The 57,671-nt window shown below is 53.6% G+C and carries 45 protein-coding genes and 1 pseudogene (2 of these 46 cut by a window edge); 16 read left to right on the top strand and 30 right to left on the bottom strand.

The window, feature by feature from the left end; genetic code table 11:
- Both BM114_RS06855 and BM114_RS06850 read right to left on the bottom strand, forming a co-directional pair.
- Positions 1–445, bottom strand: partial view of a bifunctional 4-hydroxy-2-oxoglutarate aldolase/2-dehydro-3-deoxy-phosphogluconate aldolase gene (locus tag BM114_RS06855; protein ID WP_092111759.1) — the 5' portion only. Its footprint begins 224 nt before the window's first position; 445 of the gene's 669 nt are visible here — the first part of the coding sequence; the start codon lies at positions 443–445; the stop codon falls past the left edge of the window.
- Between the two features lie 38 nt (positions 446–483).
- The gene (locus BM114_RS06850) at positions 484–1,506 is read right to left on the bottom strand and encodes a sugar kinase (RefSeq protein WP_092111757.1); all 1,023 of its coding nucleotides are present in this window, start codon (positions 1,504–1,506) and stop codon (positions 484–486) included.
- Between the two features lie 212 nt (positions 1,507–1,718).
- Between BM114_RS06850 and uxuA the strand changes: the two genes are divergently transcribed.
- The 5 genes from uxuA to BM114_RS06825 all read left to right on the top strand — a co-directional run bounded on the left by uxuA (position 1,719) and on the right by BM114_RS06825 (position 6,796).
- Positions 1,719–2,966, top strand: coding sequence for a mannonate dehydratase (gene uxuA, locus BM114_RS06845; protein WP_092111755.1), 1,248 nt, complete (start codon positions 1,719–1,721; stop codon positions 2,964–2,966).
- An 11-nt stretch (positions 2,967–2,977) separates the two neighbouring features.
- Positions 2,978–3,790, top strand: coding sequence for an SDR family oxidoreductase (locus BM114_RS06840; protein ID WP_092111753.1), 813 nt, complete (start codon positions 2,978–2,980; stop codon positions 3,788–3,790).
- A gap of 166 nt (positions 3,791–3,956) precedes the next feature.
- Positions 3,957–4,364, top strand: coding sequence for a DUF4332 domain-containing protein (locus BM114_RS06835; RefSeq protein ID WP_092111751.1), 408 nt, complete (start codon positions 3,957–3,959; stop codon positions 4,362–4,364).
- A 341-nt stretch (positions 4,365–4,705) separates the two neighbouring features.
- Complete coding sequence (locus BM114_RS06830) at positions 4,706–4,984, top strand: HU family DNA-binding protein (protein ID WP_092111749.1); 279 nt, start codon at positions 4,706–4,708, stop codon at positions 4,982–4,984.
- A gap of 237 nt (positions 4,985–5,221) precedes the next feature.
- Positions 5,222–6,796, top strand: coding sequence for an Rne/Rng family ribonuclease (locus tag BM114_RS06825; RefSeq protein WP_092111747.1), 1,575 nt, complete (start codon positions 5,222–5,224; stop codon positions 6,794–6,796).
- Positions 6,797–6,963: 167 nt separating this feature from the next.
- Here BM114_RS06825 and BM114_RS06820 read toward each other — a convergent pair whose 3' ends face one another.
- From BM114_RS06820 to rpsF, 7 genes and pseudogenes are all read right to left on the bottom strand, one after another.
- Positions 6,964–10,212, bottom strand: a complete 3,249-nt coding sequence (locus tag BM114_RS06820; protein WP_092111745.1) for a glycosyl hydrolase — start codon at positions 10,210–10,212, stop codon at positions 6,964–6,966.
- 35 nt (positions 10,213–10,247) lie between these two features.
- Positions 10,248–12,379: pseudogene (locus BM114_RS06810) on the bottom strand (alpha-amylase family glycosyl hydrolase).
- A 40-nt stretch (positions 12,380–12,419) separates the two neighbouring features.
- Positions 12,420–13,307 carry an ACP S-malonyltransferase gene (fabD, locus tag BM114_RS06805; RefSeq protein WP_092111739.1) on the bottom strand — a complete coding sequence of 296 codons (888 nt, stop codon included), beginning with the start codon at positions 13,305–13,307 and terminating at the stop codon, positions 12,420–12,422.
- An 81-nt stretch (positions 13,308–13,388) separates the two neighbouring features.
- Positions 13,389–14,582: a hypothetical protein gene (locus BM114_RS06800; RefSeq protein ID WP_143089273.1), complete on the bottom strand. Its 1,194-nt coding sequence runs from the start codon at positions 14,580–14,582 to the stop codon at positions 13,389–13,391.
- Positions 14,583–14,712: 130 nt separating this feature from the next.
- Positions 14,713–15,261 carry a 50S ribosomal protein L9 gene (rplI, locus tag BM114_RS06795; RefSeq protein WP_092111735.1) on the bottom strand — a complete coding sequence of 183 codons (549 nt, stop codon included), beginning with the start codon at positions 15,259–15,261 and terminating at the stop codon, positions 14,713–14,715.
- Between the two features lie 18 nt (positions 15,262–15,279).
- Positions 15,280–15,552, bottom strand: a complete 273-nt coding sequence (gene rpsR, locus BM114_RS06790) for a 30S ribosomal protein S18 (RefSeq protein ID WP_092111733.1) — start codon at positions 15,550–15,552, stop codon at positions 15,280–15,282.
- Positions 15,553–15,555: 3 nt separating this feature from the next.
- Entirely contained in the window at positions 15,556–15,900 is a 345-nt protein-coding gene (gene rpsF, locus BM114_RS06785) for a 30S ribosomal protein S6 (protein ID WP_092111731.1), read from the bottom strand.
- A 104-nt stretch (positions 15,901–16,004) separates the two neighbouring features.
- Between rpsF and BM114_RS06780 the strand changes: the two genes are divergently transcribed.
- The 3 genes from BM114_RS06780 (at position 16,005) to BM114_RS14345 (ending at position 18,704) form a co-directional block, all read left to right on the top strand.
- Positions 16,005–16,220, top strand: a complete 216-nt coding sequence (locus tag BM114_RS06780; protein WP_143089272.1) for a hypothetical protein — start codon at positions 16,005–16,007, stop codon at positions 16,218–16,220.
- A 414-nt stretch (positions 16,221–16,634) separates the two neighbouring features.
- On the top strand, positions 16,635–18,533 hold the full coding sequence (locus tag BM114_RS06775) for a hypothetical protein (RefSeq protein WP_143089271.1): 1,899 nt from the start codon (positions 16,635–16,637) through the stop codon (positions 18,531–18,533).
- A gap of 15 nt (positions 18,534–18,548) precedes the next feature.
- Entirely contained in the window at positions 18,549–18,704 is a 156-nt protein-coding gene (locus tag BM114_RS14345; protein ID WP_177207066.1) for a hypothetical protein, read from the top strand.
- Between the two features lie 113 nt (positions 18,705–18,817).
- On the opposite strand, the gene BM114_RS06770 is transcribed toward BM114_RS14345, so the two are convergent.
- Entirely contained in the window at positions 18,818–19,516 is a 699-nt protein-coding gene (locus BM114_RS06770) for a response regulator transcription factor RprY (protein WP_092111725.1), read from the bottom strand.
- Between the two features lie 35 nt (positions 19,517–19,551).
- Positions 19,552–21,114 (bottom strand): sensor histidine kinase, encoded by a 1,563-nt coding sequence (locus BM114_RS06765; protein WP_092111723.1) that lies wholly within the window; start codon positions 21,112–21,114, stop codon positions 19,552–19,554.
- 227 nt (positions 21,115–21,341) lie between these two features.
- On the opposite strand from BM114_RS06765, the gene BM114_RS06760 reads away from it, so the two are divergent.
- Entirely contained in the window at positions 21,342–23,075 is a 1,734-nt protein-coding gene (locus BM114_RS06760; RefSeq protein ID WP_092111721.1) for a glycoside hydrolase family 20 protein, read from the top strand.
- Positions 23,076–23,241: 166 nt separating this feature from the next.
- Here BM114_RS06760 and BM114_RS06755 read toward each other — a convergent pair whose 3' ends face one another.
- The gene (locus tag BM114_RS06755) at positions 23,242–25,404 is read right to left on the bottom strand and encodes an elongation factor G (protein WP_092111719.1); all 2,163 of its coding nucleotides are present in this window, start codon (positions 25,402–25,404) and stop codon (positions 23,242–23,244) included.
- Between the two features lie 265 nt (positions 25,405–25,669).
- Between BM114_RS06755 and hemW the strand changes: the two genes are divergently transcribed.
- Entirely contained in the window at positions 25,670–26,785 is a 1,116-nt protein-coding gene (gene hemW / locus BM114_RS06750; protein ID WP_092111717.1) for a radical SAM family heme chaperone HemW, read from the top strand.
- Positions 26,786–26,975: 190 nt separating this feature from the next.
- On the opposite strand, the gene BM114_RS06745 is transcribed toward hemW, so the two are convergent.
- A complete protein-coding gene (locus BM114_RS06745; RefSeq protein ID WP_092111715.1) occupies positions 26,976–27,341 on the bottom strand; it encodes a hypothetical protein in 366 nt (121 codons plus the stop codon).
- A gap of 22 nt (positions 27,342–27,363) precedes the next feature.
- Positions 27,364–28,608: a uracil-xanthine permease family protein gene (locus BM114_RS06740; RefSeq protein ID WP_092111712.1), complete on the bottom strand. Its 1,245-nt coding sequence runs from the start codon at positions 28,606–28,608 to the stop codon at positions 27,364–27,366.
- Positions 28,609–28,703: 95 nt separating this feature from the next.
- Between BM114_RS06740 and BM114_RS06735 the strand changes: the two genes are divergently transcribed.
- The 3 genes from BM114_RS06735 to BM114_RS06725 all read left to right on the top strand — a co-directional run bounded on the left by BM114_RS06735 (position 28,704) and on the right by BM114_RS06725 (position 31,676).
- Positions 28,704–29,054 carry an MGMT family protein gene (locus BM114_RS06735; protein WP_092111711.1) on the top strand — a complete coding sequence of 117 codons (351 nt, stop codon included), beginning with the start codon at positions 28,704–28,706 and terminating at the stop codon, positions 29,052–29,054.
- A gap of 57 nt (positions 29,055–29,111) precedes the next feature.
- Entirely contained in the window at positions 29,112–30,731 is a 1,620-nt protein-coding gene (locus tag BM114_RS06730; protein ID WP_092111709.1) for an L-lactate permease, read from the top strand.
- Positions 30,732–30,890: 159 nt separating this feature from the next.
- The gene (locus BM114_RS06725) at positions 30,891–31,676 is read left to right on the top strand and encodes a tRNA threonylcarbamoyladenosine dehydratase (protein WP_092111706.1); all 786 of its coding nucleotides are present in this window, start codon (positions 30,891–30,893) and stop codon (positions 31,674–31,676) included.
- Here the strand turns inward: BM114_RS06725 and rmuC are convergent.
- From rmuC to BM114_RS06685, 8 genes are all read right to left on the bottom strand, one after another.
- Positions 31,673–33,016: a DNA recombination protein RmuC gene (rmuC, locus tag BM114_RS06720; RefSeq protein ID WP_092111704.1), complete on the bottom strand. Its 1,344-nt coding sequence runs from the start codon at positions 33,014–33,016 to the stop codon at positions 31,673–31,675. The two genes, BM114_RS06725 and rmuC, sit on opposite strands and share 4 nt — an antisense overlap.
- 41 nt (positions 33,017–33,057) lie before the next feature.
- Positions 33,058–34,356, bottom strand: coding sequence for an MATE family efflux transporter (locus BM114_RS06715; RefSeq protein ID WP_092111702.1), 1,299 nt, complete (start codon positions 34,354–34,356; stop codon positions 33,058–33,060).
- Positions 34,346–35,152, bottom strand: coding sequence for a zinc ribbon domain-containing protein (locus BM114_RS06710; protein ID WP_092111700.1), 807 nt, complete (start codon positions 35,150–35,152; stop codon positions 34,346–34,348). Before BM114_RS06710 ends, BM114_RS06715 begins: the two co-directional genes overlap by 11 nt.
- 4 nt (positions 35,153–35,156) lie before the next feature.
- Entirely contained in the window at positions 35,157–35,714 is a 558-nt protein-coding gene (locus BM114_RS14340) for a hypothetical protein (RefSeq protein WP_177207065.1), read from the bottom strand.
- A 5-nt stretch (positions 35,715–35,719) separates the two neighbouring features.
- Positions 35,720–39,196 (bottom strand): hypothetical protein, encoded by a 3,477-nt coding sequence (locus tag BM114_RS06700; RefSeq protein WP_092111699.1) that lies wholly within the window; start codon positions 39,194–39,196, stop codon positions 35,720–35,722.
- 12 nt (positions 39,197–39,208) lie between these two features.
- Entirely contained in the window at positions 39,209–40,693 is a 1,485-nt protein-coding gene (locus BM114_RS06695; RefSeq protein ID WP_177207070.1) for a hypothetical protein, read from the bottom strand.
- A gap of 72 nt (positions 40,694–40,765) precedes the next feature.
- The gene (locus BM114_RS06690; RefSeq protein ID WP_369808407.1) at positions 40,766–41,197 is read right to left on the bottom strand and encodes a hypothetical protein; all 432 of its coding nucleotides are present in this window, start codon (positions 41,195–41,197) and stop codon (positions 40,766–40,768) included.
- Positions 41,198–41,210: 13 nt separating this feature from the next.
- A complete protein-coding gene (locus BM114_RS06685; RefSeq protein ID WP_092111693.1) occupies positions 41,211–42,602 on the bottom strand; it encodes a hypothetical protein in 1,392 nt (463 codons plus the stop codon).
- Positions 42,603–42,934: 332 nt separating this feature from the next.
- On the opposite strand from BM114_RS06685, the gene BM114_RS06680 reads away from it, so the two are divergent.
- Positions 42,935–44,176, top strand: coding sequence for a D-alanyl-D-alanine carboxypeptidase/D-alanyl-D-alanine-endopeptidase (locus tag BM114_RS06680; RefSeq protein ID WP_092111838.1), 1,242 nt, complete (start codon positions 42,935–42,937; stop codon positions 44,174–44,176).
- Positions 44,177–44,254: 78 nt separating this feature from the next.
- On the opposite strand, the gene BM114_RS06675 is transcribed toward BM114_RS06680, so the two are convergent.
- The 6 genes from BM114_RS06675 to BM114_RS06650 all read right to left on the bottom strand — a co-directional run bounded on the left by BM114_RS06675 (position 44,255) and on the right by BM114_RS06650 (position 54,468).
- Positions 44,255–46,735 (bottom strand): TonB-dependent receptor domain-containing protein, encoded by a 2,481-nt coding sequence (locus BM114_RS06675; protein WP_255406451.1) that lies wholly within the window; start codon positions 46,733–46,735, stop codon positions 44,255–44,257.
- A 76-nt stretch (positions 46,736–46,811) separates the two neighbouring features.
- Positions 46,812–47,822, bottom strand: coding sequence for a zinc ribbon domain-containing protein (locus BM114_RS06670; protein ID WP_092111691.1), 1,011 nt, complete (start codon positions 47,820–47,822; stop codon positions 46,812–46,814).
- Complete coding sequence (locus tag BM114_RS06665; RefSeq protein WP_092111689.1) at positions 47,809–49,650, bottom strand: peptidase U32 family protein; 1,842 nt, start codon at positions 49,648–49,650, stop codon at positions 47,809–47,811. The genes BM114_RS06670 and BM114_RS06665 overlap by 14 nt, the downstream gene beginning before the upstream one ends.
- Positions 49,643–50,446 carry a homoserine O-succinyltransferase gene (locus BM114_RS06660; RefSeq protein ID WP_255406450.1) on the bottom strand — a complete coding sequence of 268 codons (804 nt, stop codon included), beginning with the start codon at positions 50,444–50,446 and terminating at the stop codon, positions 49,643–49,645. Before BM114_RS06660 ends, BM114_RS06665 begins: the two co-directional genes overlap by 8 nt.
- A gap of 5 nt (positions 50,447–50,451) precedes the next feature.
- On the bottom strand, positions 50,452–52,485 hold the full coding sequence (locus BM114_RS06655) for a M13 family metallopeptidase (protein WP_092111685.1): 2,034 nt from the start codon (positions 52,483–52,485) through the stop codon (positions 50,452–50,454).
- Positions 52,486–52,524: 39 nt separating this feature from the next.
- A complete protein-coding gene (locus BM114_RS06650) occupies positions 52,525–54,468 on the bottom strand; it encodes an ABC-F family ATP-binding cassette domain-containing protein (RefSeq protein WP_092111683.1) in 1,944 nt (647 codons plus the stop codon).
- A gap of 101 nt (positions 54,469–54,569) precedes the next feature.
- Here BM114_RS06650 and BM114_RS06645 point away from each other — a divergent pair, with 101 nt between their 5' ends.
- Both BM114_RS06645 and BM114_RS06640 read left to right on the top strand, forming a co-directional pair.
- The gene (locus tag BM114_RS06645) at positions 54,570–56,723 is read left to right on the top strand and encodes a Tex family protein (RefSeq protein ID WP_092111681.1); all 2,154 of its coding nucleotides are present in this window, start codon (positions 54,570–54,572) and stop codon (positions 56,721–56,723) included.
- Positions 56,724–56,767: 44 nt separating this feature from the next.
- The gene (locus tag BM114_RS06640; protein ID WP_092111679.1) at positions 56,768–57,118 is read left to right on the top strand and encodes a VOC family protein; all 351 of its coding nucleotides are present in this window, start codon (positions 56,768–56,770) and stop codon (positions 57,116–57,118) included.
- A 109-nt stretch (positions 57,119–57,227) separates the two neighbouring features.
- Here BM114_RS06640 and rplT read toward each other — a convergent pair whose 3' ends face one another.
- Positions 57,228–57,572, bottom strand: coding sequence for a 50S ribosomal protein L20 (gene rplT, locus BM114_RS06635; RefSeq protein ID WP_092111677.1), 345 nt, complete (start codon positions 57,570–57,572; stop codon positions 57,228–57,230).
- Between the two features lie 38 nt (positions 57,573–57,610).
- Positions 57,611–57,671, bottom strand: partial view of a 50S ribosomal protein L35 gene (rpmI, locus tag BM114_RS06630; protein WP_092111675.1) — the end only. The gene runs 137 nt beyond the window's last position; the window shows 61 of its 198 coding nt (coding positions 138–198); its start codon lies off the right edge, out of view; it ends in the stop codon at positions 57,611–57,613.

Here is a 57,671-nt window from a genome sequence, read left to right as displayed (position 1 = left end):
TTCTGGGGCCATAGACATCACCTGGGAACAACTTGGTAAGATCCGACCCCAGCTCCTGCGCCTTGCCTATCTCGCTCACGCTCCCGCAGCCCGGACAGTAAGGTATCAGCCGCCGGTTGCACACGGGCGAGATGTCGGGATTGAAGAGCGGCCCCACCACGAAATTAGCTCCCAACTGTATATAGAGCGCCGCGGTGGCCGGGTCGACGACCGAGCCGATGCCCAGAGCCAGCTCCGGGCATTCCGTGTCGGCCCACTTCACCAGCTCGCCGAACACCTCGTGGGCAAAGTCGCCGCGATTGGTAAACTCAAATGCCCTCACTCCACCTTCGTAGCAGGCTTTCAGAACATGCTTGGCTACCTCCACATCCTTATTGTAAAAGACCGGAAGCATGCCCGTCTCTCCCATCTTCCTCAATACTGCTATCTTGTCAAATCGTGCCATCTTCTTATCTTGTGCTTAATCAGTTAGTCTCCTTATTATTATCTCTGTACACGCCCGTTGGCATTTCCGGCAGCCAAAGCCTCCACCTCGTCGGCTCCGACAAGGTTGAAATCGCCGTTTATCGTATGCTTCAAGGCCGAGGCAGCCACGGCAAATTCCAAGGCTTCTCCCTGCGTCGGCTTCGTGAGCAGCCCATGAATAAGGCCGCCGGAGAAAGAGTCGCCACCGCCGACCCGGTCTATAATCGGGTTGATGTCATACCGCCGGCTCTCATAGAACTCGCTGCCGTCATAGATGAGAGCCTTCCACCCGTTGCGGGTGGCCGAGTAAGACTCCCGCAAGGTGGATGCCACATACTTGAAACCGAACTCCGCCACCATCTGTCCGAATATCTTGTGATAGCCGGCAGCGTCGGTCTTGCCGCCCTCCACATCGGCATCAGGCCTGAATCCCAGACAGAGCTGGGCATCCTCCTCGTTGCCGATGCACACATCCACATACTCCATCAACGGTCGCATAACGGATATGGCCTTTTCCGAAGTCCAGAGTTTCTTGCGGAAGTTAAGGTCTACCGACACCGTTACGCCATGGCGTTTCGCAGCCTCACAGGCCCGTTTTGTCAGCTCGGCAGCCTTGTCGGAGACGGCCGGCGTAATCCCGCTCCAGTGAAACCAGCGTGCTCCGCTCATAATTTCATCGAAATCGAAGTCAGACGGATCTGCCTCGGCTATGGCGGAATGGGCGCGGTCGTAGATCACTTTACTTGGGCGCATGGCGGCTCCCGTCTCCGCATAATACAGCCCGATGCGACTGCCGCCGCGGACTATATAATCGGTATTGACCCCATATCGCCGCAGGGCATTGACGGCTATCTGGCCGATTTCATGCGCGGGAAGCTTCGTAACGAAACAGGCTTCATGCCCATAGTTCGCAAGACTCACGGCGACATTGGCCTCTCCTCCGCCTGGAATAATACGGAAAGTGTCTGATTGGATGAAACGATCGTTGCCAACCGGCGACAGGCGAAGCATGATCTCGCCAAAAGTTATTATCTTTGCCATTTCTAAATCCTTTAAAATGTATTTTCTTGGGTTAGACATTGCAAAAATAAGATAATTCTGCGACATTCTCAAGGAATTTATGTATTTTTGTACGAAGATTCTTCAGAAAGAAGTCAAAAGCATTTAACCACGGTCTCAGGCCAAGCGCATTCAGCCTTTGGAAATGCATATCTATTATCTGATAAACAAAAAACAGAGTATATTATAGTATTATGGAAAGAACATGGAGATGGTTCGGCAAAAACGACAAGATAACGCTTGCCATGTTAAGACAAATCGGAGTGGAAGGCATTGTTACGGCACTTCATGACATCCCGTTGGGTGAAGTCTGGACACGAGAGGCCATTCACGACCTGAAAAGCTACATTGAGAGCTATGGGATGCGATGGAGCGTCGTAGAGTCCCTCCCCGTTACGGAGACCATCAAATACGGAGGCCCCGACCGCGACCGGCAAATCGAAGTCTACAAGGAGAGCCTGCGCAACCTCGCCAACGAGGGCATCCACACCGTATGCTATAATTTCATGCCCGTGCTCGACTGGGCACGCACCGACCTCGACCATCCGAACCCTAACGGGACGACCAATCTCTACTTCAGTTGGGCCGAGTTTGCCTACTTCGACATCCACATCCTGAAGCGCGACGGGGCAGAGTCCGACTGGGAGCAAAGGGGCAGACTGCTGAACCGCGACATCCTGAAAGAAGTGGCGGAGCTGAAAACGAGGATGGCACCGCCCGATGAACACAAGCTCGTGGAGAACATCATCGTGAAGACACAGGGCTTCGTAAGCGGCAACATCAAGGAGGGCGACGAGCATCCCGTGGAGCTTTTCCGACAGCTCCTCAATCTATATGAGGGAGTGGACAGAGACCAGCTGCGCGAGAACATGCGGTATTTCCTCGAGGCCATCATGCCCGTGTGCAGGGAGTGCGACATCTATATGTGCGTCCATCCGGACGATCCCCCCTTCCCTATCCTCGGCCTTCCCCGCATCGTAACCTGCGACGAGGACATCCGGTGGTTCCTCGATGCCGTGCCCGACAGGCACAACGGGCTCACCTTCTGCGCCGGCAGCCTGTCGGCGGGAGGGCATAACAACCTGACGGAGCTTGCCGACAAATATGCCGACCGCACCTGGTTCGTACACCTGCGGTCGTGCCACATCTTCCCGAACGGGGACTTTACGGAGGCAAGTCATCTCGGCGGGCGCGCCGACATCATAGAGTTAGCCCGCATTTTTGAAAAAGAAGAGCAAAGGCGAAGCAATAATCCCAACATAGCCCGGCTGCCCATGCGCGTCGACCACGGCATGACCATGCTCGGCGATGCCGACCGCGGATATAACGCAGGCTACTCCTTCCTCGGCAGGATGTTCGCCATGGGACAGGTGCAGGGCGTCATCGCCACGGTCGACAGGGAGTTGGGCATCGAATATAAACAACCCGGATTTTACGAATAAACTCATTACACATGAAAAACTTATTTGATATCAAAGGCCATGTAGTGGTCATTACCGGCGGTACGGGCGTATTAGGACGCTGCATCGGAAAGTACCTTGCCGGGCAAGGAGCCAAGATTGCGGTCTTGGGGCGCAAGCAGGAAATTGGAGACCAAATCGTAGAAAATATCAAGGCCGACGGCGGAATGGCCGGATTCTATCAAACTGATGTCATGGACAAGGCGATCGTAGAACAGAATTGCCGCGACATCCTTGCCGACTTCGGCAGGATCGACGCCCTCCTCAACGCGGCCGGGGGCAACATGCCAGGAGCTACCATCGGGCCAGACCAGAGCATCTTCGACCTCGACCCGGAGCAATTTCAGAAAGTGCTGAACCTCAATCTCGTCGGCACGGTCATCCCTACGCAGGTATTCCTCAAGCCTATGGTCCAACAGAAAAAGGGGGCCGTCGTCAACTTCTCCAGCATGGCGGCACTCCGCCCGCTAACCCGAGTCTGCGGATACGGGGCAGCCAAGGCCGGCATCAGCAACTTCACCGCCTACATGGCGCACGAGACTGCCCGAAAATTCGGTGAGGGCATCCGCGTGAACGCCATCGCCCCGGGCTTCTTCATAACAGAGCAAAACCGGGCGCTCCTGACAAATCCCGACGGGAGCTATACCGAACGGGGAAAGGATGTGATACGCCAGACACCATTCGGACGCATGGGAGAACCCGAAGAACTTTGCGGCACGATTCACTATCTGATAAGCGATGCCTCCCGGTTTGTTACAGGAACCGTAGCCATTGTCGATGGTGGATTCAACACATTTGCCATGTAAATCCCCCTCGGAAGGGACCAGCTACCCAAAAACCGACAGACAGAAGAAACAATTCCATTCTCAAATTAAAAAGAAAATTAAAAAATCCCCATATTCTTTGTACAATAAAATCATCTTACTATATTTGCTAAATAGATAATGTTTAACTATTTAATAACCGTTTAATATGAACTACAAGATTATCGAAGTCGAGGGCATCGGCGAAGTTTACTCAAAGAAATTAGTGGAAGCTGGCATCAACACCATCGAGGATTTGCTGGAAGCCGGAAAGACTCCGGCAGGGCGCAAGGCCTTGGAAGAGAAGACCGAGATCAGCGGCAAGCTGATTCTTACCTGGACAAACCATGCCGACCTCATGCGCATCGACGGCGTAGGCCCTCAGTTCTCCGAACTGCTCGAAGCAGCAGGGGTTGACACCGTCAAGGAGCTGAAACACCGCGTTGCAGAAAACCTGCAGGCCAAGCTGGAGGAAGTTAACGCCGAAAAGAACCTCGTCAACCGCGTTCCATCCGTCAAGGAGGTGCAGAAGATGATCGACCAGGCCAAGGAACTTCCATCCGTAATGGAATACTAAGCCTCCTCACGCTACAAGATCGCACTTCTTATAATCACAGGAATTAGGAGCAACTGAAGTTAGACAATAACTACCCATAATCGGGATATCGCCTTTCAAGACAAGAAAGCGATATCCTTTTATTGTTCTTTTTTCTTTACATAGCAAAGAAGCCCCAAACCATCACTTGTTCCCTATTATAAACAAAAAGATTTGATAATTAGACACTTAGCATGTAAAATGACACTTTTTTCAGCAAAAAAAGAGCTATAAATTTTCGTTTAAGCAGAAAAACTCGTATATTTGCAAGACCAATCAAGGTTAAAAGTAAAAATTAATAACAAAATAAAGATAATAAGAAAATGACAAAAGCAGAGATCGTCAGCCAGATTTCAGAACAGACTGGCCTTGCAAAAAAGGATGTAGCCCTCACGATAGAGGCATTCATGAAAGTCGTTAAGGACTCCGTAGCCAAGCGGAAGGAAGATGTATCATTAAGAGGGTTCGGCACTTTCATCGTCAAGCACCGTGCTGCAAAGACCGGCCGCGACATGCAGAAGAACATCACCATCCGCGTGGAGGCACACGATATCCCCGGCTTCAAGCCGTCCAAGGAGTTCACTGCCTTGATGAACGACTAATCGATCTGCAAATCCAAAATAACATTATATCAAACATTTAATTTTAAAAAGCTATGCCAAACGGTAAGAAAAAGAAAGGCCACAAGATGGCTACGCATAAGCGTAAGAAGAGATTGCGTAAGAACAGACACAAGAGCAAGTAATCCAAAGCTTAGCTCTGAAGCCTATTCATACAGACTATGGGGCGTGTCTCTTTAATGGGCATGCCCCTAATTTTTGAAAATAAAGATAACAGAAATGACAAGCGAAGTAGTAATTGATGTACAACAAAAGGAAATCTCGATAGCCCTCCTGGAGGATAAGAACCTGGTGGAATATCAGAGTGAGCCGCGCTCGGCCTCCTTTTCGGTTGGCAATGTCTACATAGCCAAAGTAAAAAAGCTCATGCCGGGCTTGAACGCATGCTTTGTAGATGTGGGTTACGAGCGCGACGCCTTTCTCCATTATCTTGATCTGGGAAGTCAATTCCCCTCTTACGAAAAGTATCTCAAACAGGTACAAAGCGACAGAAAGAAACTTTATCCATTCGCAAAGGCATCACGCCTGCCCGACCTGCCTAAGGACGGAAGCGTACAAACGACGCTCAAGGCGGGACAGGAGGTGCTGGTGCAAATCGTTAAAGAACCCATTTCGACCAAGGGACCGCGCCTTACGGGAGAGATTTCGTTTGCCGGAAGATTCCTGGTCCTCATTCCATTTGGCGATAAAGTTTCCGTTTCTTCTAAAATCAAAAGCGGCGAGGAAAGAGCCCGACTCAAGCAACTCATCCAGAGCATCAAGCCCAAGAACTGCGGTGTAATCGTGCGCACCGTGGCAGAAGGGAAGCGCGTGGCTGAGCTGGATGCGGAACTCAAGGTGCTCAACCAGCGATGGGAAGACGCTATCACTAAAGTCCAGAAGACCCAGAAGCGACCCCAGCTCGCATATGAAGAGACCAGCAGGGCCGTTGCCCTGCTGCGCGACCTCTTCAATCCGAGCTATGAAAACATCTACATCAACGAAGAAAGTGTTTTCAATGAGGTCAAAAGCTATGTCTCACTCATTGCCCCGGAAAAGGCAAACATAGTGAAGCTCTATACGGGCAAGGTGCCCATCTTCGACAACTTCAATGTAACGAAGCAGATCAAGTCCAGCTTCGGCAAGACCGTCAACTATCGCCACGGAGCCTATCTGATTATCGAACACACCGAAGCCATGCATGTGGTGGATGTAAACAGCGGCACCCGCACAAAGGCCGGCAACGGCCAGGAGCAGAACGCCCTGGAGACCAACCTCGGTGCGGCTGATGAACTGGCCCGCCAACTGCGACTGCGAGACATGGGAGGAATCATCGTGGTCGACTTCATCGACATGAACCTGGCGGAAGACCGGCAGATGCTCTATGAGCGCATGTGCAAGAACATGCAGAAAGACCGCGCCCGCCACAACATCTTGCCGCTGAGTAAATTCGGGCTGATGCAGATTACGCGTCAGCGCGTCCGCCCCGCCATGGATGTCAGAGTAGAAGAAACATGCCCGTCGTGCAACGGTACTGGCAAGATAAAGTCCAGCATCCTGTTCACTGATTTGTTAGAGGGAAAGATCGACCGACTGGTCAATAAGATTGGCGTCAAGAAATTCTATCTCCATGTACACCCGTATGTAGCCGCCTTCATCAACCAAGGCGTGGTAAGCCTCAAGAACAAGTGGCAGATCAAATACGGGTTCGGAGTACACATCGTCCCGTCTCAGAAACTGGCTTTCCTTCAATATGAGTTCTACGATTCCAAGCGGGAATTCATAGACATGAAGGAAGAAATAGAGACCAATTGACACAAGAGAGGGCGCGGCAAGCGTCCCCCGCAATGACCGACAACGGCTGCCGGCAATGTTACAAGCCGCTTGTAATCGTGTTACACGCCGCTTGTAATCGAATTACAAGCAGCGTGTAATATTACGGGAGACACCTGGCCGTCGCCCTCTCTTTTATAAATCCTATCCTAATATTCAGCTTCTATCTTCACAGGACCCAGCAAACCGGCCTCCAGCAGGGGCTCGTCAGGCTTGTAGAACTCCATCTGAGTCCAGGCCACCGGCCGTGCGCCGGGCTGCACATCGCCCACCAGACGATTGTGCCATACATTGACCACCTTTAGCGTCAACGAGTTATGGCCGGGCTTCACGGCATCCGTAATATCTATCCGGAACGGCGCACGCCACACCACACCTAACCTGCGGTCGTTTACATAGACTTCTGCCAGATCTTTCACATCCTCCAGATTGAGGACGATGCGCTTCGGACCGGTCTTCCGCCTGAAGAGTTTCTTGCCCAGGGCGAAGGTATTGGTATAGGTCGCCGTACCTGAGAAATACTTGATTCCTGCGTCAGAGGATGCCGTGTAAGAGGCCAGGGTGTCTAAAACCATCCCTTCGGGTGCCCCCCGTTGACGCTGGAACTTCACTTTCCAAGGCGTTCCCACCTCGGAAACGACAGTCTTGGAGACCGCAGGAAGGCGGACAGCCGGCACATCCGTATCGTCTACAAAGACGATGAACTGAGCGTCATAGGGGCTAAATTGCAGGTCTACCATCGTGCGGCCATCCTTCATCTCATAGCCGGCAGGTTCCTTTGCGCCGGTGTCGGCATGCCATATCTGGGGCTTCTTGCCCGATATGCGGAAGGAGACCTTCAACTGCTGTGCGTCAGGGGTCTGGTTGGCTATCCAATAAACTTCCCCTTCCGGCAAATGCCGATGCACATAGCGCAGGTTTGCCTTGCTGCCAAGGAAGTCGACATCGGGCGCTATCCCCCTTTTGGCGAGAACCTGCGCAAGGGGCGTTCCCGTAAAGACATTTCCACGACCGGTATTCCATATCTTGTCGACCAGCGACCGGAACTCCGCCGGAGAACCCTCCCTGCCGGCCAACTGACCGGGCTTGTCGCCACAGATGGCAACACCGGCCTTCGCCAGCTCCACTATCTTGCGAAGCACGGGGAGCGACATCCGGGCCACATTCGTCAGGTGAAGCACCCGATATTCCATCCCTGAGGGCGAAAGCAGCCGGCTGCCACTCGGATGCAGCACCTCCTTCAATGCCGAAGGACTCACAAAATCGAAAGCATAACCCAGAGGGCAAGCGGGAAAGCGCGTCATATACTGCCCCGTAATATTGGTGTCTTCACCGTAATAGGTAGCTACATCCGCCACGAATCGCCCTTGCTGCAAGAGGTAGCAACTGCGGGAGAGATAATCAGTCCACGCCCCTGCCTGTTCGGCCCATGTCTCATGCCGGTCGAACCACTGCCCATAGACGCCCAGGCCGATGCCCGGAAACTTGTCGTCCACGGGCTGATGGGGCGATGTATGGATGACGAAACGGTTCAGGCCGCAGGCCATTGCCGCATCGGCCGTAGGCTTCAGCACCGAGGGCGAATAGACAAGGGCACCGTCGCGATAGCCGTTGGTCGTAAACGACTCCGCTGCCGCAATGTTCTGCCCGTAGAGGTGAGCCACCGAGGCCGACTCACGGATGTCCGACTCAAACTGCGGTTCTGACAATTTCTTCTGGTTATAGCGCATCCAGATTGCAGACATCGGTATGTGTGCCGTGCGTTTGCAGTCCATGCCGTCGGTCATGTTGGCACGCCAGGCCTCATGAGACTCCGAATAGCGTTTAAGCCCGTAGTCCTTCAGGATATCGTTCAACATATCATAATGATATTCCGTCATCATCTCGCCGATGGTCATCCGCCAGTCGAAGAGGAAGCGGTCGGTTTCCTCAGCGCTGTTGATGACCAGCCCCAGCAGGGCCGGCATCCACGGTGTCAGATCATAGCCCCGGCGGCGCAGGAACTCCTCCTTCATCCGGCCCGTCCATGTCTGCGGGCCAGCCTCGTAGCTGTCGGTGAGGATATACTGGATGCCCTTCTCCCCGACCATGCCTTGCGAGGCGTCGAGATAGGTGTTCAGGTAATTCTTGTAATAGGCTCGTATGGCCGCCGGATCCAGCTTGTCCACTTCCAATCCGGTGGCCTCGAGGCTTGCGGGATGATTGGTCTTTCCCGTCAGGCCATAGCCTATGCGATAGATGCGCCAGCGGCCCTTGGGAGCCTGCCATGTCAGCACTCCATGCTTCACATAGCGCGTTACATCAACCACATTGCCGACGGAAACGGCATCTTCCGTAGCCGGGGTATAGGCCGAACTGGCATACCGATAGAAGGCAAAGGCTGCCTTGTCGGCAGAAAGCTCCACCCTGTTTACAGGGAAAAGCTGCAACATGGAAATCAGGGAGGAATCGGTGGCAGAATTCTTGATGTTCAGGCGGAAATACCTGGCCGTTGTCGTGGGAATGTTCGCCGTTCTCTCTACGCATCCCTGATAGCCCAAGTCTTTTATCTTCTTGAATTTCAACCCGTCATCACTTGCCGAAAGGGAATAGGATAATGCCTGAATGTTGCCGTTAGAGGCCACACCCGACCACCGCAGCGACTTCACGGTCTGCGGTTCCTTGAACTCCACCTGCACCCACGAGTTTCCGTTCTTGTCAGCAAGGATGACAGCCCCGTCAGATATACTGTCGTTGCAGAGTTGCCCGAGAGTTACCCGGCCCCGGCTGGCAGCTACCGCCGGCCTCAGTTCCTGCATCGGTACATCGTTCTCGGCGACCCTCACGGCCAGCACCGCAATGTCCCGATAGAACTTCCGCGACATGAAAACCTGCGAGATATAGTCGGAAATCATGTGGTAATCCTGAAACTGCCCGGTAACATCAAAGCCCTCGGGAAGCCTCAATCGCAGCTTCCTGCCACCTTGGATGTCGGTTTCCCGCCAGACAATTTTCTTCATTCCGTCCTCGTCTTTTACCCAAGGACCGCCCGTCTCGCTCCATCCCGGACTGCTGGCAACGGTTACTTCCATGTCCAGCGAGTCGGCCACGGTGAGCATATAGTGGAAAGCGTCTTTCCATTCCGGAGTCATATAGGCCAGTCGCTGCTTCACTATCTGCGGCGTTTCGAGGCCCGCGTCGAAGTTGTGAAAGCCCACTATGCCGGAACGCTTCATCCAATGGAGGTCTTTCCAGATGCCGTCCTTGGTGATATTGCCGTTCATCCAGTGCCACCAGACACGCGGACGCGCAGCCTTGTCAGGATTCAAGAAACGCTGATACAAGCCTTCACTCGTCTGTGCGAATAGCGGAAAAGCTCCCGATAGGATGAGGAGCATGCTTATTAAGGTCGTTTTCATTGGTAGATTAATTAAGTTGAGTTTATTGGTTTTATTTACTGTATCACTTTAAATCTTATCCGGAAGCTGTGCTCCTGCTCATCCCAGTTTGTGCCGAGCATTTCAAACCGGCCAATCTGCGAGGTGCTGCGCACATGCTTTCCGATGCAGGGACATACATCATAGTCGCCTATCCTCACCAGGCGCAGCGTCTCTGAGGCGGCGTCGGGAAGCCTGTCCAGTTTCACCTCTGCGGGAAGATGGTCGCGGTCTACGAACTCGAAGCTTACCGGCATGTCTTCCTCTATCAGCTCGTTCATCCTCCGCTCTATCTCGTGCTCTTCCTGCCGGGAGGGCTTATGGTCGAGAATATAGCTGATTTTACTCTTCTTTCGTTCGATATGAGCATTCCTGCTGCGCTCACATCCGAACATTCTTGTCATCAGTTGGTTAAGCAGATGCTCCGCCGTATGCGCCGGAGGAAACTCATCCTTGTGATGCTCGTTCAAGATAAAGTCGTCGTTCATGACAGCTGTATTTTATAGATAATACCTCCATAGGCTGGAATTCTGATATTCAGTGGCTTATCCGCCTTGAGTTCAAGTTCTGCTTCCTCCTTTGTGAGGAGGTTTACCACAGCGGTATTCGTTTCCTTTATCTTCAGGAAATCAAAGGCATGGCGGGGTATTCTGACCTCCGCGCTGACCTCCGAGGCCGAGAAATTCACCACGACGAGCGCCAGTTTGTTGCCCGCTTTGCGGAGAAAGGCATACTGGCGGTCGGCAAGTTGCGGGTTTACATACATCAGGTCGAACATCTCGCCGTCAGTAAACACGCTCTCCGAAACGGCCATCCGCATCACCTTCTGATAGATTTTGCGCAATTCCAACTCATCGCCAGTAAGTTTGCCGGCATTGAAATAGCCCCTTTGAATGGTGTCCAGGGCCCAATAATCAAAGATGCTGGTTCGCCCGTCTATGCCGGAGAAGCCCTCGGCATCCATGCCCCGCTCGCCAAACTCCTGTCCGGCGTAGAGCATATAGGGGTTTCTGCCGAGCAGGCACGCCACGATATGGGCGGGGACGGCTGCCCTCGCATTGCCGCAGAAGAAATCGGAAGCGATGCGTTGCTCATCGTGGTTCTCCAGGAAATAGAGCATATGGCTGCCGATTTCGTCGGTCTGCTGCCATTGCCGGGTGATGGCCGAGGCTGGCCGACGCCCGCAGACCACATCGCGCAGGCAGTCATACATTCCCACTTTGTCATAGAGATAGTCGAATCCGGCCGAGAGATAGGTTGTGTAAAGGCCGGGATTGTAAACCTCGCCAATAAACTTCATGTCAGGATAGAGTTCCTTCACCCTCGCCGTGGCATAGCGCCAGAACTGCGGTGGAACCATCTCTGCCATGTCGCAGCGAAATCCGTCTACTCCCTTCGAAGCCCAGAAAAGCAGGATTTCCGTCATTTTCAACCAGGTGTCCGGTATCGGATCAAAGTGCTCCGAGCGACCTCCCGCATCACAATAGTCAACTCCGTAGTTGAGTTTTACGGTCTCATACCAGTCGTTTTGACCCGGACGGGCATCAAAGCGGTCGTTACCCGTAGCCTTGGCGGGCTGTTCCCGATAGGAAACAGGCTGCCCGGAGACTACTTCCGAGAGATCAAGAGGCTGCCCCCAGCAATAATAAAAGTTATTCGCGGGCGAGAAATGCTTGCTCACATCATCGTCTTCGCCGAGATCGCGCACGCCTTCCGGCCGGCAAACGGAACGATATTCGCGCGCCACATGATTGGGAACGAAGTCCATAATAACAGCAAGCCCGGCGTGGTGAGTGCGCTCTATCAGGGCTTCCCACTCCTCCATGCGGCGGGAAACATCCTCGGCCAGGTCGGGATCAACATCATAATAGTCGGTAACGGCATAGGGTGAGCCCGCCTTTCCCTTCACGATCTCCGCATGCTGGGCGGGTATTCCGAAGGCGGAATAATCCGTTTGGGAGGCATGGCGGATAATGCCGGTATACCACACGGCGGTAGCTCCGAGCCGCTTTATCTGCCCGAGCACGGGCTCGTCGATGTCGGCAAACTTGCCGCTACCGTTCTCTACAATCGTCCCCCACGGTTTGCGCGTGAGGTTACGGTTGCCGAAAAGGCGCGTAAAAACCTGATAGATGATGATTTTTTTCATGGAGGAGCAACAAAGGAGAGGGCCGAAGCCCTCTTTCCGTTTAGTCTATACCATGGGCGGCAACATTCTTGTCGATGCGCCCTATCATGCCCTGCAGTGCCTTGCCGGGGCCGCACTCAGTGAAGTCGTCGGCTCCGTCGGCAATCATATGCTGCACGCTGGCCGTCCAACGCACGCTGCTTGTCAACTGGGCAATGAGGTTTTGCTTGATTTCTGCCGGATTGGTGTGGGGCTTGGCATCCACATTCTGGTATACCGGGCACTTCGGAGTGTTGAAGCTGGTCTTCTCAATGGCTTCCTGAAGTTCTTCCTGAGCCGGCTGCATCAACGGGGAATGGAAAGCTCCGCCCACCTTCAGGGGCAGCGCACGCTTCGCGCCAGCCTCCTTCAGCTTCTCGCAAGCGGCGTTGACAGCCTCTACATCGCCCGAAATAACAAGCTGACCAGGACAGTTATAATTAGCGGGGATGACAACTTTGCCCCCTACACTCACCTCTTTGCATATCTCCTCGACCTTCTCGTCAGACAGGCCGATGATGGCGGCCATCGTCCCGGGGTTAGCCTCGCAGGCCTTCTGCATGGCGTTGGCACGGGCGGCGACGAGCCGCAAACCGTCTTCAAAGCTCAGCGCGCCGCTGGCAACGAGGGCGGAAAACTCGCCCAGCGAATGACCTGCAACCATAGAAGGCTTGAAAGCCTCGCCCATGCAGAGCGCGGAGATAACGCTGTGGAGGAACACCGCCGGCTGCGTAACCTTAGTCTCCTTGAGCTGATCGTCGGTGCCGGCAAACATGATTTCCGTAATCTTGAAGCCGAGAATATCGTCGGCCTTGTCAAATAATTCCTTTGCCAAAGGACTTGTCTCGTAGAGGTCTTTGCCCATGCCTACGAACTGCGAACCCTGTCCAGGGAATACAAATGCTTTCATTTTCTTATCTTTCTTGGTTTTATTATGCAAAGATAAGCAATTTATTTAAAAAAGAAGCATGATTATGGAATTAATCAGCCACTAAAATATAAACGAACAATACATGCCCAAGCCGTTATAGGTCATCTGGGCACGGGAATATTTTTTTAGCGTATAGCGGACGGAAAGTTCCATGAAATGCTTGCCTATTGGCATTTCCAAACCCGCTCCGGCATAGTATCCGAGATCAAAGTCCATGCCTGTTGAGGCTCCTACGCTATAATAATCCAGATTTTCCGGCTTGGAAGAGAAACGCTCATTGACGCTCAAGCCGCACCTGACAACTGGAGAAAGCTTCGCTTCACGCGAGGGATGATAGGCTATGCCAACCTGTTCTTCCAAGTTGGAAAACCTCAAAGATGCATTAGGCACCCGTTCTGTTCCATACTCGTTAACGGCATCATACGCAAAAGACTTAGAGAAACTTGAGAAGTTAAGGAAAGCCTCACCACAAAGTTTATGGCTTGTTCTTGAGAACCAGAACTCCAAGCCTGCGCCCACCACAGGAATCACACTATGCATACGAAAGTCTTCCACATAGTCTGAGCCCAGCGTAAGGCTGGAGAAATCAATCCCTGCCTGCACCTTGAACCTCACTTTTTCGCTGGCTGCTTCTTGCCGGTCATATTCAAATACCACGCATTCTCCTCCATCAACGCAGTATTTCAAATTATAGTCTTTTATTATCTTACTTATCTCCGAACTCTTAAAACGAGAATGATTCAGTTTAGAAACAATCTCAGGAGTCTTGTTGAACACGCCAATTATAGAGGCCATATTCTGCTTAATGACGGCTTTCTTATCATCTTGATTTAAATAATATCTCTCTAATCCTCTAATTTCAGCCACTCTCCCGTTGGCATCCACGATATAATAATAGTCCTTCAATCCTTCTTTATGATGATAGAGACTCACGGTTCCCTTTATCAGATATTCCGCAAAGAATGTCTTTTCTTTTCCCTCCACGGGAAAGGAGCGTGATACATAATACACTCCATTATCACTCAGACGGAATTCCTGTATCTCCCCGGGAAGATAATCTTTGTATTGTTCACTGCCAGAAGCCTTAAAAGAGCATATCCCAGCATTTCGGATATCCGATCGATAATCCACGATTCCCCTTATGGTGTCGCCTTCATTGGTAATGATATAGCCATCCTTAGGATTCACTTGGGCGATGACATGCATGCTCATGAGTACTGACAGACACAGCAGGATACCTCTAAAACTCATCATATTGTTCAACATTGATTAGATTTTAATCCATTGCAAAGATACGAAAAAAAATCCCGATTACCACCTCGGCAACCGGGATTTAATATAGATTTGCTTTACAGCGCGAAAATATATTCTCACTTAATGCTGATTACTCAGCTGCAGGAGCCTCATCTTCGGCTACGGGCTCTTCTGCCACGGAAGCCTCCACAGGAGCTTCTGCGGGAGCAGCCTCTACTGCCGGGGCAGCCACGGGAGCATCCTCCGCAACCACCTTTACAGGTATCTTGACCTCTACATCCTTGTAGAAGTGAACGACAGCCTCGTAGTCTCCTATGCGCTTAGCGTCGTGCATGGTGATGATCTTGCGGTCTACCTCGATGCCCTTCTTGGCAAGTTCCTCGGCTACGGTCGCAGTATTCACCGAGCCGTAGAGCTGACCGGTAGCGCCAACCTTGGCTGCAATCTCGAGAGCCACATCCTTCAATGCCTCGGCCTTCTTCTCTGCCTCGGCCTTGGCAGCCGCAATCTTGGCAGCCTGCTGCTTCAGGTTCTCCGCGAGCACCTTCCTTGCAGACGGCGAAGCGATGACAGCCTTGCCCGTCGGGATGAGGTAGTTACGGCCATAGCCGCTCTTCACACTCACGATTTCGTTCTTATATCCAAGTCCGATAATATCTTCCTTCAGTATAATTTCCATTCTGTCTCCTCCTCTTTATTACTTCAACATGTCAGCTACATAAGGAAGCAGTGCTATCTGACGGGCACGCTTTACAGCCTGTGCCACGCGGCGCTGGTACTTCAAAGATGTCCCGGTGATGCGGCGCGGAAGGATTTTGCCCTGCTCGTTCAGGAATTTCTTCAGGAACTCAGGATCCTTATAGTCGATATACTTGATGCCGCTCTTCTTGAACCGGCAATACTTTTTCTTCTTCGTATCAATCGAAGGAGCTGTCAAATAACGGATTTCTGATTTGTTCTGCTCTGCCATAATTTATGCCTCCAGTTTTTTAGCCCACTTGGCACGACGCTTCTCAGCATAAGCTGCAGCATACTTGTCAAGTTTAACAGTCATGTAACGGATTACCTTCTCGTCGCGGCGGAAGCCTGTCTCAAGAGTTTCTACGATAGTAGGCTCGCCCTTGTACTCGAACAGGCAATAGAAGCCCGATGTCTTCTTTTCGATGGCATAAGCCAGCTTCTTCAGTCCCCAGGCCTCTTCGTTCAGGATTTCTGCACCGTTGTCGGTGAGCAGTTTCTTGAATTTAGCGACCGTTTCCTTCATCTGTTCATCAGACAAAACGGGAGTCAAAATGAAAACGGTTTCGTATTGATTCATTCTAATTAATAATTAATTGTTTAAAACTACTTTTTGCAAAATGCGGTGCAAAAGTACTGTTTTTTTTTGGAATGACCAAACTTTTTCGTACTTTTGTTGCCGATATGAAAGCTTTATTACAAAAAACCGGCGCATTCCTGACCCGGAACAGCAAGATAATCGGCCAGGCAGCCCTTGTTCTGGGCGTGATTTCGTTCATTGGTTCCCTCTTCATATCTACTCCAAACGCCAAGGACAACCTGCTCCTCATCGGGCTGGCCAGCATCCTTGCAGGCGTAATATTTATTTACAAGGCCATGAAGGGGCAAGGCGGATATTAGCCTCCGGCGCCCTCCCCCGCCCCGGTTCACGACTCCGACCCACAAGGCTGACAGCCATCAGCGAGGCTGACAGCCGCAAGATTTTATGCCGACGGCCGCCAGCCCAAATGTTACAGGCAGCGTGTAATCGTGTTACAAGCCGTGTGTAATCATATTACAAGCCGTGTGTAATCATGTTACAAGCGGCTTGTAATCCGGCGAAAGGCTACAGGCGGTTCCACGAAACACGGCCTCCCCCTTCTCCCAAAACGGCTACTATCGCCGTTCGGGGACATAGCTTTTTATGAAATAAAAAGTTAAAAACAGGGCTATCCCCTGTTTTTTATCCAGATTTCCATGGTTTATTCGTTTTTTTATCGTAACTTTGCTGTGGATGGAAATTATGAATTTATAAACAACTAAAATATATCCATTATGCTAAAACATTTACGCTTTTTAACCATGATGCTGTGCCTCGCAGCGTTTCATGGCGTGTGGGCGGCGGACAAAACCGTTACCATCGACCTTACGGCTCAAGGATGGGCGAATGCTCAGGATGTAACATCCGTACAGGATGCATCAGGTGCCGTTACCGTAACTTTTGACAAGGGAAGCGGTGTAAATGCTCCCAAGTACTATACAACGGGAACAGCCGTGCGCATCTACGGCGGCAGCAGCATCGTCATTTCATTAGCCGAAGGCTCTACGGAGAAAATCTCGCAGATTGTCTATACCTTCTCCGGAGCAAGCAATGCACCTACAAATACAGCTACCGTGAACATTGGAAACATTACTCCCGGTGCTATTACAACTTGGAGCGGGTCGGCTTCCTCCGTATCCATTTCAAGACCTTCGGGCAGTGGACATTGGAGACTCCAGAAGGTGGAGGTTACCTTCGGAACTGAAGATGCAACCCATGTAGACGCACCCAGCATTTCGGGCAACGAAGACTTTGTGGGCAGCCAGCAAATCACCATTACGGGCCCGGCGAACTCCACCATCTATTACGGCATTGATCTGGCAGCAGACGACCTGAGCGAGACTCCCGGCGAGTATACCGGCAAGGGCGAAGATGGCACAGGCGTTGCACAACTGACGCTCGACGCCACACATACCGTTGTTGCCTTCGCCAAAGTTGGCGAGAACAAGAGTGCTGTGGTATCAAAGACATTCACGCTCCAGCAACCAACAGACAAAACCATTGCCGACTTGCACGGCATGACAGAAGACCAGGCATTCATTAATTTGAAGCTGACCAACGCCAAAGTGGTATATGTAGACGGAAAGAATGTCTATGTAAGAGAGGGCGACAAGGCCGTTCTGTTCTATAACACCAACCTCGAGTTGCCGCTCAACAGCACCCTGAACGGTAGCGTGATTTGCGACTACGACAATTATTATGGAGTCATAGAAGTGAAAGACAACGACGCTACCAATCTGGATTTGCTCACCGTAACTCCAGCTACCTCAACCACGCTTGATCCCAACCTCGCAACATTTGCCGAACTGATGGCTTTAAACAAGGTGGCAGACTTGGTGCGCCTCAACGATGTTAGCATCACGGTAGAGGGTGAAGGAACAAGCGCTAAGTATTATGCCAATTCTGGTGCCGACAAGATTCAGCTCTATGGCAACAACGATGCCATCAAGAATCTGGCCGGCGATGGCCACACCTATAATCTGATTGCGGGCTTCAACAATATTTACAAGGGCACACCGGAGCTCAAGCCGTTCTGCGTGGCCATACCCGTAACGGTGGGCGCAACGGGCTATTCCACTTTGTATTACGGCAATCTGGCCCTTACGGTGCCTGAAGGAGCTACCGCTTCTACCTATAAAGTTGTGAGCGGGAAGCTCGAGAACAGCAGGTCTTTCGAAGCAGGCAAGAACCTCTCCGCAGGCATGGCAGTCGTCATCAACGCCAATCCGGGCAACTACGACTTCCTGAGCACTACCAACAAGGGATACTCTGACACTGACAACATGCTGCTGGGCACTGACACAGAGACACAACTGGAGGCTGACGCCGGCAGCTATTTCTACTGGCTTGCCACCAACAAGGCGGGCGATATAGCGTCTGTAGGCTTCTACTGGGGCAATGCAGACGGCTCCGCCTTCACCAATGGGGCACATAAGGCATACCTGAAGGCGCCTAAGGAGGCTACCTCTGGAGCCAAGACCTTCCTCTTCTCGGGTGAGACAACGGGCATCAACACAATCGGCGCAACGGAGAAAACTGCCAACGAGGCCGTCTATAACCTCGCAGGTCAGCGCGTAGACGACAACTATAAAGGCGTGGTAATCGTGAACGGCAAGAAAGTTATCAAGAAATAAACATAATCAACATTTATGATGAAAGAATATATCAAACCAACGATTAAAACCTTGGACTCCGAAACGGAGACATTAATGCTGGATATCTCCAACAGTCAAGGCGGCGGCCAGTTAGGCAAGGAGAACTTCACCGACGAGCCGGAAGAAGAAAACAACGCCTGGAAAGACTGATATCCCGGCTACACACTAAAACCTCGGCAGAATCTCTTGCCGGGGCATGAAATGAAAATCGGCTGCCCCGATAACGGGACAGCCGATTACTTTTTGCGGCCGTAGCCGGCCTCTCAGGCCTCTTCCGGCACGATGAGCTTATATCCCTTGCCGTGGATATTGATGATTTCTATCTGCTCGTCGTCCTTCAAATGCTTGCGCAGCTTGGTGATATACACATCCATGGAGCGGGCGTTGAAATAGTTGTCGTCCACCCAGATGGTGCGCAGGGCGAAGTTGCGCTCCAGAATCTCGTTGGCATGAGAGCAGAGCAAGGCCAGCAGCTCGTTCTCCTTGGTCGTCAACTTAGTCTGCTTCTCGCCGATGGTCAGCAACTGCTTCTGCGTGTCGAAGACGAAGCGACCTATGTGGTAGACCGTAGACTCCTTGTTCTTTTTGCCGTGAACACGACGCAGGATAGCCTCGATACGCAATACAAGCTCCTCCATGGAGAAAGGCTTCGTGATGTAGTCGTCGGCTCCTATCTTGAACCCTTCCAGTATATCATCCTTCAGAGTCTTGGCGGTGAGGAAGATGACAGGCATGTCTGCATTGGCCTGGCGAATCTCCTGGGCGAGAGTAAAGCCGTCCTTCTTGGGCATCATGACATCAAGCACGCAGATGTCGAACTTGTTTTTCAGGAACTCCTTGTATCCGGCTTCGCCGTCAGGGCAGAGTGTTGCCTGATAGCCTTTAGCCTGCAAGTACTCACGAAGCAGCATTCCGAGGTTCTCATCATCCTCGCAAAGCAAGATTTTCAAAGTTTCATCCATAATTTCTATTTTTAATTGGTTTGTAGTTTCTTAATCTATGATTCTCTTATCACCGGCAACTTGATGGTGAACTTGGTGCCTTTGCCGTATTCGCTCTCCACTTTTATCTCGCCGCCATGCACGCTCACAATCCTCCTCACATAGGCCAATCCCAGTCCGAAACCTTTCACATCGTGCACATTGCCGGTATGAACGCGATAGAATTTCTCGAACACCTTCTTCAGGTTCTCTTTCTTAATGCCGATGCCCGTGTCGCGAATCGACAGGTAGAGATGCTCTGTGTCATTCCATGTCTTCAGATAGATGTTGAGCGGCTTGTCGGGCTTGCCATACTTCACGGCATTGTCAAGCAGATTGAAGATGGCATTCTGGAAGTGCATCTCATCCACATAGATTGCGGAGTCGACGGCTTCTATGTCGGTATATATCTTCCCGCCGGTATGCTCCACGCGGAGGGTGAAGGAGTTTGCGATGTTCTCCACCATCTCGTTCAGGTCGAGTTCTTTCTTCTTGAAGACGGCTTTCTTGCGGTCGAACATCGACATCTGGAGCACCTTCTCCACAAGGAATCTCAGGCGTTTGGTCTCGTCGTTGATGACTCCCGATAGATGAGACATCATCTGCTCGCTCTTCGTTACGCTCTTGTCGTTCATCATCTGGGCTGCCAGCGATATGCTGGCTATCGGGGTCTTGAGCTCATGGGTCATGTTGTTCACGAAGTCGTTCTTCATTTCCGTGTATCGTTTCGACCGGAAGATGATGACGATGGTGAAGATAAAGGTGATGAGCAGGATGAGCGTGAACACGACACTTGGTATCATGAAGCGCACCGAAGAGTAGATATAGCGGCTCATTTCGGGGAAGTGGACACGCACCACGCCCATCTTGGAAGCCGGGTCGTTGCGGAAGAGAAGCTGGCTATAGGTGTACTCCTCGCCCTCGCCCGTGTAGTCGGGACAGCGGTACACCTCTCTCCCGTCCTGCGTGCTCACCGTGAAATGATAGGGAATGTTGATGCCGTTGTTCATCAATTCCGCCTTCAAATCCTGATCGAGCATCTTGAAGTTGATGCGCTCCCGCAGTTCTTTGTCCGATGCGGAATAGAGAATATTCAGCACCACCTCGTCGAGAAGGGCCTTCTGATAGACATAACGGTTCTTCACGATCTCGCCCAACGACTTCGAAGCCTCCGAAATAGAGCCCTTGTCGTCTTTCAGGATCATCGCCTTCGGCTTTGAGGAAGGGCTCGCGGAGATGGTCTTCAACTCGAAGGAAGAGTACACGGTGCCGTCCTTTCCCATCGTGGAATATTGGTGCGAGGTTTGCAGGGAGCCTCCGGGAATACCGCCCCCCACGCCCGTGGAGTCCGTGCTATGCGCCCTGCGCTCGGTCTCGCTCACATCTTTCTCAAGATACTGGAGGGTCTCGTTGAGCTCCAGGTTCCGCGAGGCCTGATAAAGCGAACGGTTGACACTCTCGTCAAACTGCTCCTTTTTCATGTCCACCATCTCCTGGATATACTTGAGCTGAAGGAAAAGCAACATCATAAAGGATACCCCCATGATGGCAGCTATTGTCCATATCGTTCTCTTCTTCATATTCGCAAAGTTAAAGAAAATCTTAAATGTCAAAGCCAATAATGTTAAATATTTGCCTTGAATTCAACTTCTTTAACTATTTCTGGTATTATAGTTGCAAATAAGACATTATCTCTTCGGAATGCAATGCTTCCAATCCATACCCCTGTCCATCCTCTACGATACAAAATCGGGCAGCCAGTTTCTCCTTTAGATTTAAATTCTTATCTTTGCAAAAAAAGGAAACTATGAGAATATTCATCATCTTATGTCTGATGTTCTGCCTCTCCACATCGCCGGCGGAGGCGCGTGTTCCACGAAAGAAAGCCATCCCCGCCTATCAGTGGCGCGGACTGATGATTGATGTCTCGCGACATTTCTTCCCTGTGGAGTTCCTGAAAAAGCAGGTAGACCTCTGTTCGCGCTATCACATCAACAGGCTTCACCTGCACCTTACGGACAACGGCGGGTGGCGTCTGGAAATCCATCAATACCCCGAACTGACGCAGACTGGGGCATGGAGAAGCGAGGAAGACTGGGGCAAATGGTGGCTCGACGGCCCACGAGACTATACCCGCAGGGATGCCCCCGGGGCCTACGGGGGCTACTATACGCAAGAGGAAATGCGCCAGTTGGTGAAGTATGCCGCCCATAAAGGCATTGAAATCATCCCGGAGATAGAGATGCCCGGACACTCCGACGAGGTGCTCGCCGCCTATCCCAAGCTGGGATGCGTCGACGAAAGCACGGGGAAAGTCAACCTCTCAAGCGATCTCTGCCCTTCCAATCCGGCAACCTTCACCTTCCTGACGAATGTCCTGAAAGAGGTGATGAGCATCTTCCCCTCTCAGTATATACACATCGGGGGCGACGAGGCAGAGATGAACGCATGGAAGAATTGCCGGAGTTGTCAGGCCTACATGCGCGCGCATCATATAAAAGAGGTATCTGGCCTTCAGACGATGCTTATCGACCGCATCGACTCCTTCCTCTCTGCCAACGGCCGATCACTCATTGGCTGGGACGAGCTCTGCACGCTCTCCCCCGCCCCGAAGGTCATCAAAGGCAACCCGAAAACCACCATGGTGTGGCGCGACAGCAAGTATGCCCGCCTCGCCATCCGGCAAGGCTTTGATGTCATCATGGCTCCTACCCGCTATTGCTACATCAACGACTCGCAGGAAGTGCCCGAGCTGCGCGTGTCGGAACATACCAACTACCTGCCGCTGAAGCAGGTGTACAGCTTCCGACCCACACAGGGACTCACGGCGAAAGAGGCCTCCCATGTCCTCGGACTTGAGGCGGCCATGTGGACGGAGCACATCAAGACGCCCCGGGACGCGGAGTATGCCATCTATCCTCGCCTCCTGGCCATTGCCAGGATAGGGATGGACAGCAAGCCGAAGCCCTATAAAGAGTTTCGCGAATACGCCCTGAAGGAAGTGGACAGACTGAGGGCTGAAGGAGTAAACGCCTTCGATCTCTCCAGGGAGAAGGGCGACCGCCCCGAAAGCCTGCTGCCCGTCAGCCACCTTGCCAAGGCAGCCAAGGTAACCTACAACCGTCCTTACAGTCCCGACTACGAGGCACAAGGCACCGCCACACTGACCGACGGACTGCGGGGAGGATGGTCCCATACCGACCGCAGATGGCAAGGCTTCATCGGCGGCGACGGCTATTGCATGGACATCACCCTCGACCTGGGAGAAGAGCGGTCGTTTGAGAGCGTAAGGATGGACTTCATCCAGAATGCCGCCCCCTGGATATTCCTCCCGGAAGAGCTGGTAATCTCCGTGTCCGACGATGGCAGCCACTTCAGTCAGATTCACCGTTCGCATCAGGAAAAGATAACGAAGCGCTATCTCGACTTCGTCAGCCTCGGCTATCAAGGCCGCCCGCAGAAGGCACGCTACATACGCATACAAGCCAAGAGCCAAGGCGAAGGAGCCTGGGTGTTTACCGACGAGGCCATCGTGAGATAGCCATCCCCTCATCCTCCGGGCGCATTCGGCAGGGCGCGCGTCTGCATATCGGCGGATGCGCGCTCTGTTTTTCTACCCCCTCAGGTCGCAGAAAGAAAAATCTCCGAAAAGCAATCACTGCTTCCCGGAGAGATAAAAGTACTTTGGTTATTTGAAAATAATAGTATTATTCGTCCTCGTTAGCCTGTTCAGCCTCATGGTCTGCAATCAGCTTAGACTGGATTTCGTTGGGCACAAGTTCGTAAGAAGAGAACTTCGTGGTAAAGCTTGCACGGCCTCCGGTAAGTGAACTCAGCGAGATTGAGTAGTTGGCGAGTTCCTTCAAGGGGATTTTGGCCTGCAGCTTCTGGTATCCAGCCTCGCTGTCCATGCCCATGATGAGTGCACGGCGTCCCTGCAGGTCGCTCATCACATCGCCCATGTAGTCAGACGGAACAAAGACTTCCAGGTCGTAGATGGGCTCCAGAATCTTAGGGCCGGCGTTCTTGAACGCATCGGAGAACGCATGGCGGGCAGCCAGCGTGAACGAAAGCTCGTTGGAATCCACAGGGTGCATCTTGCCATCGTAGACCACCACGCGCACATCCCGGGCATAGGAGCCCGTCAGCGGACCGCGCTCCATGCAGTCCATGACACCTTTCAGGATGGCCGGCATAAAGCGGAGGTCAATGGCCCCGCCGACAACAGAGTTGAGGAAGACGAGCTTTCCGCCCCATGCGAGGTCCACTTCCTCCTTGCTCTTGATGTTCATCTTGAACTCCTGACCATTGAATGTGTAGCTCACCGGGTCCGGCATGCCCTCGGCGTAAGGCTCCACGATGAGGTGAACCTCACCGAACTGGCCTGCTCCGCCCGACTGCTTCTTGTGGCGGTATTCAGCTTTAGCCTTCTTCGTAATGGTCTCACGATAGGGAATCTTCGGCTCATCGAACTGCACGGCAATCTTCTCGTTGTTCTCCATGCGCCATTTCAGGGTGCGCAGATGGAACTCTCCCTGTCCATGGACGATGGTCTGTCGGAGCTCCTTAGACTGCTCGATCACCCATGTGGGATCTTCCTGGCGCATCTTCAGGAGGGCTGCCATCATCTTTTCCGTATCGGCTGCGTTGACCGCCTTGACGGCGCGGGAATACTTGCTGTTGGGGTATTTGATAAAGTCGAAGCGCTGCTCCACCTCCTTGGCATTGAGCGTATTGCCGGTCTTCACATCCTTCAGCTTCACCGTGCAGCCTATGTCGCCGGCATTGAGCTGGTCTACCGGAATGCGGTTGGCTCCCGCGCTGGCATAGATCTGCCCCATGCGCTCCTTGCTGCCACGGTCGGCATTGGCCAGGTCATCCCCCGGCTTCACCGTCCCGCTCATCACTTTGAAGTAAGAGACCTCACCGATGTGGGGTTCCATACCTGTCTTGAAGAAATACAGACTCTCGGGTCCGTTGCTGTCGGGGGCAACCTCCTCGCCGCGTGTGTTGTGCACTTTCGGCATCTCGCTGACGAAGGGCACCACATTGCCGAGGAACTCCATAAGGCGCTGGACACCCATATCCTTCTGCCCGCAGACGCAGAATACGGGGAAGATGCTGCGCGTAATCAGACCCTTGCGGATGCCCTCGCGCATCTCATCCTCGGTCAGCGTCTCGCTCTCGAAGAACTTCTCCATCAGCGCCTCGTCGTTCTCGGCAGCGGCCTCCACGAGCGCCTTATGGAGCTCCATGGCCCTGTCCATCTCCTCGGCGGGAATGTCCTCCCGCTTCGGGGCACCGCCCTCGGCAGTCCAGGAGAGCTTCTTCATAATGAGCACATCGATGATTTCATGGAAATCAGGACCCGTCTGCACGGGATACTGTATCTGCACACACTTCGGCCCGTAGATTTCCCGCATGGTATTCATGAGGTTGTCGAAGTCGCACTTGTCCGAATCCAACTGGTTGACAAGGAAGATGACGGGCTTCTTCAGCTTTTCCGTATAGCGGAAACAGTTCTGCGTGCCCACCTCGGGGCCGTACTGGCCGTTGATGACGATGACTGCCTGGTCGGTAACATTCATGGAAGTGATGGCACCGCCGACGAAATCGTCAGCTCCCGGACAATCTATAATATTGAGCTTCTTGCTGTTCCACTCCACATGGAATACGGTCGGGAAGACCGAATAGCCATACTCAAGTTCCACTGGGAAGTAGTCGCTCACTGTGTTCTTTGCTGCTACGCTACCGCGGCGTTTGATGATGCCGGCTTCATACAACATACTTTCGGCAAGAGTGGTCTTGCCGCTACCCGCACTGCCAAGCAAGGCAATGTTCTTGATCTCGTTTGTCTGATATACTCTCATATCAAAAGATTTAAGTTATTAGTATTATATCTATAATCACGACAAAGGGACTCTCCGGCCTTGGCTTGCAAGTCCCCGTAAAAAGCAGGAAGATGGTTTTAAGGTTTTGAGGCGCACGACTTCCATCCTGCGGCTCCATGGCTTCGCTGAACTTCCCTGTCTTTTTTTCTGCCGTTAAAGATAGGCATTTTTGAAGAAAGCACCAAAGAAAATTACGGAAAATCGCCTATCTTTTAATAGTAATTAGTATTTTTGCAGGAAAAAGATGGCCGGCCTCTATATCCATATTCCATTTTGCGAGTCGCGATGCGTCTATTGCGGGTTCTACAGCACCACCCTCTCTTCGCTGCAAGAGAGGTATGTGGAGGCGATATGCAAGGAAATGGAGTTGCGCAAGGATGAGTGTCCGGAGCCGATAGAGACCGTTTACTTGGGTGGAGGCACGCCGAGCATACTCTTCAAGGCGGAACTCGACAGGGTGTTCCTATATATTAATAAGGTGTTCCTCAAAGGCCGAGACACCAGGAACATGGAAATCACCATGGAGTGCAACCCCGACGATATCTGCAAAGACGACTTCCGCCTGCCAGAACTGGTAAATCGGGTGAGCATGGGGGCGCAGACCTTCTCCGACGAGAGGCTCCGATTCCTGCGCAGGAGGCACACCTCGCGCCAGGTGAGGACGGCCGTGCAGAGGCTGCGCGACATGGGCATCGGCAACATCAGCGTTGACCTGATGTTCGGCTTCCCGCAGGAGACGCTCGCCGACCTCAACCACGACCTCGACGAGATTCTCCGATTAGGCGTAGACCACATCTCGGCCTACTCGCTGATGTACGAGGAGGGCACGCCGCTCTACCGCCTTCGCGAGCAGGGGAAGATAGAGGAAATAGACGAGGAACTGTCGCTGCAAATGTACGACACCCTCATCCGGAGGCTCGGAGAGGCAGGATTCGAGCAATATGAAATCAGCAACTTCGCCCGCCCCGGCTTCCGTTCGCGCCACAACAGCTCGTATTGGCGTCAGGTGCCGTATGTCGGCATTGGGGCTGCAGCCCACTCTTTCAACGGCAGCGACACGAGGAGCTGGAATGTGGCCGACATCCGCCGATACATCGCCTCGATAGAACGGGGAGAACGCCCGTCAGACTCCGAGACGATGGATGAGGACACGCAGTATGACGATTTGATAACCACTTCAATGCGAATGCGTGAAGGCTTGGACATCAACACATTAAAACCTAAATATAAAGAATATCTTTTAGAGCGGTCGAAGCGGTTTGTCGACGGAGGTCTGCTCGGTCTGGACGGCTCACGCCTGCACCTCACGAGGGCCGGGCTCTACATCAGCGACAGCATCATGAGCGAGCTGATGTGGTAAGTCCTGCCGCCAACCGGATGGCAGGAAGCCGCTTGCAGGTCGACAAAATCGGCGACATTGTCCGACAAAATCGGCGAGTTTGTCGCATAAAATCGGCGATTTTGTTAATGGGCTGACCGCAAACAGTTTTATAAGGAATCAAAGAAAAGCAAAAAGGCCGCCCTTCTCGGGGCAGCCTTTCCCGTCTCGTTCACGAGGCCCCGCCGGCCTCCCACTCCCGGCGGAAATACTCCTTGATGTCGCGGTCGATGTCGGTTACCGAGCGTTTGCCCGTTACATAAGGCTTCGCCATCTCGCCGAGCACATAGAGCACCACGCCTATCGCAATGGCCACGACGAGGTTGAGCAGCTCGTTGGCTATCCACCCCGTCTGCATGAACAATATCATTACCACGAGGGGAAGCGGTGCCAGGAGCCAGTCGCCTGCCGTATTGAACTTGCCGCTGTTGATGCGCTCCGTCTTCAGGTGCTGCGGCGCGTCGAGCATGAGCCGGCTCTTGTTGGCCCGCCAATACTCCTCGAAGTCTGAAAACTTATCCCTGTCCTTGAATTCCATCGTTCAATGCTCGTCTACAGGGTTATGATTCCACATTCTTTCCCTCGATCATGTCAGGGTGAGACTCCTCTTCCCTGTCGTGCGGCAACAGCAGGTTGAGCAGCACGCTGACCACGGCGCTCAGTCCGATGCCGCCCAGCGAGAAGTTGCCGAAGTTCAAGACGGCTCCGCCGATGCCGAGCGTCAGGGTAACGGAGATGATGATAGTGTTGCGGGTTACATTCAGGTTCACCTTGTTCTGCACGAGGTCCTGTATGCCCACATTGGCTATCGTTCCGAAGAGCAGGAGCATGATGCCTCCGAGCACGGCGCTCGGAATCGACTGCAGGAAAGCCGACAGCTTGCCTATGACCGAGAAGACGATGGCCGTAAGGGCAGCGATGCGAATGACCTGAGGATGGGTTACCTTCGTAATCGACATCGCCCCCGTTACCTCGCTGTAGGTGGTTACCGGAGGGCCACCGAGGAATGATGCCGCCAGGCACGCCAGCCCGTCGCCCAGCATCGTGCGGTGAAGTCCGGGATCCTTCACGAAATTCTTCTGCGCAACCGCTCCCACGACATACACATCGCCGATGTGCTCGATGACGGGGGCTATCGCCACGGGAATCATATACAGGAAAGGCTCCCACGCAAACTGGGGTATCTGGAAGTGGACTATCGACGGCGGCAGGGCAAACCACGGTGCAGCGGCCACACCGCTCAGGTCTACCACGCCCATGCAGAGGGCCACGATGTAGCCCACCACCAGTCCACACACCACGGGCACGAGCTTCAGAAGCCCCCGGGCAAAGGTGAGCACGAGGATGGCCGTCAGCAGCGAGACGAAGGCGAGAATCCAGTTCTCCTTGGCCATATTTACTGCCGAGCCCGAGAGCGTCAGTCCGATGAGGATGATGACGGGACCGATGACTACCGGGGGAAACAGCCTGTCGAGCAGCTTCTGCCCCTGCCAGCGGATGAGGGCGCTCATGACGAAGTAAACCAGAGCCACCCCGGCTATGCCTGCAAGCGTGCCCGGCATGCCCCATTGCTGGGAGGCAGCAATGATGGGGGCGATGAACGCGAAACTGGAACCCAAAAAAATAGGCACCTTCCCTTTCGTTACGAGATGAAAGATGAAAGTACCTAAACCGGCCGTAAACAAGGCAGTGGCGGGACTGAGTCCCACGAGCAGCGGCACGAGGACGGTTGCTCCGAAAGCGACGAAGAGGAATTGCACTCCCACGATTCCCTTCCTCATTGGCGTTAAGGTGATATTCTTCATAATTGGAGACAAAATTAAGAAAAATAAGAGAAAGCAGGAAACAATTCCCGTAAAAATTATCTTTTTAAAATAAAAAAGCTATATTTGCCGTCAGAATGAATACGCCAACCGAAGAATTACGACAGGAAGTCTACCATGTAGTAGCCGCCATCCCGCGGGGAAAGGTGATTACCTACGGCCAGATAGCGTTCCTGACAGGCCGCCCACAGAACTCCCGCCTCGTGGGCCATCTGCTGCACGGCGTGCCGCGAGAGCTCCGTCTGCCCTGCCACAGGGTTGTGAATGCCAGCGGACGCCTCGTACCAGGATGGAGCGGGCAGCGAGCACTCCTCGAACAAGAAGGCGTGGCATTCCGCCCCAACGGACATGTAGACCTCAAGGCATCGCAGTGGAAGTTCATGGAGACAGAAGCTCTGGATATTTCCGGTCCACCCACGAGGTCTTAGAGTCAATCCGTCATTTCTGAAGAAAGATTCGGCAAACCCTCTAAAAACAAGAATATTATGCCTGCATTAGTATCCATCATCCCCATCCTGCTGCTGTTCGCACTCATGCTCGGCTTTAAAATGCCCGGATATAAGAGTGCCCTGATCACGCTCATCGTTACCATCCTGCTGGCTCTCTTCGCTGCCCCTGCCCTCGGCATGCTCCCCGCGCCCCTACAGGGGGTAAGCATCGCGGGGATTACATGGTGGGCTGTGGTGGAGGGCGTGCTGAAGGCTGTCTTCCCAATTCTCATAGTTATCCTCATGGCTATCTACAGTTATAACATCCTGGTGGAAGACCAGCAGATTGAAACCATCAAGAAACAGTTTACCTCCATCAGCGAGGACAGAGGCATTATCGTGCTCATTCTCGTATGGGGATTCGGCGGACTGCTCGAAGGAATGGCAGGTTTCGGCACGGCGGTAGCCATTCCCGCGGCCATCCTCATCGGCCTCGGGTTCAAGCCGATGTTCTCTGCACTGGTGGCCCTGCTCGCCAACAGCGTGCCGGTGGCGTTCGGCGCCGTGGGCATTCCCGTTACCACCCTATGCAACGAGATATCTCCCGGCGGCGCGGCACCCGCCGACATGATCTGCGAGATAGCCGGCCTTACCGTCGTGCAGCTCTCTCCCCTGTTCTTCCTGATACCTTTCGTCATCCTGATGCTTACCGAAAGGAAGGCCCTCGTGAAGAATATCACGCTCACCCTGTGGACGGGCTGCGTCTCGCTCGTGGTGCAGTATGCCTGCGCCCACTTCCTCGGGGCTGAGACACCGGCCATCCTCGGCTCCATCGCAGCCATCGCAGCCATCGTGGTCTATGCGAAAGTTTTCATCCGAAAGAAAGCTGCCGCCGCCACGCCGGACGGCCAGACCATCGAAGTAGAAGTCTCAGGAAGCACCCGGTTCACATTCGCCGAGACCTTCAAAGCATGGAGCGTCTACATCTTCATCCTTGCTTTCATTCTGATTTCCGGGGCTCTCTGTCCGTCCGTCAACGGTTTCCTCAAGAGCCATCTGGTAACGGCCGTCGACCTGCCTGTCATCGGCTCTACCTTCAAGTTCGGCTGGATCAGCAACGCCGGTCTGATGCTCTTTCTCGGCGCAACGGTCGGAGGCCTCATCCAAGGCGTCTCGTTCCGCAAGCTGATGCTGATTCTCGCCCGCACACTGGTCAACCTCCGGTATACCGTCATCACGATTGTGTGTCTCATCGCCATGTCTTCGGTGATGAACTACTCGGGCATGATATCGGCTATCGCCGTCAGCCTCGTGGCCCTCACGGGAAGTCTCTATCCACTCTTTGCGCCTCTCATCGGCGGCATCGGCACCTTCGTTACGGGCTCGGACACCTCTTCCAACATTCTCTTTGCCAAGCTGCAGGCCAATGTGGCCGGCCAGCTGGGACTGACCCACCCGTCCTCTTTCTTCGGCTTCAGCGGCAATGAGACCAACTGGCTGGCAGCCGGAAACACCACGGGAGCCACCGGCGGCAAGATTATCAGTCCGCAGAGCATTGCCATCGCAACGGCTTCCTGCAACATGCAGGGCCAGGACGGGGAGATCATCAAGAAAGCTCTGCCCTACGCCATTGCCTATATCATCATCAGCGGGCTGATGGTTTACTTCGGACTATAGCAACCCAAGATATTCCTAAAAGCAGTCTCACCTTGGGGTCGACCTATTAACGGGCAGACCCCAAGAGTGTTCTGTTCTCTGAAAACAAAAATCCCGGATGGAAGAAGAGCGTTCCTCTAATTTTTCGTACCTTTGCAAACAGAAAAATAAAAGGTAAAGATGCAGAATCAGTTTTCCAGAACTCAGCTTCTGTTAGGCAAGCCCGCCATGGAGACGCTGGCAGCCTCGCGCGTGGCCGTCTTCGGCATCGGCGGCGTAGGCGGACATGCCCTCGAGGTATTGGCACGAAGCGGCGTGGGCAGCATAGATGTCTTCGACAACGACCGGGTGTGCCTGACGAATGTCAACCGGCAGATTCTCGCCCTCCTCTCTACCGTCGGCCAGTATAAGGTGGAGGTAGCGGAAGCCCGCATACACGATATAAACCCTGACTGCCGGGTGGGCAAGCACCCCATGTTCTATCTGCCGGAGAATGCCGGGGAGGTAGACCTAAGCCAATTCGACTATGTCGTGGACTGCATCGATACGATAACGGCAAAGATAGAACTTGCCAGGCGTTGCTACGGCCTCGGCGTTCCCCTGATCTCGAGCATGGGCGCTGCCAACAAGCTCGACCCTACTGCCTTCCGTGTAGCTGATATCTACGAGACCAATAGAGACCCGCTTGCCAAGGTCATGCGGAAGAAGCTCCGCAAGCTCGGAGTTCCTCATCTCAAGGTGGTTTATAGTGAAGAGGAACCCTTGAAGCCACTCATAGAAGACGGAGCGACGGAGGAAATTCAGGACAATGGCAGCATGCGCCGGAGTATTCCGGCAAGCAACGCCTTCGTTCCCGCTGCGGCAGGACTCATCATCGGCGGCGAAGTGGTGAAAGACCTGATAAGGAAAGCGGGCACCCTGCGGACAGAAAGCACCGGGGGCGAGAACCTTCCTGTCAACCGTTAGGATTCTTCGAGGAGCTCCATGCCGTCTGCCGTGTCAGCAGGAATCGGATAGCTCACATTCTCCTTGACGCCCAGCTTCTTCATCTGGTTGGCCTTCTGCACGATGCCCTGCCGCCCCTCGACGGTGGTATCGAGCCCATCGAACGACTTGGTAAAGGCGTCAAGATTCCGTTTCATCTTCTGATATTCACTAATAAACTTACCCACACGCTTCAGAAGTTCGTCTGCCAAGAGGAAAACCTGCTTCTGGTTTTCCGCCTGCTGATACTGCCTCCACGCAATGTCGATGACCTTGAGGACAGCCATCAGGTTCTCCTGACTGGTAATGAAGACCTTGTTGTTGAAGGCTTCGCTCCATAGATTCGGGTCTTCCTTGAAGCTCAACTGGAGCGCACCCTCATAAGGAACATACATAATAACGAAGTCTACCGCCGTCCGCCCTTCCTTCACGAAGCGGCTGTAGTCCTTTCCCATCAGGTTCTTGTACTGTCCCTTGACACTCTCCACCACCTTCCGGGCATAGATCTTGCGGCTGGCGTCGTCCTCGGCCTCCACAAAATGCTTATACGCATCGATAGACATCTTGGAGTCGATGAACACATCCTCTCCGTTCGGATAATGCAGCACGGCATCGGGACGATAGTTGTCGGTGCCTTCTGCCGCAACGGTTACCTGGAGGTCGAAGTCGGTTCCCTCGCGCATTCCCTGAGCCAAAAGCAGGTTGCGAAGCGTGTGCTCGCCCCAGTTGCCCTGTATTTTGTTACCGCCCTGCATGACATTCGAGAGGCGGGTGGCCGTCTTGTCCATGCGCTGCGTCTGCAACATCATCTGTCGAATCTGCTCCGTGATGGAAGAGGTGGTCTCCACCGTCTTCTCATTCGTGTGCTTGATGGCATCCTGAAGTTCGGCTACCTTGTCTTTCAGGGGCTTGGTAACCGCGTCGATGGAGCTCACATTCTGCGTCTTCAACTTGTCGGAAGTCTTGTCGAGAACCTCCTGCGCCAAGTTGGAAAACTGCTCGTGGATGGTCTTCAGCTGCTGTTCGAACTGCTCGCGGCGGAGTTTCATCTCCTCGCCGTTGCTCTTCCGCTCCGCCTCCAACTGCGACTGCACGCTGCCCAGCTCCACTTTGGCCTGGGTGAGCTGGTCGTGAAGGTCGCTAAGTGCGGCATCGGCCGCGTCAAACTTGCCCCGCAACTCCTCCTTCAAGCGGATTTCGTGCTCCTTGTCCTGCTCGGAAAGCTTCAAGGCGGTCTCCACCTCCCGCTTCTTTCCATTCATCCACAAGAAAGCAATCACGCCTCCTACAACCAGTCCGACTGCTAAATATACGATTTCCATGCGCTCCTATGATTTTTATTGCAAATATACGAAATTCCGCTTTATATCCTGCATGTCTTGTCCAGATAAATTTTCTGGACGACGCCACGCATAAGAAGGTATACGATGAGCGACAGCCAGAGGGCATGGTTGCGCATACTGCCGAAGAACAAGGCATAGACGGCGAAGAAGCAGACCGCCGCAATGCACGAAGACACAAGCATGCCACGAGTGGCCGTGATGCCGATGAAGATGCCGTCGTAGATAAACGCCGCCACCCCTGCCAACGGAATGAGCAGCGCCCAAGGAAAATAAGGCATGGCGGCATCAATGACCGATGCCTCGTCGGTAAGCAGCCCGAGGAACGAGCGACCGCCCACCGCATAGACGAGGGTAAAGAGCGAGACCATCAGGAAGCCCCAGAAAGCCAGACGGCGGCACACTTTGCGGAACCGGTCGCCATCTCCAGCACCGTAAGCCCTGCCGCACAACGCCTCCGCGGCAAACGCGAAGCCGTCCATAACATAGGAGAAAAGGGTGTAGAATGTCAGCAACAGCGTATTCACGGAGAGTATCAAGTCTCCCTGGCGGGCCCCGAAAGAGGTAAAGAACAGGTTTACCGCCACGAGGAAAACCGTTCGGAAGAAGATGTCGCGGTTGACACCGAAGAAACGCGACATGGCATTACGCAGGAAAATCTGACGCCACCCCTCCTCGTATTTGAGGAGCCTGCGATAATGCCTGAGCCACAGCCCAAGGGCCATCAGAAGTCCCGACCACTGCGCCGTCAAAGTGCCGAAGGCCACGCCCTCTATCTTCAGGCCGAACCCAAACACCAAGACAACGGAAACAATAATGTTGATAATGTTCTGGAGAATGCTCACCACCATCGGTATGCGCGTGTTCTGCATGCCCACGAACCAGCCCGTCATGCTATAGAGACCCAGCACCGCCGGAGCTCCCCATATACATATATTAAAATAGGTATAGACAAAGGGAACCACCTCGGCCGACGGATGCATGAGCATGACCGACAACCCTCGCAGCGGCCACTGGCAAACGAGAAAACACAGGGCTATGAGCAGTCCTACGGAGAGCGAGCGCAGGAAAAGACGCAGCAGCTCCGGAAGATTCCTCCTCCCAAGAGCCTGCGAGGCCATTCCGCTCGTTCCCATGCGCAGGAAGCCGAAAAGCCAATAGATGATATTGAAAATCATCGACCCCACCGCTATGGCGGCAATATACCGCACATTGCCCATATGGCCGACGATGGCAAGGTCGACAAGCCCCAGGAGGGGCACCGTAATGTTCGAAACAATCGAAGGAACGGCCAGACGGAGTATCTGTCGGTCAATGATCACTGATCTTCGTCATCCACATTCCTTCTCCCGCATCGATGAGATGGCGGTCTTCATCAAGCCTGTAGTAGGTCTTCACCTGATGACCGTCGTCCGGGAAGGAACAGTTCAACTGCCCGCGCGTATAATAGAAAGTACCGTGGCTCGTGCCTCCTTCTGATGTCTCGCGAATCCATTTGTCGGCAATGCGCACATTTATCTTGCCATATTCCGTGGTAATCTGCCATGTGCCGAACACCCAACTGGGCGTAGGCTTGGCATCCCACTTGGTTACCGAGGTGTCGACTGAATCCATGGGAACCTCCTCAATGACTTCCAGGGTCGTGTCGCCGACAACATCTTCCGCCGTATACGATTCCTCTGAATGACACGCGCGAGGCCCGAACAGGATAAGGGCAAAAAGAGCCAGAAGGGCAAAAAGAAAACTCTTAAAGCCACAACCAAAACGGCTTTTCTGCTTCTGAACGGTGTCTGCATCCGGTCGCAGCCCCGCCGAATAAGGCATCGGGCCGACACGAGAGGCCGTCGAACCCTCTGACGGCGGGACAGCCGACGGCCTCTCATCCTGCCGGGAACCGCTTTCGGGTTTGTTACAAGCGGCTTGTAATGTCGTTACAGACGGCTTGTAATCCTCTTCCACGCCGCTTGTAACATCAGCGGTAGGCACTACGGGGGCATCTTCGGGTATCTCATAGTTGAAAGGCGTGCCGCAACGGGGGCACACGCAAGACAGCTCACGCACTCCCGGGCCGCGCCAAACTTCAAAGCGATATCTGCATTTCGGACACTTTACTTCCATATCTTCACTCAAATCTTACGACTGCCTTGCGCACCACGCGCCATCCCTCGCCCTCCCGGGTGGCAACGCCTTCTTCCTCGGTGATGATATGCCGGGGCATCGAGGCGATGTTTCCGTTCACCTTGCACACCGACTTCACGAACTGTGAAACGCTGATCATCGCCGTGGCAATGGCATCGGGAGTGTCCAGCAGGATGAAATTACCGTTCACCCCATCCATGGAAACCAGCTTGTAAATGCTCTTTCCTATCTGCTCCGTGGTGCTCTGACGAAGGAAAAGGCCGTCGACCGTCGGTGCGGCAAGAAAGAACACCTGCGCCCGGGGCTGGGCATGTGAGGGCTCGGGGGTGAAAGATGTCAGCATGCCTGCCTCCGGTTCGGAATCAGGAGCCCCCAATGCGGCTTCCTCCTCCTTTTCCTTCTCACAAGCAGCAAACTTCTCCTGAAGCGCCTGCACTTGCTTTTTCAACCGCTTCAACTCTTCCAATACGGATTCGCGAGATTGTTGCAAGTCGCCGATACTCGTCCTAAGTTCTTCTATTTCCTGATTTTTTCCAAACATAGCCGTCAGTCTGTCAAATGTTCTATGAGGTTATCGCGAATGCTACCAATAATCGGATAGAAGAACACCGTGTCCTCTATCGGGTCGGAGCCGTTCTTGTCTTCCTGATTCTTGTTCACGAAGTTCCAGCCGTTAATCAGGTGATGCTCCAGATCCTTGTTAACAAGTTCCCTGAATTTAATAAGCGAACGATTCTCTACGAGGAACCGATCGACGATGTGGATGTCCTCACACAACTGCAGGAAGAAGTCATTGAATTCCTTTACTTGCCGCACAATGGCCGCCCGGACATCCTCGCGATCCATGTCTTCATAACGGAGCGTCTCCATCGGGAGCATCGAATAGTTATACTTCAGGTGGCTGTCGAAGTCGTCCATCAGCTTGTTCAGTTCCGCCACATGCTGGCATCCCATGCCGTCGCGCACCTGCATGAGAGCCCCGCGACAAGTAATCTGCTTGGGTTCGTTCTTCTCCATCACCACGGAAAACCCGTCGGCGTCATACTGCTCGCCGTAGACGCGCTCGAAGACCGCCTGCGTGAGCAAGTCGAGGTCTCGCTGCGAGCCCACTATGTCGAGCACTTTGCTGCCCGTTCCGCTGAACATCACGCTGCGAGGCTTCGTCAGTCCGCGATGCTTCATCATGCAAGCCACATAATGGATAAGTGCCACATAGAAATAGACGAACACTATCTTGCGATCGCCATCCTCGTTGAGGCGCATGTTGTAAGAAAACACATCGTTGCCGTTCACCACCTTATTGTTAATCACCGAGAACAAGAAGGCATTGATATCCTCGCTTTTGCGCTTGGCCGTAATGTCGTCGAGGATGCCGTTGAGCTCTCCATACTTGTCGTCGTCGCTGTCAAAGAGCCGTCGGAAGTAGTCCACATATCTCACGAGCATCGGGTTTGTGTCGCCATGAGGCACCTCGGAGAAGCCGTCGCCGAAGAGAACATTGGCGGCGAAGCGGAACGATGTGAGGAACGCCGGCTGCTGCGCGTTCGACTCGAAGACGACGACATCGCTCGAACCACCGCCAATATCGATGCTCGCAACGGTGGAAGCCGCCCCCCGGAACTGGCTGGAGCACTTATAGAAATAATAGGGAGCTACGCTTTCGGGCATCGGAATGAGGTTCGTCTCCGTCGCCTGGATTCCGAAGACCTCGCTGAAAATCTTCGACCAGGTCTCTCCCAGCTTGCGGATATTGCCCACTTTCATGCTCAGGGGATAGAACCATACGAGACGAACCTTGGCCATATCCCCGTTTTCAAGGAGCACCTTCGTGCGAAGCAGCAACGCTATCTCCGTCAGATAGGCACGGATGCGCTTGCCCGTGGCTATCTCCGTCGACCATTTCAGGTTCGGCACGATGCGGTTGCCATAGCCCACGCTCTCCTTCTCGTAGATAAACGGGATGTCGGCATCACCCAAAGCCACGATGTTATCGACATTCACGGCGTCCATACGCTCGCACTCCGAGAGCACCGTGCGCTGCGGGAAGCCGTAGTCCTCGCCGATTTCCTTGGGCAGGAACTCCTGCTTGATGATGACATCATACAACACCTGCGACCCATTATAGAGTGTTGCGAGCATCCGGTTCCTCCCTGCCAGGTCTATCTTGAGCGGCTCCGGCATGTCGTCGCCCTTCATGCACTCCACATGAGTGTTGGTCGTACCGAAGTCCACGGCGAATGTGAAGGCGTCATGACCGGGTATATAGTCGGGCCACTTGGGACAGACAACCCCCTCGGCAACCTTGTTTCCCCGCTCGTCGGTGAGCGAGACATTGATATAATCAAAGTCGCCGGCCAGCTTATAGTAACAGCTTCCCACGCGTTTCTCCGACTTCAGGCTGCGCTCCCGGGCAACGACATCATTGTCGGAGACCTGATTGCGGTATCCGTTTTTATAAAAGTCAAGGGCTAAACGATAGTTTTCAAGCATGCCAAGAGCACGGTCCACGAGTTGGACATTATACTGTTTAAGGCCCTGGGTATGCACAAACGGGAACACGCTCAGCGCAAACGGCACGGTGATGAAGTAGCCCCGGTCGTTCTTCACATCATAGCCGAGATCCACATTATGGGCTGCCACATAGGTGCGCTCCAGCGTGATATACCTGCCCTGCTTCCTTACAGGAACACGGAGGATGGCCTTCACGCTTTCCACGGAGCCTGTCTGCGTGTGGATGAGTTCAAACTTAGGCCTCCCGCCGACGGTACCCCACAGGTCGCTTACATTGAAATACTTGAAGAAAAGCGGCTTCAGGGGAAGCACGAAGTCGCAGTCGTCGGTCTCGCGAGAGCCTATCGACAGGTTCCCGTCAAAGAAACAGTCGCCGTCCATGCGGTAATCGAGCTTGATGAGTGCCGGCTGGAAAAAGTCATCAGCCGTTAACCACGGGTATTGATGGCTCGTTGCGGGGAGCACGCGCTTGTCAGGTTCCGGGGCATAGTCGGCCGGAGTGATGACCGTAGCGTCGCTCCAGGCCGTCGTAATATAGCGAAAAGGATCAGTCTGCGGCGCGTTCAGATGGTTCTGAAGCACCAAGGGGAGCCTCTCCCCCACCTCGCGCGTCGGCACGATGACAAAGTCGCTGTTCTCAATGGCCTTCAGGACATCCTCCTGACGGACACAGTAGAAAGGCACGCCAAGCACTTGAACGCCCTCGTCCATCTGCTGGAAGTTGGCATCCAGATAGCCTTTCGCATGCTCCACAGCCTGCATATCCATGGCCTCTGGATTGCCTATCTCCTTGAGAATGGCGTCGCGAAGGCCTTGCGAGAGCATCTGAAAGCTGGTAATAAGGTAGTGATTCACCTCACCGCAACTTCTCTTAAGCTCCGGATAAGCCGTGAAGAGCGCATAGATATACATGACGAACTTCTCATTGCGCATGTGAAGCGGACGCCAAAGGTCGAAGAGGTTCACGTTCTGCTCTACCGGCAACTGAATCTTATGAGGCTCCGCATTGGGCGAAGCCATGAACAGCGTTACCGGCGAAGTGCTCCCAATGACCTGATTGCCGTAGACGAGGAAGTAAAGCCTGTCCATCCTGTCGAAGTTGAAAGCTTCCTTATCCTGCTCCAGAAACATCTTCAGCGTCTCGCCGAAGAGTTTATGTTGCGGGTCGGACAGCAGTCGGGACAGCTCCACATCGCGGTTCCACTCGATGATGTGAAGCTGACTTTTCAGTTCCGGATACGAGAAAAAGAGTTGTGCGATGTCGAGAGCATTGGCCACAAGTTTCTCGTCCATGGCCTCTCCTTGCAGATTGGAGTGCGACGCCAAACGGGAGAAAGCGTTTTTCACGAGGTCCATCTGGGCAAACGGCGACGGTATTGCCGTGCGCGGTTTCTGTGAAAGTCCCCCGTTAGGGTCGCTGATCATCTCTATTTCATCGGCATTATACTGCGTATTCAACGGTATCCACCCTTCTCCGGTGGTCTTATTGTTATAGCTTAATATCTTGCCCATTATACGATTTCATTATACGATTCCATTATATTTTTCATCCAACATCTGGTCGAGCGTCTCGTCCAGCAGGTCGAGAAGCTTGAATGCCACGCGGTCGCTACCATATTTATTGGTCTTCATGGCCTGCTGAGATGCCTTGTTGAGAGCCGACAGAAGGGTCTTATAGTCGATGGCCGACTTGAAAAGACCAGTCTTCGGCTGTATCCCAGAGATGGCTTCGCTGAGCTTCTCGGTATCAAGATTAAAGGGAATGAAGGCACGATGATTGCCCCGCAGTTCCTTCAGCCACTGGCGATAGGCCACGAAAAAACTACCCGTCAGGGTGTTGAAGAACGAGGTGGAGAGGAATCCGCTGCCTATTTCGGGCTTGTCCTCGGTGTATCCCCGCCCTATATCCTGCTTTAACTGATGGGTGATGTACATGTAGGCGAGGTGGAACTTGACGAGCTGACGATTGACCAGGGAGCGCGTAGAAAGGGCAAAGGTCTTCAGGCTCAGCGTTCCCTTGTCCTCGGAGAGCCCGTATTCCTTGTAGACAGGGCTCTGCGCGTTGCCGTCCACAGTAACGAGCTGGTCGTCGGGAATAGAGAGGAAGTCAAGCACGGAGAGGGCTCCCACATACTCCACCACATGGGCATCGTTGCGCTGGCCGTTGCCTCCGGGGTCGTTGAAGTAAGGGTTCGACGGCACCTCATCCCCCAGGTAATAGCAGGCGTTGACCTTCGAGAGGGGCAGGTCTACGCCGTCTTCGCGCAGTCCTGTCAGATTATCGTGGTAATAGAACAGCGCGCTCTTGGTCTTCGAGATGAAGTCGGCCCGTGAGATGGGGCTGTTCTCGTCCTGCTGCACATTGAAGTAAGGCAGCACGGTGAGTGCTCCTATCTTCGCGTCGCGCAGGTCTCCGCGGTTGTTAATGGCCGCGTTGCGACCCGCATTGCGGATGTTCTTCACGATGATGGGGTATCCCGCAGCTCCTGTCCCACCGAAGATGCTCGACACAATGAAGATGCGGTCGGTCTTCTGGAACACATTCGAGAACTGGCGGAATTCCTCCGAGTCCTTGAACTGGTTGAGAGCCACGCTGCCGATGTTGGGGCTTCCCACGAATCCTATGTCCATTTTCGTGTCCAGCTGATAGCCGGAGAACATCATCGAGGCCAGCGCCTGGTTGGCCGAGTCGAGCGTGCTGTAGGAAATGAAGTCCTGAAACTTCTTCGAGGCGATGCTTCCCATGTTGAAGAGGAAAGTGTCGCTGAGGCTCGATCCGTTGGGAACGATGTCGGAGAGAGTGGATATCTTCACCGAGAAGAATCCCTTGGACACATCCGCCGAGTCGCCGTAGAGCTGCTGGCGAATCTGCTTATACCAGCGCAGCAGGTTCTCCGTGCGCTTCAGATCCTCGTTGGCCTTGTGAGGATCGACGATGATGGGCACTATCTCGAGCGGCATAGGCTGCCCCGCTTCGTTCAGGGGATGGATGCCGGCAGCCAGCTGCATGACAAGAGGTCGCATGACACGGCTCCCCGTTCCACCCACTAAGAATATAAAAAGTCTCATAGTTGCTTGTCTTTATTCCGGTATCGGTGTATGGCGGCAGTTAGACGACCACCAGCGAATGGAGAACGACACCACGATGAAGAGTATCGCCTCGATGGCCAGGTCGACCATGCAGAAACTGAAGAGCTGTGCGCTGAAGTCATAGCCCAGTCCGTTGAAAATGGAGTTGGGATAGACAAAGTTGATGAGCGGAGCCACGACTGACGCCGCTATCAGCACGATGAGCCAGTGATACCAGCGGGAGAAGCTCACGCTGTTGACCACATAATAGTAGATGCCCGCAAAGCCCCATGCCACCAGGGTGGTAACGATGGACACCGTGAGATACAGGTTTTCGTTATACATCTCGTTAGAGAACTCGCGCTCGTAATAGAGTGCCTCATAGAGAGGAGTCCCAAAGAGCAGGTAAAGCAGCGTGATGACTGCTCCCGCAACCAAAAACATTCCCTTCTTCATTTTATCTTTCCAAGTTCAGTTCAAATTCAAAATATTCCGGCTCGCCATCGTTCATGCGCTTGTAGCTCTCGTAGATTCCCTCCAGCAGATAGCGCAGTCCGAAGGTGGTGTGGCCGTCCGGGGTCAGGTCGCTGTCCGTAGAGCTCTCCGCTATCCACCTGGGCAGACGGTTCATGAGCTTGACCTTCACCTCCTGATCGTGGGCAAATCCGCTCATCGAGAGCACGAAGATGTGGGTGGCCTTGCCGAGGTATTTCTTCTCGGCGGGCGTGGCATCCTTGGGCGTTACGCGGCGAATCCGCTTGATTTTCACGGCGTCGCTGCTCTCTATCTCATAGTTGGAGACCTCCGTGAGATAGCTCTCGTCGATGAGCATGCCGCTCAGGTCTACGGCAAGCGCCAGCTGCAAGTCGCCGCTGTTCTTGTCGAGTTCCACGCCCTCGATGCTCGTGATGCGCGACTCCTGCCCCCGCTCCGGCTGGAAGCGGCCGCGGATGTCGTCGTTACTCAATAGGAGTGAGTAATAAGGAGCATACAGATGGCGGGCTTCATAGAGATACATGTTCTCATAGCCGCGCAGGGCCTTGAAGTCGGCAAAGGCTGCCAGCTGGCGGTCGTGCGTCAGGCGGGCGATACTCTGGTTATCGCCCACGAGCACGATGTAGTAAGGCCGGCGGCCGGCATACTGCCTCACGGAGTTGTCGTAGCTGTAGTAAGGGCCGTTATACGAGCCGTTCATCTTCACCACGAGCATGGCCTTCCGCTCCACCTCCTCCTTGAAGACAGAGTTGATCATGCCCTGCGCCTCGCTGAACACCTTCTGCGGATTGACGCCCTGCATGTCCTTCACCGAGTAGATCATGTCGGTAACGAGGATGCTTATCTCGTTTTCACGGGTCTTGTTGAGCAGATCGTCGAAGATGGCACGGAAGTCGGTGTATCCTTTCTCCCCTATATGTTCCACCTCGGCCTTGCCGGGCAGATTGTTCTGTAGGGCCATCACGGCCGCCTTGAACGAGCCGTCGCCGCTCGGCGAGTCGTAAGGAGCCATCGAGCCGCTCTGCTCGAGGAAGATGCGGAACGACAGCGGCTTGCCGTCGATGCCTTCGAAGTTGATTTCCCTGGGGGGGCGCCTGTGGCCGAAGAAGTCCTGAATATAGGCCTTCACGGCCTCCGCCTTCAGCTCGCTCCCGTCATAGAGGTCGCGGAAATGGGCCTTGTTCTTGTCCAGAAAATCGCTTATCCGCTGCCAGTCGGCCCGGTCTATGGTCTCGTCCTGCCCCGCCAGCTCGAGCAACAGCCTGCCGAACTCCTTCTGGCTCTTGTCGCCGCACGAGGCAGCGACGCCCGTCAGGAAGAGCGCAAGCAAGAGTATCTTCATTGTTTTCATCATGCCTTTAGACGCTATACTTGTAAATATAGTTGCAAATATAATAAAAAATCGACAAACGCACATCTTTAAAAACAAGGTTTTATGAAAATATGAATGTTTTTATGCTTCTTATTGAAATTCCGCATGTTTCCAATGCGGCAACAAAAGGCAGGGAGCGGCAGGATTACAAGCGGCGTGTAACACGATTACAGACGGCGTGTAATCGCATTACAAGCGGCTTGTAACATTGTCGGGGAACGCTGAAGGCTGAAACTTTCAGGTTTATTAGGATTCCAGACTGCATGCTTCTCGCTTTTTATTTGTATTTTTGCATTCCGTAAACGAATATGAAAATGAATCACAATCTCTATAAACTCAGCAAGGCTGCCTGCATTGCAGCCGTTGCTATAGTGCTCGCAAGCTGCGGCGGAAGCGGGGAAAGCAAAGACACAAGACCGGAAGCGACAAAAAAGAATGCCGTGCAAATCGACACCGACCTGAAGACGCGCCTCGCCGAATTCGCACAGGCACCGAGGGCGAAGGGGCAGTTTGCCTTCTATGTCTTCGACCTCACGGCCGACCGGCCGGTATATGGCGTCAACGAGAACCTGTCGCTCCCCTCGGCCTCCTGCCTGAAGCTGCTGAGCGGGGTGGCGGGCCTCCACCTGCTCGGCAGCAACTATCACTATGAGACTTCCCTGTATACGAAGGGCAGGGCCAGCGGAGGCACGCTGCACGGCGACGCCACCTTCAAGGGCAGCCTCGACCCGCAGCTCCAGCCGCAGGACCTCGGCCGCTTTGCCCGGGCGCTCCGCAAGCGGGGCATCCAGAAGATAGAAGGCCGTCTGATAGCCGACCTCGTCATCACCGAACCCGTGAAGAGCGAGGCCCACTGGTATCCGTGGGACCTGAGCTTCTCCCGATACGGACTCTTCTACAAGGGCGCGCCGCGCGTGATGCGCGAGCTGAAGTATGCCCTGCGGGCACAGGGCATACAGGTGGCCGACAGCCAACTGGTGATGGGGAGGCTGCCTCGCGGCTCGCGGCTCATATATAAATATGTGCGCCCCATCAGCATGGTTACCCGGCGCATGTGGAAGAACAGCTCCAACACGCAGGCCACCGCCATGCTCTACACCATCGGCCACCGGGTGAACCGGCGGGGAGAACCCACGGCGTGCGGCGTGAACTATCTGCGAAAATTCCTCCGGCAGGACCTCGGGTTCACGGGCAAAGACCTCGTGATACACGACGGATGCGGCCTCTGCACCCACAACCGGCTCTCGCCGAAGGTGCTCACGGCGGTGCTCCGCTACGGCTATCACCGCAAGCCCGTCTACCGCCTGCTCCACGACCAGCTCTCGCTGGCCGGCACCGACGGCACCCTTGCCCGCATGATGACCAGTCAGGCCACGCGCGGAAAGATTCGGGCGAAGACCGGAACGCTCTCCCATCCCTACGGCATCAGTTCGCTGGCGGGCTACTGCGAGGGCAGCAACGGCCATCTGCTGGCCTTCGCCATCATGGACTCGGAGATGTCGGTGCTCGACGCACATGTCTATCAGCGCAAGCTCTGCGAGGCTCTCGTGAAGTAAGAGCCCCGCCTTTTCTCCCCCCAAAAGAAAAGGGCAGCCTCACGAGGAGACTGCCCAAAAATCAATCAAAGTAAGTTCTTAGAAATGGAACTTTAGGTCTACGCCCATCTGGAACGGGTCGCCCCGATGCGCAAAATACTCCGTCGTGCGAGTGGCACTGCTGCTGATGGCGAAGGTATTGTAGTTCGTACTGGCCAGGTTGCGAGCCCAGACGCAAAGCTTCACGAGTCCGAAATCGGCATCGGCATGAGCGCCCAGCAGCGCATAGAACTTCTGTGAATAGCTGTTGGCCTCGTTCCAGTAAATCTTGCCCTGCGCATTCATATTCGCCCCGAGGGTAATGTTCTTGAGCCATGAGCCATTGATGTCAAAGCGATAGTCGGCAAACGCAGCCAGCTGATGCTGCGGCACATAGGGCACATAGTTGCCGCTATAGTCGAGCGTAACGGGCGCTCCGTTCACGGTCTGTAGATCCATATACTCCTTGAACTTGGCTCGCGTGAAGCTATAGGAGAGCGACCAGTCGAAGTGATTGTCAAAGGCCGCGCCGCGCAGGGCAGCTTCCATGCCCGCGCTATAGCTCCTGCCGGCATTCGTCATCATGCGACCGTAGCTGAAGCCAGGTGCCATGACGGCTATCTGCTGATTGCGCACCTGCATGTAAAAAACAGAGAGATCGAGCTGGAGAGCCCGCCTGAAGAGATTCAGATGCGTACCGACCTCATAGTTCCAGCTCACCTCCGGTTCGTAAGAGATGGTTTTTGCTATGTCCTGATAGTTAGCTTCCGTATGCTCGATATTGATATCGCCGCTGGCAAACTGGCTCATGTCAACCTTCTGCCCACGGACAGCACTCATGACATCGTTCTGAAGGATGTCGGCAAACATCTGGATATTGTAGCCGCCTGAGCGATAGCCCTTAGTTACGGTAGCATATACATTTCCGTCCCGGAACCTATAAGTAAGCCCGAACTTGGGAAGCAACTGGTTGAAATCATCCTTCAGAAGGTCGGAAATCGATGAAGCAAGGTAACGCGTGGCATCCTTGCCAAGCACGCTCGCGTTCACTCCCATGAAAGTGGAAGCCTCATAGGCTATCTTCGCATGCGTCCAATCATAGCGCAGACCGAGCGTAGCAGTAAGGTTACGGGTTATATCGAAGTTCGACTCATGATAGAATCCAAGGTTGAATTGCGGGGTGCGATAAATGCCGGGAGCCCCCATCTCCACGCCGGTAACATGCACTCCGCCGGCCTTTTCGACAGCCGCTGCAGCGGCAGTACCTGCCGCAGCAGGAGGAACCCCCTGCCCTATCATGCGCCCCGTGAAGGCTGCAAGGATGGCGTTATACATCACCGGTTCTATCATCGGCTGAAGCATGCCATACATCATATTGGTCATGTCGGCGTCAAAGAATACCGGCCCGTCCGTACGAAGCCACTGCGCAGAGAAGAAAGCACCAAGAGTCCAGTGCCAGAAACCGCCTACCGGATGGTTGCTTTTCAGCGAAAGCTCATGGGTCATGGCGTTCTGCAGCTGCCATTGCTTCAAGTGCATGTAGTCGACAGGCAAGTAATCCTGATCCATCATCATATAGTCTTTCAGCCATTGATAGCTCGTTGCATAGTGCAAATCGAAGTGATTGGCCTTGAAACCGACATTCAGACCGGAGACAAGCGTATTCCGGCGGTAAGAGCCCTGATAGGTGGAGGCGGGAGATTCGGTCTCTCCTGTCTCAAGATTGAGTCGTCCGTAAGGGAATCCGTTCTGGTCTACATACTGGTAATCGCCGAACACCTCGAACGAGAGACGCTGCGTGGGCCGCCACATCAGGCGGAGTCTGCCGCCCGCCTCGTCATACTTGTCGGCACGGTCGCCCGTCGTCTGGTTGCGGAAGAACCCGTTCTGGCCGTCATAAAAACCGCCGACGGAGAACGCAAACTTGCCGCTCACCTTATTATAATGGGTCAGCTCGGCATTCCGCCAAGCGCGCGTGCCCCATCCCAACTCCATGTCAGTACCCTGATAGGAGAACGGATTGCGGGTGTACATGCGCACCATTCCGCCTTCGGTATTCAAGCCGTACAAGGTGCTCTGCGGCCCACGGAGTACATCCACACGATCCACGGCATAGTAATGCTGATTGAAAGCACTCTTGCTCATCACCGGTACACCGTCGACATAGATACCCACGGCCGGACTGTTGATACGGCTTCCTATACCACGGACATACATTGACGAGGTATAGCGGGAACCGTAGTTAGGCATCGTAAACGAAGGCACGAATGCTGAAAGCTCCCGAAGGTCGCGAGCCCCGATAGCCAACAGGTCGCGGGCAGAATACATGGACGAGCTGACTGGCTGCTGCCGCAACCGGAAACTCTCCTTGGGCTGCTTGATAACAAGAACCTCGTCGAGGTCGACTACACGGGATGTATCGGCAAGCACGCTCCCCTCGACAGGATTCTCAATACCGATGCCGGCTGCTCCTGCCGGCGAAAATACAACGGCAGCAAAGGCTGCGCACACAAGAGACTTCATATTCATGATACTTTTCATAACTTTACGGGTGCAAAGTTACGGGATTCCGGCATTACTGCCTATCCCTATTTGTGGGGAAATTGGAGTGAGATGCTCACAGGTTTTCCGCTCCGCAACGGGGACACCGGCCCTTATGATGGAGCTTCGCACCACAATTCCCGCAGAAGAAACCGGCTCTGTTGTGCAGGAAATATTGGCGCAAGGCAAAATAAACATATGCCATCAGGAGGAGATAGCCGACAAAATAGAGCGTGGTGAGACTGAAGATGATATAATCGACGGCACAGACGGCAGCAAGCCCGCAGAGATACATCACGGCTTCGCCCAGCGGCAACTGATGGCGGACATCGTCGACGGCGGCCAGTCCCACTATCAATATTGCCCAAACGGATATGAGAAAGACCGAGAGAATGGGCGGCGTGGCAAAGGGATTGAGCGTGGGATGGAAATAGAAATGACGCCACATATCAGGGGCAAAGGTCTGGATGCTGGCATAGAAAGTGGCCGACGAGGCCACAAGGAGCACCAGCAGCGTGGGATAAAACGAGTCGATGTCGTTGAAATGCACGATATGGGCATTACCCCGGAGCATCTTCCGCATCAGATAGACAAACCCTATGACGACGATGATGATGAGGAATATCAGCAAATGGGCATCAGAGAAGGTAGAGATAAACTGCGAGATGGGGTCGTCGGGGTCGACGGCGGGAAGCAGGTCGGACTCGTGCACCCAACCTATTGTATGCTGGTCGCGTGCCACCTGAACCCAGACGGAGTCAATGGAATCCGTGGGCAGCATGCGGATATCCGCCACCACAAGCCGGTCGTGGCGACGCACGGTGAGCGAGTCGGTGGTAAGCAGCTCGCTGAACGACTCCTCGGGCTGCTGACGGAGCAGGACGAGAGAATCGGCCTTCATCACGAAATTGAAGTTCTCGGAATAGTGATGACGAGAATAGAACGAGATGGAATCGAGCTGCGCGGCACTATATTGTACGGGAAGCGCATCGGATGTAACGGGCTTACGATGGTAGCACGACGCGAGCGTGAGTACCGTCAACAGCAACAGAGGAAATTGCCGGACTATGGATTTATTTCTCCGCATAGATATTCATCTGACATTCGTTACACTTAAACTCAAGGCGGAAGCGGCGTCCGTCAGGCAAACGCAGGAAGAGGGGCTCGTGCCAAGAGGGCTTATGACCGCCATGCCGCACGCAACAACCCAGCGAATAGCGCAAGCAATGACGGCACTGCATGATGAGTGGGCACTCTGAAGGCCTCAGCTCGAAGGCCTCGCGGGGATGAACCAAGCCGTGATCTTCATAGAATTTCACGGCCATTTGGTTGGAGATATTATATAAATACGGATAGGCCCTATACTCCGGCTGCCAGCCAGCAGCGGGAACGAGAGGGGTTCCAGGCTCTATCGTCTTCTCCGGAACCGGCCTGCGGAGAAGCTTCATGTTCTCTACACAAGCGCGGCGAAGCTCGGAGAGCAGGCTCGAAGGGATGAAAAGGGCAGCGGCCCCCTCCTCTATCCTCAACTCTTCGCACACATAGGGAGTATTTCCTAACTTCGAAAGCTGCCGCCGAAGATTGTCAGCCTGGGAATTCCGGGCTTCCTGGTGTTCGGCTTCCACCTGGCTTTCTCCCTTCAGGAGACCGTCTTTTGTCCACATGCGGAGCACGAAACCCGTTGCCGCAAGCCCATACTCCATGACCACGGGAATCTTCCGCTCCGCCGTATGGCCTGCCAGAATCTTCTCGAAAGCCTCGTCCTTGTTGCGATAGAGCGCAACACCCGGACGCAGACGGGGCGGCATGCGCAACGGGAAGAGGCGGTTGCCTTCCGCCCGATTTACGCGGAACCCTTCCAGCTCATGTTCCTCGTTGAGGAAACAGAGGCCGTCGCCATTGGCAAAGGAGGCCGTTCCTGCCATAGTAAAAGAGTTGCCGCGCAGTTCCTTCACCCGTCCCACATACTCACCGAGAGCCTTAGGCGTATCAAAACTGGCGATATCCGGCTGCCGTCCTTTCAGGAAATAGGTGGTATAACCACGATTGAAGGTCTTCGCAAGATTGGGCGTGAAATGATATTCCACCCGCCCCAGGGAAGCCCGGCGGTATCTGTCGGGATGACGCCGGACGATGTCGTCCAAGCGTTGCGAATAGGCCGAAACCACATTCTTCACATAATCCACATCCTTCAGCCGGCCTTCAATCTTGAATGAAGACGCCCCGGCATCAGCCAGTTCCTCGAGATGATCGATCCTGCACATATCCTTCAGCGACAACAAATGGCGCTGATGCTCTATATCACGACCGTCGGCATCCACCAAATCGAACTTCAGCCGGCAGAACTGGGCACATTCGCCACGGTTGGCACTACGCCCAAAACAATGCTGGGAAGCATAGCAGACACCCGAATAACTCACGCAGAGGGCACCGTGGACAAACACTTCCAACTCCATCTCGGGCACGGCCTCGTGGATGGCGCGAATCTCATCGACAGACAACTCACGGGCCAGCACAGCCCGGACAAAGCCCAGACCGCGCAGCCAGCGCACCTTCTCGGCCGTGCGTGTGTCGCATTGCGTACTGGCATGGAGGGCTATGTCTTTCACCATGGACAGCGTGGCCATGTCCTGAACGAGGAGAGCGTCAACGCCAACAGCGGCTAACTGGTCGATTACACGCCGCATGTAATCGAGTTCCTCGTTGTATGTAATCGTGTTACAAGTAGCGAATACTTTCGCCCCGAACCGATGCGCGTAGTCGCAGAGACGCCCGATGTCCTCCACGGAGTTGCCTGCCGCAGCCCTTGCGCCGAAGCGTTGGGCTCCGATATAGACGGCATCTGCACCATGGTCGATGGCGGCGATGCCGCATTCCAGATTCTTGGCGGGAGCCAAAAGTTCAAGTTCACGCATCCTGTCGTTTCTTTGCGAGATACAGGGAAGTCCAGTTCTCATATAGCCGCAATGCCCACTCGTGCCAGCTGTCGACAGGCTTGAGAGAAGGGTCATCGGCCTCATAATAGTTTTTCGGCAAGTCAACATCATCGCGTCTGCCGAGGTCGCGATGATATTCATTGTCAAGCGTATAAGGTTCATACTCCAGATGACCGGTGATAAAGACCTCACGGGCATCCGGCGTCATCACCATGCTCACGCCGCTTACCGGCGATTCGGCAAGAATCTCCAAGTCGGGATGCCGCTCCAGGTCGCTGCGCCGAATTTCCGTATGCCGACTGTGCGGCATCGGGAACTCCCCGGAAAAGCCCTCGAAAAGCGGAACGGCGGAAAGAACGCGCTGACTGAAAATGCCGAACATCTTTCTGGGAAGCGCATACTTGGGCACTCCGAAAAAATGATAAAGCCCAGCCTGGGCTCCCCAGCAGATGTAGAGCGTACTCTTCATATTGGCATGAGCCCAGTCGAATATTTGCCGCAACTCCTCCCAATAGTCCACCTCCTCGAAGTCGATAAGCTCGACAGGAGCTCCCGTTACGATGAAACCATCGAAACGCTCCTGCCGCAACTCGTCGAAATAGCGGTAGTGCAACTCCATATAAGCTGCCGAGGTGTGTTTCGAGACATGGGTGCGAAGACGCATCCATGTTACCTCCACAGGTGTGGATACCCCCTTGAGCAGCCGCAAGAAGTCAGCCTCCGTTACCTCCTTAAAAGGCATCAGGTTGAGAACGGCTATCCGGACCGGACTCACACGGTTTACCATAACTGCAAACGCTGCGACTCCGGGATGAACAACTTGTCGCCCGCCTTGACGCCAAAGGCCTCATACCAGGCATCGATATGCGGGAGGGCACCGTTCACGCGCCACTCGCCGAGGGCGTGCGGATCACGCTTTACGCGGTTGCGGATTTCTTGCTCGGTAATGTTCTGCCCCCATACGCCGGCATAGGCAAGGAAGAAACGCTGGTCGGCGGTGAACCCGTCCTTCACCTTGAGCGGCTTCTCTGCCGTGGCGTTCTTGTAAGCATTGAATGAAACCTGCAGTCCTCCGTGGTCAGCAAGATTCTCACCAAGGGTGAAACGACCATTGGCATTCAGGTCGGGAAGCACCTTGATGTTGCTGAAGAAGTCGGCATACATGTCGGCGCGCTGCTTGAAACCTTCTGCATCCTCTGCCGTCCACCAGTCTTTCAGGTTGCCGTCGGCATCATACTGCCGTCCCTGGTCGTCGAATCCGTGGGTCATCTCGTGTCCTATCACCACGCCGATGGCACCATAGTTAAAGGCCTCATCAGCCTTCGGGTCGAAGAAAGGATACTGAAGAATGCCTGCCGGGAAACAGATCTCATTGGTCGTCGGGTTGTAATAGGCGTTCACGGTCTGAGGGTTCATCAGCCACTCATCCCTGTCTACTGGCTTACCGGCTCTATCGGCGATATGTTTGTCGTGGGCAAACTTGCGGCAAGCCATCACATTCTCATAGAAGCTTTTCTGCGGATTGATGTCGAGCTTGCCGTAATCGGTCCACTTGTTGGGGTATCCTATCTTCACATAGAACCTGTCGAGCTTCTTGTGGGCATTGGCTTTTGTCGCCTCACTCATCCAAGTCTGGGCGTCAATACGCTGCCCAAGGCTGGTCTGGAGATTAGAAACAAGCTGCTCCATAATCTTCTTAGAGGTCTCTGGGAAGTATTTCTCGCAATACATCTTGCCCAAAGCCTCGCCCATGGCATTCTCCACTTGATTCGTCGCGCGCTTCCAGAGAGGATAGTCTTCCTTGCGACCGCTCATCGTCTTGCCAAAGAAATCGAAGTTAGCCTCACGGATTTCATCGGTCAGATAGCTTGCAGAACCTTGTATGACATCCCACTCCATGAGAGCCTTGATTTCGTCGGCAGCCTGCATCTCCATGAGCTTGTCAAGTCCCTGCATGAACGAAGGCTGACCTACTACCATCTCCTGAATGTAATCTGCCTTTACACCTTCTGCCTTTGCCAGACCTTCAAGAGGAATGTTCGGATAATTGGCAGCAAATTCCTTCAGGGTCATCTTATTGTAATTGGCCTGCGGATCGCGAAGCTCCGTCATGCTCTTGGAAATAAGGGCAACCAGGGTTTCCTGTCTGAAAATGGCTGCGCTTCTCTTTTCCGCCTCGGTTTCCGTGAAACCGTAGAGCCTGAACATGCGCGCAATGTGTTTCTTGTAAGCGTCGCGGATGGCCTTCGTTGCCGCGTCGTTGTTCAGATAATAGTCCTTCTGGCCAAGTGTCAGGCCGCTCTGGCTGATGTTGAGGATGTTCATCTTGACATTCTTTTCATCCGCAGCGAAGTAGGAACCGAACTGAACTCCATAGCCGCGGTCGGCATATTTGAGCTGCAATTTGCGGAGGGCATCCACGCTATGAGCCTGTTCTATCTCGGCAAGCAACGGCTTAACCGGGGCAATTCCCTCAGCATTCCGACGACTCACATTCAGGGCCAGCTTGTAGAAATCAGAAAGTTTCTGCTCCGTAGAACCCTGCTCGAACTTCTTTTTCTGCAGCTGGGAAAGGATGATGTTGATGCGTTTGTTGTTATCCTCCTGTAGCTGGTCGAAACTGCCGAACCGACTATAGGCAGCCGGGAGCGGATAGTTCTTTTGCCAACCGCCCGTTGCGAACTGATAGAAATCTTCTGCGGGGCTCACCGTCTTGTCCAGATTCTTCATGACAAGACCCGACTTGTTCTGTCCCATTCCCATCAAGGGAACTGATGCGAACATAGCAATCGGAAGGATTTGTTTCATTTTCATTTTACCTGATTATTTAATATGTTTGACTATATTCTCTCTTCAACTTTGATTCTGCAGTGTCTCCAGTTCTTCCGAGAGCTGTATCCACCGCTCGTTTTCTGCGTCAAGAGCCTGGCGGGTAGAGGTGTACTCCGTTACCAACTCCATATTGGAGGCATTCGACGGCTGCATGAACAATCGGTCGAGCTCGGCTATGCGCACTTCCATCCGGGCTATCTTCCGCTCACTTTCGTCCACAGCCTTTTGAGTCTTACGGAGCTTCTTCTGTTGCTCCTTGTGCTCCATATACGACTTCTTGTTCTCCGAAGGCACGCTTTCAGAAACCGCAGGAAGCCGCCGGGACAACGACTGATCGTCGAGTGCCTCGTGGATTGTCTCGGCATGATGAGCCTGCAGGTAATCGTAGATTCCTCCGATGTGTTCCTTTACATGCCCGTCCGCGAATTCGAACACTTTAGTTACAAGTCCGTCAAGAAAGTCGCGATCATGGCTTACGATGATAGCAGTACCGTCGAAAGCCTTGACGGCCTCCTTCAGTACATCCTTAGAGGGCATGTCAAGATGATTAGTAGGCTCGTCGAGGATGAGCAGGTTAACGGGCTCGAGGAGCAGGCGTATCATTGCCAAACGACTCCGCTCGCCTCCGCTCAGCACCTTCACCTTCTTTTCCGACGCCTCGCCGCCGAACATGAAGGCTCCGAGCAGGTCGTTGATCTTAAGGCGCATGTCGCCCGTGGCCACCCGGTCGATGGTCTCATAGACGCTCACACTCTCGTCGAGCAGCTGAGCCTGGTTCTGCGCGAAATACCCAATCTGCACATTATGGCCGATCTTCAGCTCGCCGCTGAAGGGTATCTCGCCCATTATACACTTCACGAGCGTCGACTTTCCCTCGCCGTTCCTGCCCACAAAAGCCACTTTCTCGCCACGCTTTATCGTAAGAGTTACATGGTCGAACACCGTATGCTCGCCATAGTCCTTGCGAACCTCATTGCAAATGACGGGATAATCGCCCGACCGGAGGCATGGCGGGAACTTCAGATGCATGGCAGAGTTGTCGACCTCGTCCACCTCTATCGGCACGATTTTCTCCAATTGGCGTATACGCTGCTGCACCTGAACGGCCTTCGTGGCCTGATAACGAAAGCGATCAATGAACGCCTGGGTGTCGGCAATCTCCTTCTGCTGGTTCTCGTAGGCGCGCAACTGCTGCTCGCGACGCTCTTGGCGCAAGACAACATACTCGTCGTACCTTACCTTGTAGTCCTCTATATGACCGCAGGTTATCTCCAGCGTGCGATTGGTTACATTATTGATAAAGGCCCGGTCGTGGCTCACCAGCACCACGGCACAGGATGCCTGGGCGAGAAATTGCTCCAGCCACTGTATGCTTTCGATGTCAAGATGGTTGGTGGGCTCGTCCAGAAGAAGTACATCCGGCCGCTGGAGCAGTATCTTCGCAAGCTCAACACGCATACGCCAACCTCCTGAAAACTCTTTCGTAGGCCGGTCGAAGTCTGTCCGGAGAAAGCCCAAGCCCGTGAGCGTGCGCTCCATCTCGCCCTGATAATTATCGCCTCCCATGAGCAGATAGTGTTCATGCCGCTCAGTAAAGCGTTCCACGAGGGCCAGATAATCCTCGCTTTCATAGTCGGTGCGGTCGTTCATCTGCTGCTGCATGCGGTCGAGGGTCTCCTTCATCTTCACGGTTTCGGCAAACGCCTTGCGTGTTTCTTCCAGCACCGTAGTATCATCAGAGAGCCTCATCACCTGCGGCAGATAGCCTATAGTCTGCCCGTTAGGAACGGAAACAGTACCCACCGTAGGCTGCTGAAGTCCGCAGAGTATCTTGAGCAAGGTGGATTTTCCCGCACCGTTCTTGCCCACGAGGGCTATACGGTCGCGGTCGTTGACCACGAAACTCACGCCTCGGAACAAAGGTTTTGCGGAAAACTCCACCGTAAGGTCTTCTACTGAAATCATCCTTTTACTGTAATTATGCCACAAAGTTACTAAAAATAGTTGGATTTCAGTTGGCATTCCAGCAGAAAATACTTATTTTTGTGGAAGCAATCTAAAGAATTATGGACGCATACATCAAAATCATAGCCAACGCCTTGAGCCTCATGGAAGAGGCGGTGAAAAACACGCTGAGGCTGCTCGACGAGGGTGCCACCATCCCTTTCATTGCCCGCTATCGCAAGGAACGGACAGGCGGACTTGACGAAGTGCAGATTACACAGATAAGCGACTGGAACAACCGACTCAAGGAAATGTCGAAACGAAAGGAGACGATGGTCAAGACCATCACCGAGCAAGGAAAGATGACACCAGAACTGCAGCGGAGAATAGAAGAATGCTGGAACGCCACGGAGTTGGAGGACATCTACCTCCCCTATCGCCCGAAACGGCGCACGAGGGCGCAGATGGCCCGTGAGAAAGGACTCGAACCACTCGCCCACTACATCCTCCAGCAGCGGGGGACACTCCGGCAGGCACCCCCTGTCCTTGCTGTCCTCATTGCCCAGACGGGCGAAGAGGCCGCCGTCAGCGGAGCAATGGACATCATTGCGGAGCAGGTAAGCGAGAACGAGGGTACGAGAAATGTGGTCAGAGGCGAGTTCCAGCGGTTCGCAGTCATCTCATCCAAGGCTGTCAAGACAAGGAAGGACAGCGACGAGGCCGCGAAATATTCTGACTACTTCGACTTTTCAGAGCCCCTCCGCCGCTGTTCGTCCCATCGCCTGCTTGCCATGCGCCGTGGAGAGAACGAGGGAGTCTTGCGCGTAAGCATCTCCGTAGACGAAGACAAGTGCATCGAAAAGCTCAAACGGCACTATGTTCATGGAGTTGGAGATTTGCAAAAGATTGTATCCGAAGCCGTGGAAGACAGCTACAAGCGACTTCTAAAGCCGTCCATAGAAAACGAATTTGCCGCTTCAAGCAAAGAAAAAGCCGACGAGGAAGCCATCAAGGTTTTCTCCGAAAATCTACGACAACTGTTATTAGCAGCCCCGTTAGGGCAGAAGCGCGTGATGGCATTCGACCCCGGGTATGCCAACGGCTGCAAAATAGCTTGCCTCAATGAGCAAGGAGGTCTGCTCCACCACGAAATCATCTACCCTCACCCCCCCAAGCGGCTTTACGCCCAGGCCACAGTCTCCATGATGCGGATGATAAAAGACTTCCGCATAGAGGCCATAGCCATAGGCAACGGCACGGCATCGAGAGAGTCGCAGGCCTTTGTCAAGGAGGTAATCGACGAAATCGGAGAACTGCCGCAAAGCCGACCGCAGATATTCGTGGTCAGCGAGGACGGCGCTTCCATCTATTCCGCATCAAAGCTTGCGCGAGAAGAATTTCCCGACGAGGATGTTACCGTGAGGGGTGCCGTCAGCATCGGGCGACGGCTGATGGACCCGCTGTCGGAACTGGTAAAGATTGATCCGAAGAATATAGGCGTGGGGCAATATCAGCACGATGTAGACCAAGCCAAGCTGAAGCACTCGCTCGACCTGACCGTGGAAAGCTGCGTGAACCTCGTGGGGGTAAACCTGAACACGGCGAGCACCTATTTATTAATGTACATTAGCGGCCTCGGCCCGGCGTTGGCAAAGAACATTGTGGACTATCGCACGGAGAACGGCCCGTTCAGCAGCCGCGCCCAGCTCAAGAAAGTGCCGCGACTGGGAGCGGCAGCGTTCCAGCAATGCGCGGGATTCCTCCGCATTCCAGGTGCCGACAACCCGCTGGATAATAGTGCCGTACATCCCGAGAGCTACGGTATCGTGGAGCAGATGGCCAAAGACCAGCAATGCACGGTAAAGGAACTCATCGACGACAAAAATCGCCAGAAGAACATCCAGCTCGAGCGGTATATCACGGTGGAGGTGGGAATGCCCACCCTGCTCGACATCCGGAGCGAGCTGGAGAAGCCCGGACGAGACCCGCGGCGGCAGATAGAGGTGTTTGAATTCGACCCGAGGGTTAAGGAGATAGACGACCTCGAGGTGGGCATGGAGCTGCCGGGCATCGTAACCAACATCACCAACTTCGGCGCCTTCGTCGACATCGGCGTGCATCAAGACGGACTGGTACATGTCTCCCAGCTTGCCGACAGGTTTGTCAGAGACCCCAGCGAGGTGGTAAAGCTCCACCAACATGTAAAGGTAAGGGTGATCGCCGTCGACGAAAGGAGGAAGAGAATCGGCCTAAGCATGAAACAGATTAAACAATAAAAAGAATCACGAGCCAATATACAATTCCTAAACAGAAACTCTATATGAAGACAGACAACTACTTCTTTCCTGCAACAGACTTTGAGACCGCCAAGCATTTCTATGGTGAATTACTCGGATTAGCCATTAAGTTCGATTTTAGCCCTATGGGGATGATTGCCTACAAAATAGGGAACGATGAGCCGGCCCTCATCTTAAGAGACATCACACAATATCCTGATGCCAAACCTGCATTATGGATAGAAGTGGAAGATGTGATGGAAGAATATTCGAGATTAAAAGAAAAAGGGATTCACTTCCTGTCAAAGCCATTCCAAATCAAGACTGGATGGGCAGTAGAATTCGACGACCCGTCAGGAAATCGGTTGGGAATCACAGACTATAAAGCGATGTAAGATTCAGCTGAAGACAGCTTTTTCCAAAAGAAACAGGCCGCCCATTCTCACGAATAGCGGCCTGTCTCATATTCAGATGCGTCTTCCCAAAAAGAAAGACACATTGCTTTTACTTCACCTTGTCCACGATGGCCTTAAAAGCCTCCGGGTTATTGACGGCGAGGTCAGCGAGTACCTTGCGGTTAATCTCGATACCTGCCTTGTGGAGAGCACCCATCAACTGGGAGTAGCTCATATCGTGTAGACGAGCTGCGGCATTGATACGCTGAATCCACAATGCACGGAATGTGCGCTTCTTGTTACGACGATCGCGATAAGCGTAGGTAAGACCCTTTTCCCAAGTGTTCTTCGCTACGGTCCAGACATTCTTGCGAGCTCCAAAATAACCCTTAGTGAGCTTCAGAATTCTTTTTCTTCTTGCCCTTGAAGCAACATGATTTACTGATCTTGGCATAATTCTTTTCTTTTTAAAGTTCTACTAAAAGTTAATGATTAACGGAGGCACAACAGGTCGCGCACCTGCTTTAAGTTAGCCCCATCGACCAAAGTCTGG

The sequence above is a fragment of the Prevotella sp. KH2C16 genome, assembly GCF_900113305.1.
GTDB lineage: Bacteria > Bacteroidota > Bacteroidia > Bacteroidales > Bacteroidaceae > Prevotella.
The sequence above is the reverse complement of the archived record's forward strand: the minus strand, read 5'-3'. Positions and strand labels throughout refer to the sequence as shown.

What these genes read in the sequence shown, in the direction of transcription:
- BM114_RS06850 (WP_092111757.1), bottom strand. Translation starts at nt 1,506, where the DNA reads ATGGCAAAGATAATAACTTTTGGCGAGATCATGCTTCGCCTGTCGCCG.
- uxuA (WP_092111755.1), top strand. Translation starts at nt 1,719, where the DNA reads ATGGAAAGAACATGGAGATGGTTCGGCAAAAACGACAAGATAACGCTT.
- BM114_RS06840 (WP_092111753.1), top strand. Translation starts at nt 2,978, where the DNA reads ATGAAAAACTTATTTGATATCAAAGGCCATGTAGTGGTCATTACCGGC.
- BM114_RS06835 (WP_092111751.1), top strand. Translation starts at nt 3,957, where the DNA reads ATGAACTACAAGATTATCGAAGTCGAGGGCATCGGCGAAGTTTACTCA.
- BM114_RS06830 (WP_092111749.1), top strand. Translation starts at nt 4,706, where the DNA reads ATGACAAAAGCAGAGATCGTCAGCCAGATTTCAGAACAGACTGGCCTT.
- BM114_RS06825 (WP_092111747.1), top strand. Translation starts at nt 5,222, where the DNA reads ATGACAAGCGAAGTAGTAATTGATGTACAACAAAAGGAAATCTCGATA.
- BM114_RS06820 (WP_092111745.1), bottom strand. Translation starts at nt 10,212, where the DNA reads ATGAAAACGACCTTAATAAGCATGCTCCTCATCCTATCGGGAGCTTTT.
- fabD (WP_092111739.1), bottom strand. Translation starts at nt 13,307, where the DNA reads ATGAAAGCATTTGTATTCCCTGGACAGGGTTCGCAGTTCGTAGGCATG.
- BM114_RS06800 (WP_143089273.1), bottom strand. Translation starts at nt 14,582, where the DNA reads ATGATGAGTTTTAGAGGTATCCTGCTGTGTCTGTCAGTACTCATGAGC.
- rplI (WP_092111735.1), bottom strand. Translation starts at nt 15,261, where the DNA reads ATGGAAATTATACTGAAGGAAGATATTATCGGACTTGGATATAAGAAC.
- rpsR (WP_092111733.1), bottom strand. Translation starts at nt 15,552, where the DNA reads ATGGCAGAGCAGAACAAATCAGAAATCCGTTATTTGACAGCTCCTTCG.
- rpsF (WP_092111731.1), bottom strand. Translation starts at nt 15,900, where the DNA reads ATGAATCAATACGAAACCGTTTTCATTTTGACTCCCGTTTTGTCTGAT.
- BM114_RS06780 (WP_143089272.1), top strand. Translation starts at nt 16,005, where the DNA reads ATGAAAGCTTTATTACAAAAAACCGGCGCATTCCTGACCCGGAACAGC.
- BM114_RS06775 (WP_143089271.1), top strand. Translation starts at nt 16,635, where the DNA reads ATGCTAAAACATTTACGCTTTTTAACCATGATGCTGTGCCTCGCAGCG.
- BM114_RS14345 (WP_177207066.1), top strand. Translation starts at nt 18,549, where the DNA reads ATGATGAAAGAATATATCAAACCAACGATTAAAACCTTGGACTCCGAA.
- BM114_RS06770 (WP_092111725.1), bottom strand. Translation starts at nt 19,516, where the DNA reads ATGGATGAAACTTTGAAAATCTTGCTTTGCGAGGATGATGAGAACCTC.
- BM114_RS06765 (WP_092111723.1), bottom strand. Translation starts at nt 21,114, where the DNA reads ATGAAGAAGAGAACGATATGGACAATAGCTGCCATCATGGGGGTATCC.
- BM114_RS06760 (WP_092111721.1), top strand. Translation starts at nt 21,342, where the DNA reads ATGAGAATATTCATCATCTTATGTCTGATGTTCTGCCTCTCCACATCG.
- BM114_RS06755 (WP_092111719.1), bottom strand. Translation starts at nt 25,404, where the DNA reads ATGAGAGTATATCAGACAAACGAGATCAAGAACATTGCCTTGCTTGGC.
- hemW (WP_092111717.1), top strand. Translation starts at nt 25,670, where the DNA reads ATGGCCGGCCTCTATATCCATATTCCATTTTGCGAGTCGCGATGCGTC.
- BM114_RS06745 (WP_092111715.1), bottom strand. Translation starts at nt 27,341, where the DNA reads ATGGAATTCAAGGACAGGGATAAGTTTTCAGACTTCGAGGAGTATTGG.
- BM114_RS06740 (WP_092111712.1), bottom strand. Translation starts at nt 28,608, where the DNA reads ATGAAGAATATCACCTTAACGCCAATGAGGAAGGGAATCGTGGGAGTG.
- BM114_RS06735 (WP_092111711.1), top strand. Translation starts at nt 28,704, where the DNA reads ATGAATACGCCAACCGAAGAATTACGACAGGAAGTCTACCATGTAGTA.
- BM114_RS06730 (WP_092111709.1), top strand. Translation starts at nt 29,112, where the DNA reads ATGCCTGCATTAGTATCCATCATCCCCATCCTGCTGCTGTTCGCACTC.
- BM114_RS06725 (WP_092111706.1), top strand. Translation starts at nt 30,891, where the DNA reads ATGCAGAATCAGTTTTCCAGAACTCAGCTTCTGTTAGGCAAGCCCGCC.
- rmuC (WP_092111704.1), bottom strand. Translation starts at nt 33,016, where the DNA reads ATGGAAATCGTATATTTAGCAGTCGGACTGGTTGTAGGAGGCGTGATT.
- BM114_RS06710 (WP_092111700.1), bottom strand. Translation starts at nt 35,152, where the DNA reads ATGGAAGTAAAGTGTCCGAAATGCAGATATCGCTTTGAAGTTTGGCGC.
- BM114_RS14340 (WP_177207065.1), bottom strand. Translation starts at nt 35,714, where the DNA reads ATGTTTGGAAAAAATCAGGAAATAGAAGAACTTAGGACGAGTATCGGC.
- BM114_RS06700 (WP_092111699.1), bottom strand. Translation starts at nt 39,196, where the DNA reads ATGGGCAAGATATTAAGCTATAACAATAAGACCACCGGAGAAGGGTGG.
- BM114_RS06695 (WP_177207070.1), bottom strand. Translation starts at nt 40,693, where the DNA reads ATGCAGCTGGCTGCCGGCATCCATCCCCTGAACGAAGCGGGGCAGCCT.
- BM114_RS06690 (WP_369808407.1), bottom strand. Translation starts at nt 41,197, where the DNA reads ATGTTTTTGGTTGCGGGAGCAGTCATCACGCTGCTTTACCTGCTCTTT.
- BM114_RS06685 (WP_092111693.1), bottom strand. Translation starts at nt 42,602, where the DNA reads ATGATGAAAACAATGAAGATACTCTTGCTTGCGCTCTTCCTGACGGGC.
- BM114_RS06680 (WP_092111838.1), top strand. Translation starts at nt 42,935, where the DNA reads ATGAATCACAATCTCTATAAACTCAGCAAGGCTGCCTGCATTGCAGCC.
- BM114_RS06675 (WP_255406451.1), bottom strand. Translation starts at nt 46,735, where the DNA reads ATGAAAAGTATCATGAATATGAAGTCTCTTGTGTGCGCAGCCTTTGCT.
- BM114_RS06670 (WP_092111691.1), bottom strand. Translation starts at nt 47,822, where the DNA reads ATGCGGAGAAATAAATCCATAGTCCGGCAATTTCCTCTGTTGCTGTTG.
- BM114_RS06665 (WP_092111689.1), bottom strand. Translation starts at nt 49,650, where the DNA reads ATGCGTGAACTTGAACTTTTGGCTCCCGCCAAGAATCTGGAATGCGGC.
- BM114_RS06655 (WP_092111685.1), bottom strand. Translation starts at nt 52,485, where the DNA reads ATGAAAATGAAACAAATCCTTCCGATTGCTATGTTCGCATCAGTTCCC.
- BM114_RS06650 (WP_092111683.1), bottom strand. Translation starts at nt 54,468, where the DNA reads ATGATTTCAGTAGAAGACCTTACGGTGGAGTTTTCCGCAAAACCTTTG.
- BM114_RS06645 (WP_092111681.1), top strand. Translation starts at nt 54,570, where the DNA reads ATGGACGCATACATCAAAATCATAGCCAACGCCTTGAGCCTCATGGAA.
- BM114_RS06640 (WP_092111679.1), top strand. Translation starts at nt 56,768, where the DNA reads ATGAAGACAGACAACTACTTCTTTCCTGCAACAGACTTTGAGACCGCC.
- rplT (WP_092111677.1), bottom strand. Translation starts at nt 57,572, where the DNA reads ATGCCAAGATCAGTAAATCATGTTGCTTCAAGGGCAAGAAGAAAAAGA.